Consider the following 52,821-nt stretch of genomic DNA (forward strand, 5'->3'; position numbering starts at 1 on the left):
TCACCGTTGCGGATGCCGTCGGGCGGACGGGGATGGAATGTCGTCCCTGATGGGACGGGATGTCAGCGCGAATCTCGGCAGCTCTGGATGGTTCGTTTCCCGAGGTTACGGAGCCTCGAGGATCGGGCACACCGTTTTCTTCACTGCGATCGAAACGGTTCCCGGACCGCAGTCTCAGGCGGTGACGATCTCGCTGTGCGGGATCGCGACGGCCCCGCGGTGCGGTATCGCCGCGCGCAGTGCCGGCGCGACCTCCGCCTGGAACAGTTCGAGACTCGCGCGCTGCTCCGCCACGGAGAACCCGCCGCGGTCGGCGGTCACGTGCATGACCTCGTGGCCGAAACGCTCGTGGTAGCGGAGGACTTTGTCGATCACCTGCTGCGGGCTCCCGATGAGTGCGGAGCTGCGTTCGACGAAGTCCTCGATGGTCTCGAAGACGACGGGAAGTCCGTTCTCGCGAGCGAATTCGAGCCGTTGCTCGAACTGGGGACGGTAGGCGTCGATCGCTTCCTGCGAGGTGCGCGCGACGTACAGTCCCGCCGTCCCGGCACCGACCCGTGCCTCGGCGGGATCGTGGCCGTAGGCGGCCCATCGTTCGCGGTAGTGGTCGATGAGTTCGGCGTACGGCTCGATCGGGTTGGTGACGTTCGCGGAGAAGATCGGGTCACCGTATCGGGCTGCGAGATCGACGGATTCGCGACTGGTGGCGCTACCGTGCCAGATGGTCAGGCGCTGCTGCAGCGGCCGGGGTACGGCGACGGCGTCGGTGAGCGACGGCCGGAACCGCCCCTCCCAGGTGACCGTCTCGTTCTCCCACAGAGACCGGAACAGCTCGTACCCTTCGCGATTGCGGTCCCACTGATCCTCGGGGGTGACGTGGAACAGGTCGGCCTGGGCGGTGCCGTTGCCCTTGCCGATCATGAGCTGCAGGCGCCCACCCGACAGGTTGTCGAGCGTGGAGTAGTCCTCGAACGCGCGGACGGGGTCGAGCAGGCTCAGCGTCGTGACGCCGGTCCACAGTTCGAGTGTGCTGGTCCGCGCCGCGATGTGGGCCAGGACCACCGGAGGTGACGACGCGAGGAACGGCTTCTCGTGCCGCTCCCCCACCGCGAATCCTTCGAATCCGAGCTGTTCGGCGAGCACGGCGGTGTCGACGACCTCCCGGATCCGTTCGGACGGCGAGAGCCATTCTCCCGTCACGGGATCGGGATGGTGGGTGATGAGGCTGAGCAGCAGGAACTTCATGCGGAGACCGCCTTTCCGATCAGGAACTTCTCGAAGGGATGCGGACCGATCTCCTCGGCGGGTCGCCGGGAGTCGAACAGGGCGGTGTATCCGGCCGCGAGATACAGCGCGACGGCCTCGGGTTGCCGCCACCCCGTCGTCAGGTAGATGCGGGTGTACCCGCGACGCAGGGCCTCGGCTTCGAGTTCGGCGACCACGATGCGAACTGGGCGACGAGGATCAGCACGGCGGCGCTGATCACCCAGCGCCCCGGATGCCATTTCCGTGCGACGACCAGGTTCTCGTCGTCGGTGTGATCGGCCGGAGCGTCGGGAATGCGGAGATCGGTGGACGTGCTCACGGCGACGTCCTGTGGGCGGGAGCCATCGGGATGGGCCTTTCGGGAATACGGGATGCGGGAAAGCGGGGGTGCAGACGTAGGTCCCGGCCCGTCCCCCTGCGGACGGGCCGGGACTCACGCGGCGAAGAACAACGGGAGGTTCGGCGGACGGGCTACGTCACCGACGACACCGGTGCGCAGCACCGCCAGGACACCGGTGCGACGTGCCGCGACACAGGTCGATGTGCCGGCGACACCACGAAGCGCGCTCGGTCCAGCGGGTCATGCTCGTTCCTCCATCGATCCCGGCGGTAGCACCCGCACCCGCGCACGGGGGGTTGCTGCGACGTCGTAGAGCCAGGTCTCTCGGTCGCTCTGGATGGTCGCGGCTCAAATTACGGAGTGCGGCGCGTCGCGGACAGGCTTTCTATCACCGTGACGGAAATACCGTCCCTCGTCGAGACCGATGTCGATGTCGACGCGGTGCCCCGACATCGACAACAAGGCCGGTTTCGGCACGCCGTAGACTCGCCTCGGTGACCCCGCTCGAACTCTTCCTCGTCGCACTTGCCGGTCTCGGGGCCGGAGCGATCAACTCCCTTGTCGGATCCGGAACCCTCATCACATTCCCGACGCTCATCGCGTTCGGTGTGCCGCCGGTGACCGCGACGATGTCCAACGCGATCGGCCTGGTCGCCGGGGGTGTATCGGGCACCTGGGGGTATCGGCGCGAGCTGCGCGGGCAGTGGGAGCGGTTGCGGTGGCAGATCCCCGCGTCGTTCTGCGGGGCACTGGTCGGAGCGTGGCTCCTGCTCCACCTGCCGGAAACCGTCTTCGAGACGGTCGTGCCGATCCTGCTCCTCCTGGCACTCACGCTCGTCGTGTTCCAACCGAAGATCCAGGCATGGGTGGCCCGCAGAACCGGCGGCGACGCCGACGGTCGCCTCGGACCGGTGCGGATGACACTCCTCGTCGTCGGCACCTTCGCCGTCGGCATCTATGGCGGCTACTTCACGGCGGCGCAGGGCATTCTGCTCATGGGTCTGTTCGGAGCGTTGCTGCACGACCACATCCAGCGACAGAACGCGGCGAAGAACCTTCTGTCGCTGGTCGTGAACGTCGTCGCTGCATGCGCGTACATCCTGGTGGCGTTCGACCGAATCAATTGGACCGTGGCCGCACTGATCGCCGTGGGTTCCTTGATCGGTGGCTATCTCGGCTCCCATTACGGCCGACGCCTGTCGCCGGTCGCGCTGCGGGCGGTGATCGTCGTGGTGGGGCTGATCGGTCTTTACCGACTGCTTGCCTGACGCACTACTCTCCGGAATCCACCTCTGCCGGGGTTGTCCGCAGCGTTACGAGAAGAACAGGAATTAATTCGACTTCAGAGAAATGGGAATTCCCGCCACCACGAGAGTCGCCGACTCACTGGCCTCGGCGACCCGCGCATTGAGCCGACCCAGCATGTCGCGGAACAACCGCCCCGACGCACTCGCCGGCACCACACCACTGCCCACCTCGTTGCTGACTGCGACCACGGGAACCCGGGCCTGCCGCCACGCACCGAGGAGATCGTCGATGTCGGCGTCGACGGCAGCGGAATTCCCTGTGTTCCACACGTCGTGGAGGTCGAGTCGTGCCGTGAGCCAGGTTCCGAGACAGTCGACGAGCAGGGGTTCGTCCGCGTCCCGCAGTACCTTCGCCACGTCCGAGGTCTCGATCGTCGACCACGATGCCGGTCGTCTCTGCCGATGCAGCGCAACGCGTTCCGCCCATTCGACGTCACCTTCGCGGGTCCCGCCGGTGGCGACGTAGGTGACGGACGGATACGACGCGAGTAATTCCTCGGCGTGCCGCGACTTGCCCGACCGCACTCCCCCGAGCACCAACGTCCGATGCGGCACGACCGGAACCTCTTCACCCACGTGTACCACCTCACCGTCACGACCCGGACGAGAATTCAACTGCTGCATCCGATTCCGAAGATAATCGATGGGCGGATTGTGGTGACCCAGATGTACCGCCACCACGTCGGTGTTCTCGGTGACGGCACCGACACCGCGCAGACCATCCACCATCGCGCCGAACTCGGGCAGACCGAGGTGACCCTCGGACAATTCGGAACGGTCCCCGAAGGTCTCCTCGAGGAATACCGCGTCGAACCGGACGTCGCGCACGGCCTCGAACCACTCGGCGGGCCACATCCCGGTGTCGCAGGCCCACAGCAACCGCGACCCGCCGGGGCCCGACAGGTCGTACAGCACCGCGTCACCGTCGCGGAACACCTTGTGTCGTGCGGGAAGAACGCGCACCGAATAGTCGCCGACGGTGAGCGAGTCCCCCGCCTCGACCGGCACGAAGCGTACCGGGTCGTCGGGAGCCACCCAGGGCCTACAGGTGTCGAGCGCGTCGGCGGGACCGATCACGTCGAGCTCGACACCGGCGGCCACCCACGACCGGAACAACAGTGCCTGCGGGCCCAGATGGTCTGCATGGGCGTGGGTCAGGAGGATATGCCGCACCTTCGCCAGCGACCTGCCGTGCCGCACGGCCGCGCGGGGCGCCTCGGGACCGCAGTCGAGCATCAGCACATCGTCGACGAGTGCCGCGGTCTGCCCGCGGATCTCGCCGCGACGCGCGGCGTCCGCGCAGGATGCACACGTGCAGAACGGGTTCGGCCACCCGTCCGCCGCGCCGGTTCCCAGGAGCACGACCTCCATCAGCGGTCCTTCGTGCTGTCGCGGAGAGGGAGTACGGCGCGACCTGCCGGGCGGTCGAGGATCTCGACGCGGGCGCCGTAGACGTGCGCGATGCGGTCGGCGGTGAGGACGTCGTCGGGCGCTCCGTCGGCGACGACGTGTCCGTGATCGAGGAGCACGAGTCGTTCCCCGTACTGCGCGGCGGAAGTCAGATCGTGCATCGCGGCGATGACGGTGAGGTCGCCTTCGGTGCGCATCGAGTCGACGAGTTCGAGTACCTGCTGCTGGTGTCCGATGTCGAGTGCGCTGGTGGGTTCGTCGAGGAGCAGCACCCGCGGTTGCTGGGCGAGAGCGCGTGCGAGTACGACGCGCTGCAGCTCACCGCCGGACAGTTCGGTCGCGAGGCGCGGGGCGAACGCTTCGAGTTCGAGTCGTTCGACGACGCGGTCCACCACCTCGCGGTCGTGAGCGGTCTCGGAACCGAAGCGTGGGATGTGTGGAGTGCGACCGAGGTGGATCAGTTCCCGGACGGTGACGCCTTCCGGCACCACCGGGCGTTGCGGCATCAGCGCGACCGCGCGTGCCATGTCCCGACGTCCGGCGCGCCCCGGCGCGACGTCGGCGACCTGCAGGTGACCGGTGGCCGGTACGAGACCGGCGAGGACGTGGAGAAGAGTGGTCTTGCCCGACCCGTTGGGTCCTACCAGCGACACCCACGATCCCGCGGTGACGTTCAGGTCGACCCCGTGCAGCACCTCGACGCCACCGCGTTCGGCGCTGAGCTGCCGGCACGAGACCGTCATGGTCGGGGTGGTGAGAACATCACTTTTCATCGGACACCTCGGCTCCGTCTGAGCACGACGAGGAAGAAGGGCGCCCCGATCGCCGCGGTGACGACACCGATCGGCAGTTCGGCGGGCGACATGACGGTGCGGGCCAGGACGTCCGCGAGGACGAGGAAGGACGCACCCACCAGCAGCGACAGCGGCAGCAGGAGACGGTGACCCGGTCCGACGAGCAACCGGACCGCGTGGGGAACGACGATGCCGACGAACCCGATGAGTCCGCTGGCCGAGACCACCGCGGCGGTCCCGAGGGTCGCGACGCAGACGAGCAGCAGCCGCACGCGCGCCGGGTTGATCCCGAGGCTCGCGGCTTCGACGTCGCCGACCGCCATGACATCGAGTGTGCGCCGATGCAGCGCGATGATCGCGACGGTGACCACGACGTACGGCAGGACCACGACGACGTCGGACCAGCCGTCGGTGGACAGGCGGCCGAGCATCCACGAGTACACCTGTCGCAGGGTGTCGTCGTGCAGCTGCATGAAGAAGGTCTGGATCGCGTTGGCGAAGGCCGCGACGGCGACACCGGCGAGGATGATGACGACTTCCGAGCGGCTGCCGCCAACGGTGCGGCCGAGCGAGTACGTCGCGCCGACGGCGAGCAGTCCCCCGGCGAAGGCCGCGATCGGGACTCCGGCGAACCCGGCGGCGCCGCCGACGACGATAGCGAGGGTGGCACCGAGACCGGCGCCGCTGGAGACCCCGAGCAGATAGGGGTCGGCGAGCGGATTGCGGAAGACCCCTTGGTAGGCCGCACCGGCGATGGCCAGCATCGCACCGACCAGCACCCCGAGCACGACGCGCGGCATCCGGATGTTCCACAGGATCGCCTGCTGACGCGTGCTCAACCCGGAGTCGACGTCGACGAGCGGCAGGCGGTCGGCGATGTCGAGCAGCACCCCGCCGGGGGTGAGGCCGGCGGGCCCGACGAGGATCCCGACCAGCATCGCGGCGAACAGGGCGAGCACTGCGCCGGTCAGCACGAGCACGTTGCGCGGCAGTACCCGCGCACCACCGGGTGGCAGTGCGCGGGTGTTGCCTCGCGACAGGGAGATCAAGGCGTGGGCTGGGCCGCGGGGATGGTGCCGACGATCCGGGCGACCTCACGCATCAGGTCCACGACGCGCGGCCCCCAGCGACTGGCGATGTCCTCGTCGAGGACGTAGACCTGGCCGTCCCGGACAGCGGTGAGCTCGCCCCATCCGGCACGTTCCGCGACGACCTCGGGCGTGACGCCGCAGCACTGGCCGTCGGCCAGGAAGATCACGTCGGGGTTCTGTTCGAGGACGTACTCGGCGGACAGCTGCGGGTAGCCGTCGCCGCCGGTCGCGATCGAGGTCAGCCCCAGCATCGAGTAGATCTCGCCGATGTAGGTGTCGTCGGTGACGGTGTAGAAGGTGTTGTCGAGCTCGTGGTAGTAGCTCAGCGGGGTCTCCCGTTCGGGGAGGCCGGCAAGGATCTCGTCGATGTCCGTCTTCATCTGCGCCACGAGTTCGGCGGCGTCGCCGACGTGTCCGGTGACGGCTCCCAGCTGCTCGATCTGGGCGTAGGTGTCGTCCAGGTTCTCGGCCGCGGGAAGGATCAGCGTCTCGACACCGGCCTGCTCGAGCCCGGCGACGAGATCGGCGGTGTCGGCGTTGGCGACGACGAGGTCGGGTTCGTAACCGAGGATGGCCTCGACGTTGGGGGTGTACCCCGACAGATCGGTGACGGGCGCGTCGGCCGGATAATCGGATCGGTCGTCGACCGCGACCACCTGGTCGCCGGCACCGACGGCGTAGAGCATCTCCGTGCTGGTGGGGCTCAGCGACACGATGGCCTGCGGGACGTCCGCGGAGGTGGTGTCGGTGTCACCGGACGGTGACGAATCGTCGCTGCTCGAGCACCCCGCGGCGAGGAGCGCGAAAGCGGTCAGTCCGGCGGCGAGCAGCCGTCGGTGGTTGTCGAGTGGCACAGCCATCCTCCGTTGTTCGGAGGACGAAAACAGTACGGCTGCAACAGTGCGGTTGCGGCACGTCACCGTCCTTCGTCCGAGGACCAGTACGTACGGACCCCCGCGCCGGCTGACCTGGCTCACCCGGAAGTCGGACTCACAGTTGCGGGACAGCGCCGGATTCTCACCGGCTTCACCGAAAACGCAGCGGGTGCCCTACCGGATCGGCAGGACACCCGCAGCGTAGCTCACGGCGTCCCAGGTCAGGACAGCGCCTGCTGGAGATCCTCGAGCAGATCCTCGGGATCCTCGAGGCCCACGGACAGTCGCACCACGCCGTCGGACAAACCGATCGCGGCCCGGCCCTCCGGTCCCATCGCCCGGTGGGTGGTGGTCGCCGGGTGGGTGATGAGCGACTTGGAGTCGCCGAGATTGTTCGAGATGTCGACGATGCGCAGCTTGTTCAGCAGCTCGAAGGCACGCTTCTTGCCCTCGCCCTCGGGGGCGTCGAGCTCCAACGTGATGATCGTGCCACCGCCACTCATCTGCGACTTCGCGAGTTCGTACTGCGGGTGCGACTCGAGATACGGGTACTTGACCCAGCGCACCGCATCCTGCGTTTCGAGGAACTGCGCGATGCGCAGCGCCGAATCGACCGAGGCGCGCAACCGCACCGGCATGGTCTCGAGGCCCTTGAGCAGCGTCCACGCGTTGAACGGGCTCAGCGACGGCCCGGTATGGCGGATGAGCTGCTGCACGGGCCCGTCGATGTAGTCCTTGGGACCGAGGATCGCTCCGCCGAGCACGCGGCCCTGACCGTCGATGTGCTTGGTGCCCGAGTAGACGACGATGTCGGCGCCGAGATCGATGCTGCGCTGCAGCAGCGGGGTGGCGAAGACGTTGTCCAGCACCACCTTCGCACCTGCCGCGTGCGCCATCTCGGAGACGCGTCGCACGTCGACGAGGGTCTGCATCGGGTTCGACGGGGTCTCGAAGAAGACCGCGGTGGTGGGCACCGACAGCGCCTTCTCCCACTGGTCGAGGTCCTCACCGTCGACGAACACCGTCTCGACGCCCCAGCGGGGCAGGATCTCGTTGCACACGACGAAGCACGAACCGAAGAGGCTGCGTGCCGCGACGAGACGGTCGCCCTTGCCGAGCAGCGCCGCGAGCGCAGTGAACACCGCGGACATGCCGGACGCGGTGGCGTAGGCACCCTCGGCACCGTCGAGCAGGCGCAGGCGCTCCTCGAACATCTTCACCGTGGGGTTGCCGTAGCGGGAGTAGACGAAGTGGTCGACGTCGCCGGTGAAAGCGGCTTCGGCGGCCTCGGCCGACTCGTAGACGAACCCGGAGTTGAGGTAGAGCGCCTCGGAGGTCTCCTCGAAGCCGGATCGGAGCAGGCCGCCGCGCACGCCGAGCGTGGCGGGGCGAACGGTGGCGGGCAGCGCCTTGTCGAACGCGCCGCCCTGGGGGATGGAACTCACGACTGCCTCCACGGCAGGCCTGCGGCCCGCCAGCCCTCGGCACCGCGATGGCCTTCGCCGTCGAGAGCGCCTTCGAATCCTTCGAGAACGTTGTAGGCGGGGGTCAGGCCCGCAGCGGTGGCGGCCGTGGCCGCTCCGATGGAGCGCTGCCCCGAGCGACACAGGAAGATCACCGGTCCACCGCCGATACCCGCTGCCCTCAGGTCCTCGACGAAGCTCGGGTTGGGGGCGCCGTCGGGGTAACGAACCCACTCGACGAACACGGTCCGGCGACCGAGCGACGAGGTCTCGGGGACCCCGACGTATTTCCACTCGGCTTCGGTACGCACATCGACGAGCACGGCATCCGGATCACCTTGCAGCAGGTCCCATGCCTGCTGCGGCGTTATATCACCTGCGTAGCTCACCCGGACATGTTTTCACAGGTCGGACTGTGACGTACACGCGGGCACCGCTTCGTATACGCACGGCGACGCGTCAGAACCGGCAGATCCGCCACACATCGTCGACTCGGACGACCTGCCACGTCTCGGTCTGCGTCTCCCCGTCGAGGCCGGTCCGGACGTCGACGGTGGCCCGATCTCCGTCCACGGAGATGTTCTGGGTGGCCTGCAGCTCCACCCGTCCCTCGACGTCCGCGAGCGGCGCTTCCTCGGCGGGCAGATCGCTGCAGCGCAGCCGGTCGAGGATCGGTTCGTCGTTCTCGTTGTGCGCGGAGACGTAGTCGGTGACCGCGCGGCGCACCATCTCGTCCTCGGTGAGGTCGTCGCCCGCCGGGGAGAAGAGCTGTGCACCGAAGACGACGAGGACGAGAACCACCAGGACCGCGAGGGCTCCGAGGAAAGGCCCTATGCTGCTACTGGTGGGACCGTCGGGATCCGGGCCGGGATCGGGTTCGGGTTCGGGGGCTCCGCGCTTGGCCATGCGCCCGATCCTAGTGGGCGCGAGGTCGCGGCCCGTCACGGCCGCATTTGCCCTAAAAACCCTCTCGAGGTAGGAATTGTGGCATGGCCACCACGCAGCTCGTTCGACGCCTCGCCGTCGACCTGTGTCGTATGGGTGCCCACATGTGTTGTCGCTGAAGCGATTCGCTCGACGGCTCGATTCATCCTCCTTCGCCGTCATCCCCGCGCGACCTGCGCCGAGCCCACTGAGGGCAGCCTTAATTTAAGCTGGATATGTCCGTCCGCACACCGAAGAGGTAGTTGATCCCCTGATGACCGATCAGACTCGTCCCCTTCGCGTCGCGATCGTCGGTGCCGGCCCTGCCGGTATCTACGCCGCCGACGCACTCATGAAGTCCGACACTGCGCAGGATCCCGGGGTCAGCATCGACCTGTTCGAGCGCATGCCGGCGCCGTTCGGTCTGATCCGCTACGGTGTCGCGCCCGACCACCCGCGCATCAAGGGCATCATCACCGCCCTGCACAAGGTGCTCGACAAGCCGCAGATCCGCCTGCTCGGCAATCTCGACTACGGCAGCGACTTCAACCTCGACGACCTGCAGCGTTTCTACGATGCGGTGATCTTCTCGACCGGCGCGAACGCGGACCGCGCGCTGAACATCCCCGGCATCGACCTCGACGGCAGCTACGGTGCCGCCGACTTCGTGTCCTGGTACGACGGTCACCCCGACGTGCCGCGCACCTGGCCGCTCGAGGCGGAGAAGGTCGCCGTCCTCGGTGTCGGCAACGTCGCGCTCGACGTCGCCCGCGTGCTCGCCAAGACCGGCGACGAGCTGCTGCCGACGGAGATCCCGCCGAACGTCTACGAGGGCCTGAAGAACAACAAGGCCGTCGAGGTGCACGTCTTCGGCCGCCGCGGTCCGGCGCAGGCCAAGTTCACCCCGCTCGAACTGCGCGAACTCGACCACTCCCCGACCATCGAGGTCATCGTCGACCCGGAGGACATCGACTACGACGAGGGCTCCGAGCAGGCACGCCGCAACTCCAAGCAGGTCGACATGGTCGCCAACACCCTGCAGGACTGGGCGATCCGCGATGTGGGCAGCCGCCCGCACAAGCTGTTCCTGCACTTCTTCGAGTCCCCGCACGAGATCCTCGGCGAGGACGGCAAGGTCGTCGGTCTGCGCACCGAGCGCACCGAGCTCGACGGCACCGGCAACGTGCGCGGCACCGGCAAGTTCAACGACTGGGAGGTCCAGGCCGTCTACCGCGCGGTCGGCTACCTGTCGCAGAACATCGCCAAGCTGCCCTTCGACGAGCAGGCCGGCACCGTGCCGAACGAGGCCGGACGGGTGCTCGCCGACGAGAACGCCGAGGGTCCCGACCGGTTCATGCCGCACACCTACGTCACCGGCTGGATCAAGCGCGGTCCCGTGGGCCTGATCGGTCACACCAAGGGCGATGCGAACGAGACCGTCGCGAACCTGCTCGAGGACCGGGCCGCCGGTCGCCTGAACACCCCCGAGGATCCGTCCGAGGACGCGATCGTGAAGTTCCTCGAGGACAAGCAGCTGCCGTACACCACCTGGCAGGGCTGGTACCGCCTCGACGCGCACGAGCGCAGCCTCGGTGAGGCCGAGGGCCGCGAGCGCGTGAAGGTCGTCGAGCGCGAGGACATGTTCCGCGCGAGCGAGCCGCACAAGGCCTGATTCGCGTCTGACCTGTACGAACGAGGAGGGATCCATCCGCACGGATGGGTCCCTCCTCGCATTCCGGGTCTGCTCGGTTCTCCGGGTGTGCTCAGGTGAACAGGACGGCGCCCAGCCACACCGACGCCGCGACGAGTCCACCGAACAGTTCGACGAGGATCGACAACGCGACCGCCTTGGTCGCCGCGACCGTCGAGACCCACGCGTCGCGGTGGGTGCGGTGCCGCTGCACCTCCGACAGGTACATGCCGAGCAGGAAGCCCAGGAACAGCCCGACGACGGGGACGACGAAGAATCCGACGATGCCGAGCAGACCGGCGAGGATGAGCGACCGGTTCGGCACCCCGGCCTGCTGCAGTCGCTTGCCGGGCCAGGTGTACTTCACGATGCCGGTGACCAGCAGCGCCACCGTCGCCACGCCCAGCACGATCCATGCCGTGGTGCCTCCCGTGAGGAACGCCCACACGGCGATCGCGCCGAAGATCAGCAGGACGCCGGGCAGGATCGGCAGCACGATCCCGAGCAGGCCGACGAGGATCGCCAGCCCGACGAGCAGTTCGCCGCCGGCACTCACGGCGCCACCGGGCGGGTCGAGCGGGCGGAAGACAGCGGAGTACCGGGACGCGGTGGCAGCATGGTGGGACTATATGTGCCACCGGTCCACGCCCCCGGGAGGACGCGATGAGCAGTACCAGGCCTCACAGCAGCCCGAAGAGTGCATCGGACGCCGCATCCGCCGCGGTACGCGGCGACGTCCGGTACTTCACGACGTCCGGTGTCGATCCCGCCGAGACGGTGGAGTGGCAGCGACGCGACGCGCGGATCGTCCACCACGGCACCGGCCGTGTCGTCTTCGAGCAGACGGATGTGGAGTTCCCCGCCTTCTGGTCGCAGAACGCCACCGACATCGTCACGCAGAAGTACTTCCGCGGGCAGCTCGGGCATCCCGATCGTGAGCACTCGCTGCGCGACGTGATCGCGCGCATCGTCGACACGATCACGGCGTGGGGGCACACCGACGGTCATCTCGACGATCCGGAGGCGTTCGCCGCCGAGCTGACCTATCTGCTGATCCACCAGCGGGCCTCGTTCAACAGTCCCGTCTGGTTCAACATCGGGGTGCCGAACACTCCGCAGCAGGCCAGCGCGTGTTTCATCCTGTCGGTCGACGACAGCATCGACTCGATCCTCGAGTGGTACCGGCAGGAAGCGGTGATCTTCAAGGGCGGGTCGGGCGCCGGGGTGAACCTCTCCCGGATCCGCTCGTCTGCCGAACCGCTGACCGGTGGCGGAAGCGCATCGGGGCCGGTCAGCTTCATGCGCGGCGCCGACGCCTCGGCCGGCACCATCAAGTCCGGCGGCAAGACCCGGCGGGCCGCGAAGATGGTGATCCTCGACGTCGACCATCCCGACATCGAGGAGTTCGTCGACTGCAAGGCGATCGAGGAACGCAAGGCGCGGGTGCTCGCCGAGGCCGGTTTCGACATGGGTCTCGACGGCACCGACATCCATTCGGTGCAGTACCAGAACGCGAACAACTCGGTGCGCGTGACCGACGAGTTCATGCACGCGGTGGTGGCCGACGCCGAGTGGCCGCTGCGTACCGTGACGACCGGCGAGACGGTCCGGACGGTCCGCGCGCGAGAGTTGTTGCAGCGCATCGCCGCCGCCACCTGGGAGTGCGCCGACCCGGGCATCCAGTACGACACGACGATCAATGCCTGGCACACCGCCTCGGCGACCGGCCGGATCAACGCGTCGAATCCCTGCTCGGAGTACATGCATCTCGACGATTCGGCCTGCAACCTCGCGAGCCTGAATCTGCTGACCTTCCTGCGCGAGGACGGCACGTTCGACGTCGACGGTTTCCGTCACGCCGTGGCGGTGATGCTCACCGCGCAGGAGATTCTCGTCGGCCGCGCCGACTACCCCACCGAGCGGATCGGTGAGACGTCGCGGCGGTTCCGGCAGCTCGGGCTCGGTTACGCCAATCTCGGTGCGCTGCTCATGGCTTCGGGCCTGCCCTACGACAGCGAGGCCGGGCGCGCGACGGCTGCGGCGATCACCGCCCTGATGACCGGGCACGCCTACGCCGTGTCGGCGGACATGGCACGGCGCCTCGGCCCCTTCGAGGGGTTCGACGAGAACCGCGCGCCGATGCTCGACGTGCTGGGCAAGCATCGCGGTGCGCTCGACGACATCGACGCCGACCTCGCGCCGGCCGACGTGCTCGATGCGGCACGACAGGCGTGGGACCGCGCGGTGGCCGACGGCACCGCCCACGGTGTGCGCAACAGCCAGGTCAGCGTGCTCGCACCGACCGGCACGATCGGGCTCGCGATGGACTGCGACACCACCGGGATCGAACCGGATCTGGCGTTGGTGAAGACCAAGAAGCTCGTCGGCGGCGGCAGCCTCACGATCGTCAATCGCAGTGTGCCGCGCGCACTGTCGCGTCTGGGTTACGGCCCGTCGGAGGTCGCCGACATCGTGGCGCACCTCGATCTGCACCACGATCTCGCCGGTGCACCGCACGTGCGCGACGAGCACGCACCGGTCTTCGCGACGTCCATGGGCGACAACGTCATCTCACCGCGCGGCCACGTCGCGATGATGGCCGCGGTGCAGCCCTTCCTGTCGGGTGCGATCTCCAAGACGGTGAACCTCCCCGAGTCCGCGACCGTCGACGACATCGCCGACATGTACGTCGACGCGTGGCGCCTCGGCGTGAAGGCGCTCGCGATCTACCGTGACAACTGCAAACTGGGACAACCGTTGTCGACGTCGTCGCGTCCTGCCGTCGCAGAAGCGGTGGCCCCGTCCGCGGCGCCTCGTCGTGAGCGGCTCCCGCGCACCCGTAATTCGCGGACGTTCGAGTTCCGGGTGGCCGACTGCAAGGGCTTCTTCACGATCGGCGAGTACGACGACGGCCGTCCCGGCGAGATGTTCCTGCGCGTGTCGAAGCAGGGCTCGACATTGGCCGGCATCATGGATGCCTTCTCGATGTCGGTCAGTTACGGTCTGCAGTACGGGGTTCCGTTGCGCACCTTCGTCCGGGCCTTCACGAGTACACGCTTCGAACCGGCCGGGATCACCGACGATCCGGATCTGCGGATCGCCACGTCGATCCTCGACTACATCTTCCGGCGGCTCGCGGTCGACTATCTCGAGCCCGACGAGCGAGCGGAGCTGGGCATCCTCACCGTCGCCGAACGCTCGGTGCCCGACACCCCCATGCTCACGCCGTACACGAGTACGCCGCCGGTGCGCGAGCCCGATCCGCCGGCGACCGCGCCGCGCGGCACGCACAGCACGAGCAGCGCGAGCACGTCCTCCCCGGGTGGTCTCGCTGCTCCGTCACCGTCGAATCCGGACGCGCCGTACTGCATGCAGTGCGGAGTGAAGATGCAACGGGCCGGGTCGTGCCACGCGTGTCCGTCCTGTGGGAACACCAGCGGCTGCAGCTGAGGTGATGCGTCCATACTGGCGCGATGGTCCTGGGAGTCGACACCGAACTGACACTGACGGCCGCGGGTGCGGTCTTCCTCCTCGCGCTCGCTCTCGGCGTGTGGAAGTACCGGCAGATGGCGACGTCCGACGACCACCTCGCGCACCCGTACGTCGACATCGCCCACCGATCGGCGCTGATGTACTCCTTCGCGACGCTGCTGGTCGCGGTGTTCGTCGAGCTCAGCGCGTGGCCCACCGCGGTGAACCTCACCGCGGCCGCGGTGATCGTGGTGTTCTTCGTCGGCGCGATCGCGAGCTATGTCGTGCACGGCGCGCTACGCGACACCACGAACCAGTTCGCACATCCTGTGCGTGGGACGGGCCTGGCGATGGCCGCGCTGATCGTCGGTGAGATGGGCGGCTTCGCGGTGCTGTTCGCCGGCTTCCTGTGGGGTGCTTTCGGGAGCTGAGGCCGCGTCAGGTGCGGTGTTCGAGCAACGACAGGACGTTGCCGTGCGGGTCGCGGAACCACGCGACCCGCATGCCGTCGGGCGCGGTCCACGCATCGTGGTCGTCCTGGTCCATGCCGTTGTAGCGCACGAACTCCACCCCGTGCTCGCGCAGTCGTTCGACGATGCCGTCCAGATCGGATACCCGCCAGCCCAGCACGGTGTAGCCGGTCTCCTCGCGTGACTGCACGAGGGTCACCCGGATCGGCGCGCCGTCACCTCCGTCGAGGACGAGTGCGAAGGGGTCGCGGGAGAGCTTCCGGAAGCGCAGGGTGTCGACGTAGAACATTTCCGAGACGTCGAGGTCGGTGCTCGGGATGAAGCTCACGAGTTGGCCGGTGATCGTCATACGTCCACTGTGCGCCGGAGCGCCCGAGCGCGACAGTGGATTCGGCGGATTCACGCCCCCACCTCCGCGTTCCGGCGACTAGGCTCTCGATCATGAGCACCTCGGAGATCGCCACGGTCCTGGCCTGGCACGACGCCGTGAACAGCAACGACATCGACACCCTCGTGCAGTTGTCGAGCGACGACATCGTGCTGCCCACCCCCGACGACGATCCCGACCAAGGACTCGACGAGCTGCGCGAGTGGGCGACGACGGCGGGCGTCACGCTGCAGCCGGGCCGCATGTTCGTCCACCGGGGCGTCGTGGTGGTCGAGGAGACGGCGACCTGGGCGTCCGATCCGGGTCCTCGTGAGGAGGCGATCGCCTTCCGGGTGGTCGACGACCAGGTGGTCACCGTCGTCCGGCACACCGATCTCGAGGAGGCTTTCGAGGCGACCGGGTTGAGCGAGGCGGACCTGTACGAGGAGTGATCCGCTCCGCGTGACCGGAACCATATTCTGAACGCTCGCTAAGGTACTCTCCGTTGCGACAGTCCCTACGTATCGGAGTGAGGTTCGTCGAGTGTCCGCTGAAGCTGTTGAGAAGAAGGGTCCGCTCGCGGGTGTCCGCGTCGTCGAGTTCAAGGGTCTCGGTCCCGGCCCGCACGCCGCGACGCTGCTCGCCGATCTCGGCGCCGATGTCGTCATCGTGCAGCGCCCCGGCGAGATCCCGCCGGAGGGACAGCGCGATCCGATTCAGCGCAACCGTCGCATCGTCGAGGCCAACCTCAAGGATCCCGCCGACATCGAGAAGGTCCTGACCCTGCTCGAGCGCGCCGACGTCCTCATCGAGGGCTTCCGTCCCGGCGTCACCGAACGGCTCGGCCTCGGACCGGACGTGGTCCTCGAGCGCAACCCGCGCATCGTCTACGGCCGCATGACCGGCTGGGGTCAGGAGGGCCCGCTCGCCAATGCGGCCGGCCACGACATCAACTACATCTCCCTCACCGGCGTCCTGCACGCCATCGGCCGCCAGGGCGAGCGTCCGGTGCCGCCGCTGAACATGGTCGGCGACTTCGGTGGCGGTTCGATGTTCCTCGTCTTCGGCATCCTGTCCGCCCTCGTCGAGCGTCAGACCTCCGGCAAGGGCCAGGTCGTGGACGCGGCGATGGTCGACGGCGCCCTCGCGCTGTCGCACATGATGTGGGCGTTCCGTGGTCGCGGCGTGTGGTCGGACGAGCGCGGCGTCAACCTGCTCGATACCGGTGCCCCGTTCTACGACGTGTACGAGACCAAGGACGGCAAGTACATGGCCGTCGGTTCCATCGAGCCGCAGTTCTACGCGCTGCTGCTGCAGGGCCTCGAGCTCGATCCGGCCGACCTGCCGCACCAGCTCGACACCTCCCGCTGGGCGGAGATGAAGAAGATCTTCACCGACAAGTTCCTGTCGAAGACCCGCGACGAGTGGACCGAGATCTTCCTCGGCACCGATGCCTGCGTCTCCCCGGTCCTCACCTGGGCCGAGGCGGAGAAGAACGAGCATCTCGTCGCACGCGGGTCGCTGATCGAGATCGACGGCGTCGTGCAGCACGCACCGGCGCCGCGCTTCTCCCGCACCCCCGCCGGCGAGCCGGTCGGTCCGGCGGCCGAGGCCACCGACATCGACACCCTCTGGGTCTGATCCCCCGGTCCGGGCCCGGGATCGTAACGGTGTTCCACCGATACGGTTCCGGGCCCGTCCCATCTGCGGGAAAGCCACCGATCGCGCCGGGATCGGTGTGCTATCAACACCGTCATGAGTGACGGGGTGGGAGCCGCGATCCACCGATCGGCGGCCACGGCACGAGCACGAGCACGAGCGCGCACCGCGGTCCCGGGGCGTGTCCCGGAGGTGCTCGACGTCCGCAGCAAGGACGGCACCCGCATCCACACCGAGGCCTACGGGCCCGCCGACGCTCCGACGATCGTCCTGACACACGGCATTCTGTGCGAACTCGGCTTCTGGCGCAACCAGATTCGTGATCTGAGCGACGACTACCGGGTGATCGCCTTCGATCACCGCGGTCACGGACGCAGCCAGGCCGCCCCTGCCCGGGCGTACACGATGGACCATCTCGCCGACGATCTCCACGCCGTGCTGGGCGCGGCCGTACCCGACGGCCGGCCCGTCGTGGTCGCCGGGCACTCCATGGGCGGCATCGCCGTGATGGCCTGGGCCGAGCGGTATCCGCGCGACGTCGACGCACGGGTATCGGCCGCGGGCCTGGTCAACACCACACCGGGCGAGATCTTCGACAACGTGCAGTTCCTGCGCGGACCGCAGAGCCTGACGAAGGTGCGGCGCCGCGTCGCGCAGACCGTCGAACGTCCCCGCGAGGTGTCGGCGGCGCTGCGCGAGCTCATCGAGATGTCCTGACGGACAGAATCAGACGACGAGCCGCGCCTCGTCGGGTGTGCGCCCGGAGGCGACCTGCTCGTAGGCGGCGGCCATCGCCTCGACGGCGTCGTCGAGGACCTCGACATCCTGCGTGTACGGCAGACGCACGAAATGTTCGAACGCACCCTGCACACCGAAGCGCGGACCGGCGGAGAGCAGCACACCGTGGGACGGCGCGGCGGCAGCCAGCGAGGTCGACACCGGCTCGGGCATCCGCGCCCACAACGACATCCCGCCCTGGCCCGGCGTGTACTCCCAGTCGGGCAACCGCCGGTCCAAGGCTGCGCACAGCGCACGACGTCGTTCCCTCAACGCGGCGCGGCGACGTTCGAGCAGTTCGTCGACTTCGGAGAGCAGATGCGCGGCCGCGAGCTGTTCCATGACAGGCGTGCCCAGGTCGACCGCGGTCCGTGCCCCGGCCAGCCGGACGATCGTGTCGCGGTCGGCGCGGATCCATCCCACCCGCAGGCCACCCCACAGCGACTTCGCCGTCGAGCCCACCGTCACCACCGACGCGCCGGCAGGCATGGCTGCGACGGGAGGCGGCGGCGGGGCGTCGAGCCAGAGATCGACCATCGACTCGTCGACGACGAGCGTGGTCCGCGTGTCGCGCATGATGCGGGCCAGTTCGGCGCGGCCGTCCTCGTCGAGGCACAGGCCAGTGGGGTTGTGGAAGTCGGGGACGAGGAAGGCGGTGCGCGCCGCGGTCTGCCGGACGGCACTGGCGACACCGTCGAGATCCCAGCCGCCGTGCGGGCCGTTCTCCGGGCGCACCGGAACCGGCACCGGGCGCGCGCCGTAGCGGCGGATCGCTTCGAGCGCATTGGGATAGGTGGGGTGGTCGACGACCACCCGGTCGCCGGGGTCGTCGAGCACACCGAGCAGCAGGCGCATCGCGTGCTGCGCCCCGGAGGTGACCATGATCTGGTCGGGCGAGGTGGGCAGTCCACGCTCGCGGTAGCGGCGGGCGATGACCTCGCGCAGCACCGACACCCCGATCGGTTCCATGCCGTGCGAGTCCAGATAGGTCGACATCGACCGCAGCGCCGCGGCATACGCCGCTTCGATCTCCGCTGCCGGCGCGGGCAGCGAGGCGTTGCTCAGATCGATCGCCGGGCCGATCGGCATCCGGGACCCGGTGTTCTCCGAGCCCCGGCGAGCGGGCACGGCGACCGTGCTGCGGGCACCCTGCCGACTGCGCAGATAGCCCTCTTCCCGCAGCGCCGCATAGGCGGACGCGACGGTGGTGCGGCTCACCGACAGCGCCGCGGCGAGTTCCCGCTCGCTGGGCAGGGCGACCCCGAGCGGGACGCGGCCGTCGTGCACGAGCAGGCGGATGCTGTCCGCGAGCGCCCGGTAGGCGGGTCTGGGATCGGGGCGAGCGGAGCGACGGGAATGCGACTGCCCCGAATCCTGCCAGTTCCCGAGGTCGCGGACGAGCGACACGGCTCCGATCGCTCGAGTGATCACCGATCCAGTATGCCCCGCATCGCGCGGGCGGGATCAGGCCGGTGGATCGAGCACCTGACGGAACAGGACCGTCCCTCGCGAGTCGAGCAACTCCACCCGCATCTGCTTCGTCGCGCCGTCGATGAACACCTCCCCGAAGTGCTGATATCCGTCCATCGGCGAGGTGTTCGCCGCCGGGGGCGCGTGCACGAAGACGGCCTCGGGACCGAACGTCCCGTCCAGCTCGTTGGGTCCGAAAGCACCGGCGTTGAGCGGTCCCGAGACGAACTCCCAGAACTCGTCGAAGTCGGTGAACGAGGCGCGGTCCGGCGAATAGTGATGCGCGGCCGTGTAGTGCACGTCGGCGGTCAACCACACGGTGCCGGTGATCCTGCGCGCCTTGACCGCCGACAGGACCTGCGCGATCTCCGATTCCCGGCCCGAGGGAGCGCCGTTGTCCCCGTTCGCGATTCCTTCGAAGGCCGTATCGCCGTCGGGTACGACCAGGCCGATCGGCAGGTCGGCGGCGATGATCTTCCAGGTGGCGGTAGAACGGGTGAGTTCGTCGATGAGCCACCGCGTCTGCGCGCTGCCGAGCACCTGCCCCGGCGCGCCGACGTTGGTGCCGTTGGCGTCCTTGTAGGTCCGCATGTCGAGTACGAAGACGTCGAGCAGCGGTCCGTACCGCACGACCCGGTGGATGCGTCCGTCGACGGCCTCCGCCGGATCGAGCGGGAGCCACTCGTGGAAGGCACGGAAAGCCCGTTCCGCCAGGACGTCCACGCTCTTCTCGGTGTACTGCTCGAGATCCAGGATCTCACCCGCGTACCAGTTGTTGACGGTCTCGTGGTCGTCCCACTGCACGATCTGCGCGACGGAGGAGTTGAACCGCCGATAGTTCTCGTCCATGAGGTTGTAGGCGTACTGGCCGCGGTACTCGTCGAGGGTCTGCGCCACGGCACTCTTGGCCTCGGTGACGATGTTGCGCCAGATCCGGCCGTCCGGCAGCTCGACGGTCTCCTTCAGCGGATTGTCGGCGTACACGACGTCGCCGGAATGCACGAACAGGTGCGGGTCGCGACGGGCCATCGTGTCGAAGATCGTCATCCCACCGATGTCGGGGTTGATACCGAAGCCCTGACCGGCGGTGTCGCCGGACCACTGCAGCCTGATGTCGCCGGGTGCGGTCGGGGCGGTGCGGAACAGACCCGTCACCGGCTCGGACGTGGCGCCGTCCTCGCCTTCGAGGACGACACGGTAGTGCACCTGCTCGCCGGCCGGCAGTCCCGTCAGCCGCAGTCGGCCGGTTCCGTCCGTCTCGGGCGTCAGCAGACCACCCACGTGCCGGACGGGATCGGTGAAGGATTCGGTGGCCGCCGTCTCCACGACGAGCCGCGCCGGTCGATCCGAGCGCGCCCACACGAGCGCCCCGTCGGCCCGCACGTCGCCGGTGGCCACACCGTGGGTGAGGATCGGCCGCTCACGGACCAGGCTCGGCGTTGCAACGGAACTTCCCGACGAGCACGCCACCGCCGGAGCCGCGAGGGCTCCGAGCGCGACGGTGCGTAGCAGGGTTCGACGGGACACGTACATGGTTCTCCCCGGGGTCCGACGGACTGTGCGGGACGAGCGTGCACAGTCCGTGCGAACCGTCGGTGAACATGCAGTGAGGGATCGGCGCCCGTCCGACGACGAATCGGAGCGGGCCGGGAGCTACCCCGTCAGCGGATGACGTCGCGCCGGACGATCGTCTCGTCGCGGCCCGGTCCGACACCGATGCAGGAGATGTAGGCGCCGGAGAGCTCCTCGAGACGCAGCACGTAGTTCTGCGCGTTCTTCGGCAGCTCCTCGAAGGTGCGGGCGTGGGTGATGTCCTCCCACCAGCCCGGCATCTCCTCGTAGATCGGCTTGGCGTGGTGCACGTCGGTCTGCGTCATCGGCATCTCGTCGATACGCACACCGTCGACCTCGTAGCCGACGCAGATCGGCACGGTGTCGAGGCCCGACAGCACGTCGAGCTTGGTGAGGAAGTAGTCGGTGATGCCGTTGACGCGGGTCGCGTAGCGGGCGATGACGGCGTCGAACCATCCCGTGCGGCGGGCGCGACCGGTGGTGACACCGACCTCTCCACCCTGCTTGGCGAGGTAGGCGCCGTGGTCGTCGAACAGCTCGGTCGGGAACGGACCCGAGCCGACGCGGGTGGTGTAGGCCTTGAGGATGCCCAGCACCGTCGAGATCTTCGCCGGGCCGATACCCGAACCGACAGCGGCGCCGCCGGCGGTGGGGTTGGACGACGTCACGTACGGATAGGTGCCGTGGTCGACGTCGAGCAGCGTTCCCTGCGAACCCTCGAGGAGGATCGTGTCGCCGCGCTCGAGCGCCTTGTTCAGTTCGAGGCGCGTATCGGTGATGCGGTGCTTGAAACCCTCGGCCTGGGTGAGGACCTCGTCGACCACCTGCTGCGGGTCGAGCGCCTTGCGGTTGTAGATCTTGACGAGCACCTGGTTCTTGAATTCCAGTGCGGCCTCGACCTTCTGGGTGAGGATCTTCTCGTCGAGCACGTCGGCGACCCGCACGCCCACGCGGGCGATCTTGTCCTGGTAGCAGGGGCCGATACCGCGTCCGGTGGTGCCGATCTTCTTCTTGCCGAGGAAGCGTTCGGTGACCTTGTCGATGGCCACGTGGTACGGCATGATCAGGTGCGCATCGGCCGAGAGCAGCAGACGGGACGTGTCGACGTCGCGCTTCTCGAGGCCTTCGAGCTCGGTGAGCAGCACACCCGGATCCACCACGACACCGTTGCCGATGACGTTGTTGACGCCGGGCGTCAGGATGCCCGACGGAATCAGGTGCAGGGCGAACTTGTCGCCGTTGGGCAGCACGACCGTGTGACCGGCGTTGTTGCCGCCCTGGTAGCGCACGACCCACTGCAGACGTCCGCCGAGTAGATCGGTAGCTTTGCCCTTGCCCTCGTCGCCCCACTGGGCTCCGATCAGGACGATTGCCGGCATGTCGCGCTCTCCTCAGGCAGGTGTCTACGTGCGGGCGGTCTCGCCTGCAGGGTCCTGCCCAACCGGGCAGCAGCCGGGACCACAGTGTAGTCCACCCTCCGACGAGCGCGAATGACGGGACTGCAGAAGCGCCGGAGCTGCGGCGCGCGGTAGCGGGTCGCCGCCGCCCTCCCCCACCGGCTTCCCATTACAGTGGACGCAGCCGAGAGCCCGACGAACCCGACCCCTCGAGGAGACCCGTTGACCCCGGTAGTGCTCAGATGCGGTGACGTGCCATTGCCGTTGGCGCTGACCCCCGTGACCGCACTGTCTGCGCCTGCCCTCCCCGAGAAGGACGACTTCGAGGACGTCTTCGCGCATCTCGAATCGGTGGAGGACCCTCGTCTGATCCTCGTAGGCAACGACGCGGCATTCGCCGCGACCGTCACCCGGCTGATGCGCACCGAACGCCTCGACCTGGAGGTCGCGTACGTCCCGGAGACACGAACCCCGGCCACGGAGGCGTACGGGTTGCGGACGGGGTCGAAGGCCGCCACCGTCGCTCTGCAAGGGGTCGCGAAGCCGTTGCCGCTCATCCGCGACGACGCCGGTATCGCCCTCGTCGGCCGTGCGCTGCTGTGCGGTGAGACCGGCGATGCGCTCGTCGGGGAGGCCTACGTCGACGACACCCGCCTGTTCTCCGGCACGGTGCCCGGCATCCGCGTCGAACCCACACCCGCGATGCCCGGTCTGCGGGCCGCGATCGACCGGCCGCGCTGGTTCGGCGGCTACAAGTGGTTGACGGGCCGGGCCATGCAGTTGGGTTCCCCCGCCGCGGTCGTCACCCGCGACGGGGTCGCGAACCCCCGGGCTCTCAAGCGGTCGACCTTCTACCGGCACGACAAGAAGTGGAAGCTCGTCCGCTGAGACCCATTTTCAGCCGACGTTGACGCCGTAGTCCCGTGCGATGCCCGCCAGACCGGAGGCGTAGCCCTGGCCGATGGCGCGGAACTTCCACTCGCCACCGTGGCGGTACAGCTCACCGAAGACCATCGCGGTCTCGGTGGACGCATCCTCGGTGAGGTCGTAGCGGGCGAGTTCCCGGCCGTCGGCGCGGTCGACGACGCGGATGAACGCGTTGCGCACCTGACCGAACGACTGGCCCCGCGCGTCGGCGTCGTGGATCGACACCGGGAAGACGATCGACTTGACCTCCGCGGGAACGGCGACGAGGTCGACGTTCACGCTCTCGTCGTCGCCCTCGCCCTCGCCGGTGAGGTTGTCGCCGGTGTGCTCGACGGAGCCGTCCGGCGAACGCAGGTTGTTGTAGAAGACGAAATGCTGGTCGGACAGGACCTTGCCGTTCTCGCTCGTCAGCAGTGCGCTGGCGTCGAGATCGAAGTCCGCGCCGGTCGTCGCGCGCACGTCCCAGCCGAGACCCACCGTCACCGCCGTCAGGTTCGGAGCCTCCTTCGACAGCGAAACGTTGCCGCCCTTGGCCAAGCTCACACCCATACCGAATCCTTTCGCTCGATGATCGTTGCCTACCGCCACCCTAGTGAAGACCGGACGAGTCGGGCAGGGACGTGTGAAGGCCGTCCCGCGGGGGTAGCCGCAGGACACCGGACGATGGCCGGGGACGGCGTTCCCGGCCTTTCGGTGTGTACGGCGAATGTCGCGCGAGGGAGAAGAGGGGTCGGTTGTGATGATTCGAGTCGCGTCGGTACCTGCGTCGCACGTCTACGTCCGGCACCTCGCCTGCCCGGAGGGCGACGACGTGATCCGGTTGACGGATCCGGTTCCCGCCGACGGCCGCAAGGTTCCCGGGGGCTGGTGGCCGCCGTTGATGCTCGAACCGGGCTGGGTGAGCGACCACCACGAGGAATTCGACGTCTTCCACATCCATTTCGGATTCGACGCGATCGGCGCGGAGCAGCTGCAGGACGTCGTTGCCGAACTCGCCGAGCACGACAAGCCTCTCGTGTACACGGTGCACGATCTGCGGAACCCGCACCATCCCACCCCCGGTGAGCACCACAAGCAACTCGACGTGCTGATTCCGGCCGCGGACGAACTGATCACCCTCACGCCGGGCGCCGCCGAGCGGATCCGTCTGCGCTGGGGCCGGGAGGCGACGGTCCTGCCGCATCCGCACGTCGTCGAACAGCACTGGCTCGAGCGACCGCGTCGCGACGAGAGTCCGTTCGTCGTGGGGGTCCACGCGAAGAGCCTGCGCGCGAACATGGATCTGTTCCCGGTGCTCGACACGCTGGCCGAGACCGTGCGCTCGCTTCCCGATGCGGTGTTGCAGATCAACGTGCACGACGAGATCTTCGATCCCGACAATGCGTACTGGTACAACCCGGAAGCCGGTTCCCGCATCCTCCAGTACGGCGAGCAACCCCAGGTGGACGTGCGCGTGCATCCGTACTTCTCCGACGACGAACTGTGGCAGTACCTCTCGGACCTGTCGGTGTCGGTGCTGCCCTACCGTTTCGGAACCCATTCGGGTTGGCTCGAGGCGTGTTTCGACCTCGGCACCGCCGTGATCGCGCCGAGTTGCGGCTTCTACGGCGAGCAACGTCGGTGCGGTGTGTACACCTACGACGAGGACACCTTCGACGCCGACTCGCTCGATCGTTGCGTGCGAGAACTGTACGAGAGTAGAGATCTTCCGCGAGCCGACTGGTCGCAACGTATGGACGAACGTCGCGCGCTGGCCCGCGCCCATCGTGACATCTACCTGCGCGCGATGAGCAGCCGGAGCGGATCATGACGCCGTTGCGCATCGCGCTCATCGCGTCGAACAGATATCCGATCCGCCAGCCCTTCGCCGGCGGACTCGAAGCGCACGTGTGGCATCTCGCCCACGCGCTCGGCAAGGACGGCCACGAGGTGACGCTCTTCGCCGCACCGGGATCCGATCCGGAACTTCCGGCCTCGTTCCTCGAGGTGCCGTCCTTCGAGGTCAGCGAACTCGCACGCAGCGACGTGTCGATGCCCCCGGCGAACGGCTTCCTCGGCGACCACCACGCCTACCTGTCGCTGATGCTCGATCTCGCCGGACCGTCCGCCGATGCTTTCGACGTCGTGCACAACCACAGCCTGCACTACCTGCCGATAGCGATGGCCCGCATGTTGCGCGCCCCGTTGCTCTGCACGCTGCACACGCCGCCGACGCCGTGGCTCGAGTCGGCGATGGCGACTCCGGGTGGGTGCCCGGGCACGTTCGTCGCGGTCAGCCGGCACACCGCGACGGCCTGGGAACACGCCACGCCCGGTCCGGTGGCGGTCGTGCCCAACGGTGTCGATCTCGGAGCGTGGCCGGTCGGTTCGGGAGGTGAGGACCTGATCTGGTTCGGCCGCCTCGTGCCGGAGAAGGGCGCGCATCTCGCGATCGAGGCCGCGCGCCGGGCCGGTTACCGGCTGCGGATCGCGGGCCCGATCAGCAACCGCAGGTACGTCGCGGAGCACGTCGAACCGTTCCTCGGTCCCGACGTGATCTATCTCGGTCATCTTTCCCAGCCGGATCTCGCTGCCGCGGTGGGACGTTCGGCAGCAGCACTCATCACCCCGCAATGGGACGAACCGTACGGTCTCGTCGTCGCCGAGTCCCTCGCATGCGGGACACCCGTGGTGGCCTTCGCGCGCGGCGGCATCCCGGAGGTCGTCGACGAGAGCAGCGGATGCCTGGTCGCGCCGGACGACATCGACGGCCTGGCCGCGGCGATACCCCGCGCGGTCCGTCTGTCCCGTGCCTCCGCCCGAGCCCGCGCGGAGGAGCGTTGTTCGGAACGCACGATGGTCGATGCCTACGTCTCGCTGTATCGGGAACTCGCGGGAGCGGCATGATCGGCTACTACATCCATCATCACGGGCACGGACACCGCACCCGCGCGAGCAGCATCTGCGCGCATCTGCGGACGCCGGTGACGGCATTGTCGTCGGCGCCGCTCGGCACTGCCGCCGACGCCTTCGACGACGTCGTGCTGCTCCCCCGCGACGACCTCGCCGTCGACACCGCGCAGGACCCGACGGCCCACGACGTCCTCCACTGGGTTCCCACCCACGACGACGGTCTCCGCGAACGCATGCACGCACTGGGGTCGTGGATCGCCGCGACCCGCCCGAGCCTGCTGGTGGTGGACGTGTCGGTGGAGGTGACGCTCCTCGCCCGCTTGTACGGGATCCCCGTCGTGGTGCTCGCGATGCCGGGCGAGCGCACCGATACCGCCCACACGCTGGCCTACCGCGTCGCCGACCATCTCATCGCACCGTGGTCGCAGGACGTCTACGATCCGCACTGGCTGCGCTCGTACGCCACCTCGTACGTCGGCGGGATCAGCCGTTTCGACGGACGCCCGTCTCCCACCCGCACAGCCGGTGAAAAGCCGAGGGTCCTCGTCATGAGCGGCAGCGGCGGATCGTCGATCACCGTCGACGATCTGCACCGGTTCTCGTCGCGCTTCCCCCAGTACGAGTGGGAGGGTCTCGGTGTCGCGGGCGGCCCGTGGATCGACGATCCGTGGCCCGTCCTCACCGGCGCCGACGTCGTGATCGGGCATGCGGGCCAGAACACCGTCGCCGACATCGCGGCCGCCGCGCGACCTGCGGTCGTGATCGCCGAACCCCGTCCGTTCGACGAACAGCGTTCCACCGCAACGGCTCTGGAGAAGGCCGGACTGACGGTGGGTCTCGACGGGTGGCCCGACCCGAACCGCTGGCCCGAACTGATCGAGCGAGCACGCGGCCTCGACCCCGTCGAATGGAAACGCTGGCAGGTCGACGGTGCCGCGGCGCGCGCCGCGGCGATCCTGGACGAGCTGGCAGAGACCGGGGACCGGGCGACCCCTGATACGGAGAGGTCATGACGGTCTCGGTCGTCACCGTCGCCGCAGGTCGCGGCACGCATCTGCGACGCCAACTCGACGGCCTCGCACGCAGCACCCGGACACCCGACGAGCACATCGTTGTCGCGATGAGTGATCCGGAGGTCGCGGAGGTCGTCGCCACGGCCGGCTCGTCGGCGCGAGTGGTGGAGATGGACGTCGACTCCGCGAAACTGCCGGTCGGAGAGGCACGGAATCTGGGTGCGCGGACGGCGTCGTCGGATCTGCTCGTCTTCCTCGACGTCGACTGCATTCCGGCTCCCGACCTGATCGAACGGTACGCCGAGGCGGCCGGCCGGCACCCGGCTGCGCTGCTCAACGGTCCGGTCACCTATCTGTCCGAACCGGGCGCCGACGGCTACGACCTCGACCGGCTCAGCGACTCGATCGATCCGCATCCGGCCCGTCCGTTCCCCTCCTCGGGTGAGATCGTGCTGGACGACAGGCACGAATTGTTCTGGTCGCTGTCGTTCGCGTCCCGGTCGCTCGTGTGGGACCGCATCGGCGGGTTCTGCACCGCCTACAGCGGATACGGCGGCGAGGACACCGATTTCGGGCAGAAGGCCGCCCGTGCCGGAGTCCCTATGGCCTGGGTCGGCGGCGCCCACGCCTTCCACCAGTACCACCCGGTGTCGAGCCCGCCGGTCGAGCATCTCGACGACATCCTCACCAATACCGCGCTGTTCCACCAGCGTTGGGGGTGGTGGCCGATGCGGGGGTGGCTCGACGAGTTCGAGCGAATGGGTCTCGTCCAATACGATGCGGACGAGCGGCGATGGAGGAAGATGACCTCGCCTCGACTCTGAGAGGAATCCGTGTCCGAGGTCGTCGGGATGCTCGAACGCATCGCTGCGTGGAGCCCGTACTTCCGGGTGGGTACCGGTCCCGTCGACGACACGTGGCGTCCGACCTCCGATCTGCGCGATCCCGCTGTCCGTGACGCGCTGGTGGCGACGACTGCCGCGCGGATGGGCACCGACGAGATGCGGGTCGCAGCGTCGACGTTCTTCTTCGGCTACGTCGCACGCCTCTGGTCGGTGGCGGTCGGTTCCGTCGTGGACTCCGGCCGGTGCGTCCGGCTCGATCCCGAGCACTTGCTGTGGCGCGACAACGCCGGCCTGCAGTTGCACATCGTCGACCCGGAGTTCGGTGGCGAAGCGGCGGTCGAAGTGCTCGACGTGCAGGTCGAACCGCTCGTCGACGCGTGGAGCGGGGTGGTCGCGTTTGGGCTGTTGTGGGGTAACACGGCGTCCGCCCTGGTCGGCACGGCGCAGATGATCGGCACCGACGCCCAACCTCACGTCGACGTCCTGCTGAGCGATCCGCGTCTCGCCGACGCCCTCGACCCAAAGACCGGTCGACGCCGTAGCTGCTGCCTCTACTACCGCATGCCCACTGGTGGGTTGTGCGGCGATTGCTTCTTCATTACTCCACCGACCTCGTGAACTGCGGAGCGCGAAATGGTCGTGAGTGCGCGTAATTGCGCGTCCCTACGACCATTTCGCGCGGCAATCTTGCTAAGCGTAGGACGCACGAAGGCGGTGGTAGCGGATGACGGGTGTCCCCCCTTCATATGAGACCGCGGCACGCACGCCGTACACCTGCTCGATCATCTCCTCTGTCAGTGCCTCCGCAGGAGTTCCGTGGGCGACGACCCGACCCTTCTCGAGAACGACCACGCGGTCACAGAACATCGCCGCGAGATTGAGATCGTGCAGCGCGACGTAGGTCGTCACCGGCAACGCTACGACCCGTTCGAGGATGTCGAGCTGGTGTTGGATGTCGAGGTGATTGGTCGGCTCGTCGAGCAGGAGTTCTTCCGGTTCTTGGGCCAGCGCCCGTGCGATCTGTGCGCGCTGACGTTCACCTCCCGACATCGCTCGCCACATCCGGTCGGCGTGTTCGGTCATCCCGGTCACCTCGAGCGCATGTGCGATCGCTGCGTCCCCGCCGTCGTCACGACCGAGAACGTCGGCGTGCGGAATTCTTCCCAGCCGCACGACATCCCGTACCCGGATGTCGACCTCGGTGTGTGCGTGCTGCGCGACCATTGCGACCCGGCGCGCCAGGACGCGACGTCCGAGGCTGTGAATATCGGTGCCGTCCAAGGTCACCACGCCCGACTCGGGCCGGTCGATCCCGGACAGCAGGCGGAGCAACGACGACTTGCCCGACCCGTTCGGCCCGAGAAGTCCGATCGTCTCCCCGGGCACGGGATCGATCGTCACGTCGTCGACGACGAGATGTCCGCCGCGGTTCCACCGCAGCGACTTTGCGGACAGTGTCACGGAGTACTCCTCGTACGGAAGAGGATCAGCGCGAAGGCCGGCACGCCGATCAGTGCGGTCACCACGCCGACGGGAACCTCTTGCGGCGCGAAGACGGTGCGGGCGACCGCATCGACCCACACCATGAAAACCGCCCCGACGACGGCGGTGACCGGAACGAGACGACTGTGCCGCGGGCCCACCAGGAACCGGGCCGCATGGGGCAGCACCAGCCCGATGAACCCGATCGCCCCTGCTGCACTGACCAGGACGGCGGTGATCAACGCCGTCACCATGAGGAACAGCAGACGGGTACGTCCGACCGCGATCCCGAGGGTCGCGGCGGTCGACGACCCGAATGTGAAGGCGTCCAGCGACGACGCCTTCACCAGGCACACCACGATTCCGGCGGCGCAGACCGCTCCGCAGAGCACGACGCCGGTCCAGGTGGCTCCGCTCAGGGAACCGAGTAACCAGAACAGCACCCCCCGAGTGCGTTCCGCGTCTGCGGACGAGATGACGATGAACGATGTCAGCGCCGAGAACAGTTGTGTTCCCGCCACTCCGGCCAGCACGACACGGGAGGTCCCGCCCCCTGCCCCGGTCGCCAGCAGCAACACGAGTGCGAAGGAGACGAGCGCCCCGACGAACGCTCCGCCCGACAACGACACGGCACCCCCGCCGATACCCAGCACCGCGATCATCACCGCGCCGGTCGAGGCGCCCGAGGAGATGCCGAGCACGAAGGGATCCGCCAGCGGATTACGTAACAACGACTGCATGATCGCGCCACACACCGCGAGTCCGGCACCGCACACCGCCGCGAGCAAGGTGCGCGGGAGACGCAGTTCCCACACGATTCCTTCCCGGATCGCGGTGACGGAACTGTCGGCCAGCCCGAGACGGTCGAAGATCACCGCGTACACGTCGACGACGGACAACTCCGCCGGGCCGATCGTGACGGTCACCGCGATCGACAGGGCGAGAACGATCAGCCCCGCGACCACCACGACACCGGCCACCGGAGCCCGACGCCCCTCCGAGGGCCGCCGGGCAGTGGACGTCACCATCAGCTGTCGAGATTCCACTCGCGCAGGGCGTCGGCGACCTTCTCGATCCCGTCGACCGTGCGGATGGACGGATTCATGTCGGCGCCGTTGACCACGATGTACCGCCGGTTCTGCACCGCGGTCAGGCGTTGGGTGAGCGGATTCGATTCCAGGAACTCGATCTTGCTGTCCAGAGCGTCGCCGGTGATACTGCGACGACTCAGATCGGCCATGACGAGCGCAGTCGGGTTGCGGTCGAGAATCGACTCCCAGCTCACCTGGGGCCACTCGTTGGTGGTGTCGTCGAAGACGTTCTTCGCTCCGACCGAATCGGTGATGATGCCCGACGACCCGCAGCAGCCCGCCACGTACGGAGTCTCGGTGTCGGCGAACCAGTAGGCCAGCGACACGCCCTCCGCGTGCACCTGCCCCGACGCCTCCTCGTACCGCTGCTCGAGTTCGGCGACGAACTCTTCACCACGCTCGCGCACGTCGAAGATCGCGGCGAGGTCGCGGATCTCCTTGTAGACCGCGTCCATGGTCAGCGGTTCGGTGCGGTTGCCGTCGGCGTTGACGCTGTTGTCGTCCTTGCCGTCGCAATCGGTGGGCGAGAGGTAGGCAGGCACCCCGAGTTGTTCGAACTGTGACGGTTCGGCAACCCCACCGAGTCCGAGTGTGCCGCCGAAGGAGGCCGAGACGAAATCCGGTTCCGTGTCGAGCACAACCTCGAAGGACGGCTTGTTGTCGGCCAGACGCGGAACCTTCGCGTTCTCGTCGGCGAGATTCTCCCGAACGGGATCGGTCCAGGTCGCGGTGCCGACCACGCGGTCGGCGAGACCGAGCGACAGCAGGATCTCGGTGGATCCCTGATTCAGGGACACCGCCCGCTGTGGTGGCGCGTCGATGGTGAGCGTCCTGCCGCAGTTCTCGATGGTGAGCGGGTAGGCCGATGCTGCGGTGTCCTGTTCGACTGCCCCGGATGTGTCGTCGCTCGACGAGCAACCGGAGACGGCCAACGCCGCCGCTAGCAGTGCGACGGCTGCGCGCAGCGCCGAATTCCGCCCCTTGCGGGCGGTCGATATCGAATTGTTCATGTCCATCCTCGTGGGTCCTGCTTCGGCGACGCAGGTGTCCTGGCTCCCGGATCGACGCTCACCCCCGGCCTTCCAACCCGTGTGGGCCGTGACCATGAATCGGGGGATCGCTCCTCGGTGACAGTTGCGGGACAGCCACGGATTCGCACCGTTGTTCCCTACGTCGCTACGAACAGTACAAGACCCGGCGTCGGTCCCGGAACCGCTCAACCGGGCGTCCGCCACCCATCGACACCGGATGAGGCACCATGTCCGAATGGCATCCGGCCGAAGAACCCTCGTCGTCGTATCCGCCGTGCTCGGGGTGCTGGTCGTCGTCGCCGTCGCGATCTTCCAGCTTTCGAACTCCCGCACCTTCCAGCTGTTCGGGGCACTCGTCCATAGGGTGGAGACACCCGAGAAGGTGGTCGCGCTGACCCTCGACGACGGCCCGAGCGCCCTCACCCCGCAGGTCCTGCAGACCCTCGAGGACGCCGACGTCCCCGCCACCTTCTACGTCACCGGCTCGGAACTCGAACAACGACCGGAGCTGGGCCGGGCCATCGTCGAGGCCGGGCACGAACTCGGCAATCACACCGCGACGCACCGCAGGATGATGCTCGTCGGCAGCGGCACGGTGGCCGAGGAGATCGAGCGCACCGACGCCGCGATCCGCGAGACCGGGTTCGACGGGGAGATCACCTTCCGCCCGCCCTACGGCAAGAAGCTCGTCGCGCTCCCCCGCTATCTCGACCAGCACGACCGGACCACCGTGATGTGGGACGTCGAACCGGATTCCGACTCGTCCGACACCGAGACGATCGTGCAGACCGCACTCGACGAGACCCGTCCCGGCTCGATCATCCTGCTGCACGTCATGTACCCCTCCCGGACAGCGTCGCTGGAGGCGATTCCCGGGATCGTCGACGGCCTGCGCGCCGAGGGCTACCGGTTCGTGACGGTGTCGGAACTGCTCGACATGCAGTCCTCGTGAACTCCGGGGCGCGAAATGGTCATCGATGCGNCGCGCTCTGATTCTCAGGTGAACGGGACTCCGCCGGTGACGGCGATGGTCTCCCCGGTGATGTAGCTCGACTCCTGGGAGGCGAGGAAGACGTAGGCCGGGGCGAGTTCGGCTGGTTGGCCGGGGCGACCGAGCGGGGTGTCCTTGCCGAATTGCTCGTACGCGTCCTTCGGCATGGTCGCGGGAATGAGTGGGGTCCAGATCGGTCCGGGTGCAACCGCATTGACGCGGATGCCCTTGCCCGCCACGTCGGAGGCGAGGCCCTTGGTGAAGTCGACGATGCCGGCCTTCGTGGTTGCGTAGTCGAGCAGACCCGGCGACGGACTCACCGCCTGGATCGAGGTGGTGTTGACGATCGTCGAACCCGGCCCCATCGCGGCGACCGCGTACTTCGACAGCCAGAACAGGGCGTAGAGGTTCGTCTTCATCACGCGGTCGAATTGCTCCGTGGAGATGTCGCCGATGCCGCCGGGTTCGAGGTGCTGATAGGCGGCGTTGTTGACGAGGATGTCGATGCCGCCGAGTTCGGACACCGTCGTGTCGATCAATCGCCGGCAGAACTCCTCTTCCCGGATGTCGCCGGGCATGCGCACCGCGCGGCGTCCCGCCTGTTCGACGAGTTCGGCCGTCCGCTTGCCGTCCTCGTCCTCCTCGTCGAGATAGGCCAGGACGACGTCGGCGCCCTCCCGCGCGAAGGCCACCGCGACCGCCCGTCCGATACCGGAATCACCGCCGGTGATCAGGGCGCGACGACCTTCGAGTCGTCTGCTCCCCCGGTACGTGGCCTCGCCGTGGTCGGGGGCGGAGAGCAGATCGGCGGTCGCGCCGGGGTAGGCGATCTCCGGTTGCTCCTCGAGCGGCGGAACGGGGTGCTGCTCTCCCGGGTGCTGCATGCGGTACTGGTCCTGGTCCGGCATTCTCGCCCTCCCTCGATCGGGTTCGTAAGGGGCGATACCCGGTGCACCACGGCGCCACACCGGCACCGCTCCGGACGCATGTGTCGGAGCATAATTGCAGGTGGACGACATGAGCGAGGTCACATCGGTGTGCGGCGCATAATGGCCACCCATGTGTCGGAACGGAGAGGTCGAGGCATGAGCGCGGACGGTACGAGCGCGGACCTGTCGGCCTATCGGAACGACTTCGCCCGGATCGAGAAGAAGGTCGCCGGGGAGTTCGACGCCGGTCGCCGCGGACGGGTCCTGGCGATCTGCGTCGTCGTCCTGACGGTATGCATGGTGCTTCCGCAGACGTCGTCGGCGTGGTCGTGGACGGTCTTCGGCAGTTGGTTCGGCGACACCGCACCCGTGGCGGTGCCGCTGCGGATCTTCGCGGCCCTGGCCCTCGTGTTCGGGGTGGTGATCTCGACGCTGGCGTTGTGGCTGCGACGATGGAAGCTGGCGTCGCTCGCGATGCTCGGCTCGGGGCTGTCGTCGTTCTTCGGGCTGTTGGCGTACTGGTCGCAGGCGGGAATGATCACGAACGCTCCGCATCACCCGACCGTGGCGTTGATAGCCGAATGGCTGGTGATGATCGTGATGACCTCGCAGTGGTTGCCGATCGTGCTGAGCCGGTCGCCGACGGACGTCCCGCCCCGGCCGCATCCGCTGCGGACCGGTCGCCGGTAGGTCAGCGCTCGACGAGCGAGCCCATCTTCTTCGCCAGGAACTCGATGCTGCGACGCGGCATGAGCCTGGCGAGCAGGTCGAGCACCGTCGCGTCCTTGCCGATGCACACCCGGAAGGTGCCCTTCTCGATCGCGTCGGCGATCCTGCGGGCTGCCTCGGCGGACGAGGTGATCTTGACGGAGGCGTCGGTGTTGCGTCCCGGGATGGCGGCACCGGAGTTCTCGGCGATGCCGGTGCGGACGGCGCCTGGGAACACCAGCGTCACCGCGACCTTCGTCATGCGCAGTTCGGCGTACAGCCCTTCGGTGAGCAGTTTGACCGCCGCCTTGCTCGCGCCGTAGACGGACTGGCCCGGCACCGGCACGAAGGCACCCATGCTCGACACGTTGAGCAGGCTCGCCTCGGGACGGCTCAGCAGCTCGGGGAGGAACGCCTTGCACATGTGCACGATGCCCCAGTAGTTGACGTCGAGCACCTTGTTCATCTCGTCGTACGGCAGGTCCGCGAACGGGACGAACTTCTGGATGATGCCTGCGACGTTGGCGACGCCGTCAACCTGCCCGTGTGCTGCGGTCACGTCGCCTACCAGGGCTTCGACGGCGGCGCGATCGGAGACGTCGACCGTGTGGGTGGTGAGACGGTCGACATAGGCGTCCGCCAGAGCACGGGTGCCGTCGAGAGCCTCGGCGCGGAGGTCGATCGCCGCGACCCGCGCGCCACGCACGAGGAGTTCGAGGACGACATCGCGTCCGATCCCGTTGCCTCCACCGGTGACGACGAAAACCCTGTCACGGATCTGCATGCTGCCTCCTCGTGTCGTTGGGTCCAGTCAATCCGGTCCGGCGACCCGACGCCACCCGAAGTGTGCGCGTGCACGTGTGCGGGTATCCGCCCGGACACGAGTCGGCCCAGCGTACGGAGGTAGAAGTGACGACGTCGAAGAAGAAGGACGACGAGGTGCACAAGGACCCGCCGGGTCCGGTCGATCACGGTCGCAACGGCGGCATGGCAACGCGGGAGAACGCTCCCGAGGTGGTCGAGCGTTCGGACGACGACGAGAAGTGACCCGAGCCGGACGATGTGAACGGCCACGAGGCCACCGATCAGGCCGATAGGTTGAGTACATGCAGTTCGCCGGACCGGCCGAACAGTACAACCGCTTCATGGGCCGCTACGCAGCGACGCTCGCGCCCGCCCTGGCGGACGCGGGCGGGGTGAGGGGCGGGCATCGGGTCTGCGACGTGGGCTGCGGACCGGGTGGGCTCACCCGTGAACTGGTCGCCCGGGTCGGCGCAGCGAACGTCGCGGCGATCGATCCCGCTCCCCAATTCGCGGCGGCGTGCCGGCAGATCGCACCGGAGATCGACGTCCGCGTCGGGGTGGCCGAGAACCTGCCGTGGCCGGACGGAACGTTCGACGTCACCCTGGCATCGCTGGTCCTCGGATTCATGAACGATCCCGAACTGGGTGTGCGGGAGATGGTGCGGGTGACCCGCCGGGGCGGCACCGTCGCCGCGTGCATGTGGGACACCACGGCCGGCGGGATGACGATGCTCCGCGTCTTCTGGACCGCAGTGGGAACGGTCGAACCCAGCACTCCGGGTGAGAGGACACTGGCCGGTACCAGCGAGGGCGACATCGCCGAGCGGTTCCGGCGGGCGGGTCTGCACGACGTGGTCGGCGGCGCCCTGTCCGCGCGCGCCGATTACGCCGATTTCTCCGACTTCTGGGAGCCCTTCACGTTCGGTGTGGGACCGGCCGGGCGGCACCTGGTCTCGATGTCCGAACGGCATCGCGTCGCAGTGCGTGACGCCTGTCGTGCCGCTCTTCCGTCCGGACCGTTCTCTCTCGACGCCCGCGCCTGGTATGCGCGGGGAACGGTTCCGGAATACCCTTCCACAGTGGTCTGATTCCGTCCGTTCGGCCGAGTCGACGACCACAAGGGGAGGAAGTGCATGGGACGCATCCGGAAACGCCGGTTCGCAGCGCTCACATTGCTCGGGCTCGTTCCCGCAACCCTGCTGGGTGCGGGTATCGCACGCGGCGACCTGCCGATGAACCTGGCGATTTCAGGCCAGGACATCTCCGGGACCATCGGACTGGTCGAAGCCGAAGGGATCCAGGTGTTTCCCCGTCGCGTCGACAGTGCGGCAGGCGACCTTCCCACCGCCGCGCTCCAGGTCGAGTCGTCGGTGCTGTCCGACGTCTGCCTCGCCACCATCGCTCACGGCGTGCCGGTCCTGGGCGATGTGACGATGACGATCCGAGTTCCGGGCCCCAACACCACCGCGAGGAGCGTGGTGCTCGACGCCGTCTCCGTCGGTGGGTCGATAGACGCCGCCGACGTCCGCCTCGGTGTCGACGTCTCCCAGCTCGAGGGGGTGGAGACCTCCCTGACACCGGGCATGGCGATGGGTGGCTCGGTGATGACCGAAGCGCGGGTCCGCGCGGTATCCATGACCGCGACCTCCATGAGCGTGCAGGGCCTGCAGATGGACGTCCGGACCGGAGCCCACGAGTGCTGACGACCGCGACCGGCACCCGGCGGGAACGGTTCCGCGAATGGCGACGCGAGCGTCCCTTCATCGGCGCGATACTGCTGTGCGTCTCGGCGGTGTTCCTGTTGCTGCCCGCCTACACCACCTTCCGCGTCGGGGACGTCCTGGTGTCGATCAGCACCATCTCGGGCGTCTCCACCCTCTTCCTGGGAGTGTTCATGGCGCTGTGCGGAGTGGGCGTGCTGGTGCGACCGGGTCTGCGTGTTCCTGCGGGCGTCGTCGCGATGCTGGTCGCGCTCGTGGCGCTACCCGCGGCCAATTTCGGGGGGTTCCTGCTGGGCACCCTGTTCGGGGTGGTGGGCAGCAGTGCGGTCCTGGCCTGGACTGCTCAACCCCGTCGCAGCAAGTAGGTGTCCATCACCCAGCCGCGCGCGTGCTTGGCCCGGGCACGGGCCTCACGGACCTCCGGAAGCACTTCGGCAAGCTTGCCCGCGACGAGTTCTTCGTCGTCGGTTCCCAGATTCGCACCCCACCAGATGCTCCACGTCCCGTCGAGGTCGGTGCAGGCGAGGCCGCCGTCGAGCATCACCACGATGTTCGACGCACCCGCTGCGACGTCCTGAAGCAACCGACGACCGGTCGTCACGGTGATCGGACCGCCGATGGTGTTGAGCACGAGACGATGTCGGGCCGCGAGCAGTTGCACGCTGCTGACCCCGGGGACGATGTCGTAGTCGAACCGCACCCTCCCGCGTTCGAGGACGCGGTCGACGACACGGATCGTGCTGTCGTACAGGCTCGGATCGCCCCAGACCAGGAAGCCGACGGTCTCGTCGTCTCCGATCCGGTCGAGCAGAACGGTCTCGTAGGCCTCGGCGCGGGCGGCGTGCCAGTCGCGTACCTCGTCGCCGTAGTGCGCCGGGTTACGGTCCCGGGGCGGGTCGGGCACCACGATCACCCGATGCGCACCGGAGGTGTGGCGGCGCAGGACCTCCTCGCGGACCGCCACGAGATCGTCCACGCCCCGCTTCTTGTCGGGCACGAGGAAGACGTCGACGCTCTCGAGGGCGTGCACCGCCGCGACCGTGAGATCGTCCGGTCCGCCGGGGCCGATCCCGATGAGCCGAACTCTCACCCCCGGTCCTCGAGATCGCCCTCGACGTCGAGATAGGCCTGCTGCAGCCTGTTCATCGTCTCCGGATCGGGCTCGGACCACAACCCGCGATCGGCCGCCTCGGTGAGTCGTTCGACGATGCCGCGCAACGCCCACGGATTCGCTTCGCGGAGGAACTGCTGGTTCGCGGGGTCGAGCGCGTAGTTCTGGGCAAGCGACTCGTACATCCAGTCCTCGACGACACCTGCGGTGGCGTCGTAGCCGAACAGGTAGTCGACGGTGGCGGCGAGTTCGAAGGCGCCCTTGTAGCCGTGCCGCCGCATCGCACCGATCCACCGCGGGTTGACGACCCGGGCGCGGAACACCCGTGCGGTCTCCTCCGCCAGTGATCGGGTGCGCACCGCATCGGGGGTGGTGGAGTCGCCGATGTACGCCTTCGGGTCGGTGCCCGTCAGCGCTCGCACCGTTGCGACCATGCCGCCGTGGTACTGGAAGTAGTCGTCCGAATCGGCGATGTCGTGTTCGCGGGTGTCGGTGTTCTTCGCCGCCACCGCGATCCGCCGGTAGTTCGCACGCATGTCGTCGGCGGCCGGAACACCGTGCAACCCACGCCCGTAGGCGAAGCCACCCCACGCGGTGTAGACCTCGGCGAGATCGGCGTCGGTGCGCCAGTTCCCGGAGTCGATGAGCTGCAGGATGCCGGCACCGTACGAGCCGGGCTTCGATCCGAAGATGCGCCGCACCGCACGGTCGGCGTCGCCGTGTTCGACTTCGTCCCGCCGAGCATGGGCTCGCACGAAGTTCTGCTCGTCGGGTTCGTCGAGGGCGGCGACCATGCGGATCGCGTCGTCGAGCATCCCGATGACGTGCGGGAACGCATCGCGGAAGAAACCCGAGATGCGGACCGTGACGTCGATGCGGGGCCGGCCGAGTTCCTCGAGCGGGATCACGGTCAGTTCGCGAACCCGACGCGACTCGGCGTCCCATTCCGGACGCACACCGATGAGCGCGAGCACCTCGGCGATGTCGTCGCCGGCGGTGCGCATCGCCGAGGTCCCCCACACCGACAGACCGACCGACTGCGGATACTCCCCCGTGTCGGCGAGATATCGCTCGATCAGGTTGTCCGCCAACGCGACACCGGTGTCGTATGCGAGGCGGCTCGGGACGGCCTTCGGGTCGACGGTGTAGAAGTTGCGCCCGGTCGGCAGCACGTTGACCAGTCCACGCAAGGGTGAACCGGACGGTCCGGCCGGGACGTACCCGCCGTCGAGCGCGTGGAGCACGGCGTCGAGCTCGGCAGTCGTGCCCGCGAGCCGGGGAACCACTTCGTCGGCAGCGAAGGTGAGCACCCGCACGACCCCGGAATCGGGATGGCCGAGAACGGATTCGACAACGCGCTCGGCCGACCCGGTGTTCCAGTCGTCGTCCTCCATGGCCTGCACGAGCGCCCGTGCGATGTTCTCGATTCCGTCGACCTCGGTCAGCGGAGCGTCGGGCTTCAGTCCCAGCGCGGTGCGCAGTCCAGGGACGGCGTTACTCTTGCCACCCCATACCTGGGCGGCACGCAGGATCGACAGCACCAGATTCACCCGTGCCTCCCCGACCGGTGCGGCACCGAGAACGTGCAGGCCGTCGCGGATCTGCGCATCCTTGACCTCGCACAACCATCCATCGACGTGCAGCAGGAAGTCGTCGAATTCGGCGTCGTGCGGGCGGTCGTCGAGCCCGAGATCGTGATCGAGTTTCGCCGCCTGGATCAACGTCCAGATCTGCGCGCGGATCGCGGGCAGTTTCGCCGGGTCCATCGCGGCGATATTCGAGTACTCGTCGAGCAGTTGCTCCAAACGAGCGATGTCGCCGTACGATTCGGCGCGCGCCATCGGCGGGATCAGGTGATCGACGATGATCGCATGGGCACGGCGCTTGGCCTGCGCACCTTCACCCGGATCGTTGACGAGGAACGGATAGATCAGCGGCAGATTGCCGATGGCCGCGTCGGTCGCGCACGCCGCGGACAGGCCCGCGTTCTTCCCGGGCAGCCATTCCATCGAACCGTGTTTGCCCAGGTGAACCACGGCATCGGCACCGAAGCCGTGCTCGATCCACTTGTACGCGGCGAGGTAATGGTGCGACGGCGCCATGTCGGGATCGTGGTAGATCGCCACCGGATTCTCACCGAAGCCGCGGGGCGGCTGGATCATCAGCACCACGTTGCCGGCCTGCAGGGTCGCCAGCACGATCGCCTTGTCGTCGCCGCTGCCGTCGACGAACAACGACCCGGGCGCCGGGCCCCACGCCTCGATCATCGCGTCGGTGAGCTCGGCAGGCAGATCCTTCGTCCATGCCAGATAGTCGGATGTGCTCACCCGCACCGGGTTTCCGGCGAGCTGATCGGCGGTGAGCCACTCCTCGTCCTGACCACCCGCATCGATCAGGGCGTGGATGAGGGTGTTACCGGCGGCGGTGTCGTCCTCGACGTCCATGCCGGGGAAGCCGTCGCCGAGGTCGTATCCGGCCTCGCGCAGGGCGCGCAGCATGCGGATCGCCGACACCGGTGTGTCGAGACCGACGGCATTGCCGACGCGGGAATGCTTGGTGGGGTACGCGGACAGCATGATCGCGATCCGGCGCTGCGCCGCCGGCACGTGCCGAAGCCGCGCGTGCGCGACCGCGATACCGGCCACGCGGCGGCATCGTTCCGGGTCGGTGACGTAACGGGGCAGACCGTCGGCGCCGAGTTCCTTGAACGAGAACGGCACCGTGATGATGCGCCCGTCGAATTCGGGCACTGCGATCTGGGTGGCCGAATCCAACGGTGAGACACCGTCGTCGGACTCCGCCCAGGCATCGCGGCTCCAGGTCAGGCACAGCGCCTGCAGGATCGGGATGTCGAGCGCAGCGAGCGCCCCGACGTCCCACGCCTCGTCCTCGCCTCCCGCGCTCACGGTGGCGGGCTTGGTTCCGCCGGCCGCCAGCACCGTCACAACGAGCGCATCGAGAGTGCCGATTTCGGCGAGCAGATCCTCGGGCGCTCCGCGCAACGACGCGCAGTGGATCACGACGCCGCGGGCCCTGCCGGTCGCGTCGATCGCGTCCGCGAGATCGTGCGCGAACTGCACGTTTCCGCTGGTGTGGTGGGCCCGGTAGAACAGCACACCGACGCGCGGCAGCCGGTCGTCGGCCGGCCCCTCGGGCCGGTCGAGCACACCCCATTCGGGCAGTTCGACGGGCGGATCGAAGCCTTCACCGCCGAGCAGCACGGTGTCGGTGAGGAAGGCATGGAGCTGCGCGAGGTTGGCGGGACCGCCGTACGCGAGATAGCGGTGTGCCTCGGCGGCGATGCCGATCGGCACCGTCGAATGCCCCATGAGCTCGGCGTCCGGGGTCTGTTCACCACCGAGAACGACGACCGGGACGCCGGCCGCGAGCACGGTGTCGAGCCCGTCGCGCCAACTGCGTGCGGACCCCAGGATCCGCACGACGACCAGGTCCGATCCGCTGAGCAGACCAGGTAGTTCGGTGGACACGTCGAGGCGGGACGGGTTACCCAGCGCCCACTCGACATCGCTCGACAGAGCCGACAGCAGGTCGGTGTCGGACGTCGACAACAAAGTCAGGCGCGTCACGACGCAACCCGAAAACACAGGCGTACAGCCATGTTCAGTCTCCAAAACCCTCGTGGACCTCACGTGCCGTGGCCGGTCTCCTGGCTGACGGGTCACCGCTGCTGCGCCGACCTTCCCGGATGAGATCCAGTGGCCTCCACACCGGCGGACCGGTACGGACGAGGGCGAGCAACTATCCGCTCACAGTGGCGAGGGCCGCGCCGGTTTCCCACCGGCTTCCCGAGCACCACGGCAAGGTGAGAGTAGCGCACCCGGCCGGAAAGGTGTGCAACCATGTGCGTCTGTGGATGCTCTGCCACCCCCTTTCCCTCCCGATCGGTGCCCCGGAATCCTTCGCCCACATGTCGCGGCGGACGGCGCACTGGTGCGGCTGCGCGTGCCCGGAGGGCAGGTGCCCGACGGGGCGCTCCGAGCACTGTCGGACGCGTCGATCGCCTACGCCGACGGCGACGTCCATCTGACGTCGCGAGGGAACCTGCAGCTCAGAGGTATCGACCTCGACGAGTTCGGTGCCGTCCCCGCGGGACTGGCCGACGCCGTCACGGCGGCCGGGCTGCTGCCGTCGGCGAGCCACGAACGGGTGCGGAACATCGTCGCGTCGCCGCTGTCGGGTCTCGCGGGAGGACTCGCCGACGTCCGGCCTCTCGTTCGCGAACTCGACGCCGGACTGTGCGCCGATCCGGTCCTCGCCGATCTGCCCGGCCGGTTCCTGTTCGGCCTCGACGACGGCCGCGGCGACGTGGTGACGCTGCGGTGCGATCTCACCGCGGTCGCGCTCGGCGGCGGGACGGCACGGATCGTCGTGGGTGGACTCGACGGGCCGACGGTGCGGCTCACCCAGGTTCCCGAGATGCTCCTGCGCCAGGCCCGCCGGTTCGTCGAGATTCGCGAGTCGGTGTGGCACGTGCGTCAACTCCCGCGTGCGGGAGCGGAACTCGGTGGCACCGATCCCGCTCCGCGGCCACCGGCCTTCACGATGCCGTACGGCGTGCTCGGCGATGCGGTGTCGGGGCTGGTCCCCCTGGGAATCCTCACCCCCGCCATGGTTGCTGCGCTGCCCGATCGAGGTGTGGTCGTCACGCCCTGGCGCGGCCTGATACTCCCGTCCGGGTCGGATCTCGTCGCGCTTCGCGAGACCGGCTTCGAGACGGCCCCGGATTCGGCGTGGCAGCGGGTGACCGCGTGCACGGGGGCGCCCGGGTGTAGCCTCGCCGAAGGTGACACCCGAGCGCTGGCTCGCCGGATCGTCGCCGGAAACACCACCGATTCCCGAATTCACGTCGCCGGATGCGAACGCGTCTGCGGCGCACCGCACTCGCCTCACCGCGTCGTTCTTGCCAGGAGCACCCCGTGACCCTTCGACCTCCCCCGCGCCGGTACGACTACGTCACCGACGGCGCCGAGATCTACGTCCGGTCGTTCGCGACGATCCGCAGCGAGTCGGATCTGTCCGCGATTCCTGCGAGTGCGGAGAAGGTCGCGGTCCGGATGATCCATGCGAGCGGACAGACCGATCTGGCACGGGATCTCGTCATCCATCCCGATCTTGTTCCGGCCGCGCGCACTGCACTGAACTCAGGTGCTCCGATCCTCACGGATGCGAACATGGTGGCCTCCGGGGTCACCCGTACGCGCCTGCCTGCCGACAACGACGTGATGTGTCTGCTCGCCGACCCGCGTGTCCCCGAACTCGCCGAGCGGTGGGGCACGACCCGCTCCGCGGCGGCGGTGTCACTGTGGGCCGACCGCCTCGAGGGGGCTGTCGTTGCGATCGGCAATGCCCCGACCGCCCTGTTCCACCTGCTCGAGATGCTCGACGACGGCGCCCCGCGACCGGCGGCGATCGTCGGTGTTCCCGTCGGCTTCATCGGCGCCGCGGAGTCGAAGGAGGCACTGCTCGACCATCGGCTGCAGATCCCCCATCTGGTGGTCCGGGGACGTCGCGGCGGGTCGGCGATGGCGTCGTCCGCGATCAATGCACTTGCGCAGGAGAAGGAATGAGCGAGATGGTGTCCGGCAGGTTCTACGGCGTGGGTCTCGGCCCCGGCGATCCCGAACTCATCACACGCAAGGCTGCGCGGCTGATCGCCGAGGCGGACGTCCTCGCGTACTACTCCGGTACGCACGGCCGCTCCATCGCCCGATCGATCGCCGCCGATCTGATCCCTGACGGCGTGATCGAGGAACTGCTGGTGTACCCGGTGACGACGGGCACCACCGATCACCCGGGCGGCTACGACGGTGCGATCGCCGATTTCTACGACGAGTCCGCCGCCCGGTTGGCCGTCCACCTCGACGCGGGACGTACTGTCGTCGTGCTCTGCGAGGGCGACCCTCTGTTCTACGGCTCGTACATGTACCTGCACGACCGCCTCGCTCCGCGATACCCGACGGAAGTGGTGCCAGGGGTGACCTCGGTGTCCGCCGCCTCTGCTGCAGCCGCCGAACCGATGGTGCGGCGCACCGACGTCCTCACCATCCTGCCCGGCACACTGCCCGCCCCGGAGCTCGCACGGCGACTCGCCGACACCGACGGTGCGGCGATCATGAAGCTGGGCAGGACGTTTCCCGCCGTCCGGGAGGCTCTCGCCCAGTCCGGGCGCCTCGACGACGCCGTCTATGTCGAACGCGCGTCGATGGATCGGCAACGCATCCTTCCGGTCGCCGAGGTCGACGCCGACGCGGTGCCGTACTTCTCGGTGATCCTCACCGCCGGTGACCGCTCTCCGAGGAATCGGTCGGTCGCCGACCGATCGCGGCCGTCCGTCGCGGTCGAGGCGACACATCCGGACGCGAACGAACTGCTCGTCGTCGGGTTGGGCCCGGCGGACGAGAAGTGGCTGACCCCCGAGGCCGCCGACGCACTCGCACAGGTCGATCACGTCGTCGGATACGGACCGTATGTCGATCGCGTCCCGGTACGTCCCGGCCTGCACCGTCATTCCAGCGGCAACACCGTCGAGGTGGACCGCGCGCGATTCGCTCTCGACCTCGCCCTGGCGGGTGAGAAGGTCGCCGTTGTCTCCGGTGGTGATGCCGGGGTGTTCGGCATGGCGTCGGCGGTGTTCGAGGCTGCGCAGGACGAGACATACGCGTCGGTGCCGATTCGCGTCCTGCCGGGGGTCTCCGCGGTGCAGGCGGTCGCGGCGCGTGCCGGCGCCCCGATCGGCGGCGACTTCGCGGTGATGAGCCTGTCGGATCGACTCAAACCGTGGGACGTGATCGAGAAGCGGTTGGCTGCGGTATCCGAGGCCGATCTCGTCCTGGGCATCTACAACCCGGCCTCGCGGTCTCGGACGACGCAGGTCGCGGATGCGAAAACTGTACTGCTGAAGCATCGCCCGGCCGACACCGTCGTCGTGATCGGACGCGACGTGGGACGGTCCGGCGAGTCGCTCGAGGTCACGACGCTCGAGAAACTCGATCCGGCGAGCATCGACATGAAGTGCCTGCTCATCGTCGGCGCTGCGGGCACCTCCGTGACACCTACCGGTGCGGTGTGGACGAAACGGTCGGTCGACGGTCAGAGTTCGGGATCGTCGACGACCGACTGGACGAGCCGGCCGTAGGTCTCGATCAGAGTCTCGCTGGGCATCTCGTCGGGCGGCAGCAGCTCGAACGTCCTCAGGCTGCCCGCCAGTCCCAATAGGAGGGTGACGACCATCTGGGAGCGCACCAGCCCCCCGGATTCGTCCCCGATCAGTGCCGCGATCCGGGCGACGACCCGCTCGTTCGTCCGCGCGCGGGTGATGGCCGGATCCGCCGCCTCACGCATCAGGAACGGTGCCACCGCCCAGAAGTCGTAGTCGTCCGAATCCCGTCGTTCGACGACTGCGCGCACCAACCGGTAGCCGACCGGCTCGTCGTGACGGGTGGCCTCGGCGAGCCCAGGAGAATCCGGAGCCGCCGCCTGGAACAGTTCGGCCTTGCTGCCGGCCAGCTTCATCACGAGAGCCGGTGAGACACCGGCCGCTTCGGCGACGTCCCTGATGGTGGTTCCGTTGAAGCCCCGCTCGGCGAACAGCGGCCGTGCGGCGTCGAGGATGACGTCGCGGGTGGTTCGCTCGGTCACCTATGCCTTCGCCTCCACGGATGCGTCGGCGACGCTCGTCGTCGACGGTCGATGTCTCGGCAGGAACATGGCTGCCAGGCTAGCGGAGAACGTCGCGACGCCGGCGATTCCGAACATCGCCACGAAGGCACTGTGGGACGGGAAGACCGTTCCGGCCACCTCGATGGTGAGACCGGCGACCAAGGCGGCGACGACGGCACTCATGGTCGACGAGCCGATCGTCCGGTGCAGGCTGTTGAGACCGTTGGCCGCCGCGGTCTCCGTGAGTGGGACCGCACCCATGATCAGCGCCGGCATGGTGGCGAAGGCCATCGCGTTGCCGATCGCCACGAAGACGGCGCCGAGGACGATGAGTGCGACCGTGTCGTCGAAGATCATGCGGAATCCGTAGGCCACGGTCATGAGCAGTCCCCCGGCCAGCAGGGTGATGCGGCCGCCGAATCGTGCGGTCATGCGGGCCGACAGCGGGGAGACGACGAGCATCGTGAGTCCACCCGGAACCATGCACAGACCGGCGGTCGCCGCACTGAGACCGAATCCGAAGCCGGTGATCTCGGGGAGCTGCAGTTGCTGTGTGGTGGAGAGGGTGTTCGCGTACGCCGCGAAGCCGACGAAGAGCCCGGCGATGTTGGTGAGCAGTACAGGCCGATGCGACGAGACGCGCAGATCCACCATGGGGACGGGAACGCGCAGTTCGTACGGGACCCAGACGGCGAGGACCACGGCAGCCGCCCCGAGGCTCACGAGGGTCTGCGGACTCGACCAGCCCCACACCGGCCCCTTCGAGATGCCGAGCAGCAGTGCCACCAGCGCGAGCGACAGCAGCACTGCGCCGACGAGGTCGAAGCGGCCCCGGTTGCCCGATGCGCCCGCCGGAACCGTGACGAGGATGCCGACCAACAGGAGCACACCGGCAGCCGCCGAGACGTAGAAGACCGAGGCCCATCCCAGGGTGTCGTAGAGAACGCCCGCTGTGGGCAGACCCAGGGCGCCGCCGATGCCCATCGTGGCGCTGGTCAGCGCCACTGCGCCCGCGACCTTCTCTCGGGGCAGCAGGTCGCGCAGCACGGCCATGGCCACCGGGATGAGTGCCGAGGAGAAGCCCTGCAGCGCGCGGCCGACGAGGACGGCGATGTAGCTCCCGCCGAGCGCGGCGATGAGCGACCCCACGACCATCATCGCCAGCGACAGCACCATCATCCGGCGCTTGCCGAACATGTCGGCCGAGCGGGAGACGATGGGGGTCGCGACCGCTCCGGTCAGCAGCGTGATGGTGACCAGCCAGGTCGCGGCGCCGGCCGAGACGTCGAGGATCTCCGGGAAGTCCGGAAGCAGCGGAATGACCAGCGTGGTCTGCAGAGCCGCGACGAGACCCGCCAGGCTCAGCAGGGTCATGATCGTCGTACTCGACGCCGGTGTCGTTCGTCCCATGTCCCCATCTCCGTTGCCACCCTGCGGGGTGAACAACGTTCACCCCGGGATCGAGTGAACGGCGTTCACCCCCGGGTTGTCAACAGGTTCGCGCGGTGAACCGGGGTTCGCCGCTGTTGCAACCGGGGCGAACCCGGTTCGGCGCGCGGGGATGGAGCTATCCGAGACCGGCGCGCTCGCGGGAAGGGTCGTAGAGGTGTGAGCAGGCCACATCGGGCCGTTCACGCACGCCGAGAGCCTGTCCGACGACGATGACCGCGGTGTGCTTCAGCCCCGCGGCTTCGACACCGTCGGCGATGTCGGCAAGGGTGCCGCGCAGCACGACCTGGTTCGGTCGCGACGCGAACGCGACCACCGCGACGGGGCAATCGGCGCCGTATTCGGCAGTGAGTTCTTCGGCAAGGACGCGGATGCGGGTGATCGCCAGGTGCAGCACGAGACTCGCCCGGATTCCTGCGACCCGCGCCAGAGCCTCGCTGTCGGGCATCGCCGTCGATCGGGCCTGCGTGCGGGTCAGCACGACCGTCTGCACGAGTTCGGGGACCGTCAGCTCGGTACCGAGTGCCGCCGCCGCCGCGGCGTAGGCGGGCACACCGGGTGTGACGTCCCACGGCACGCCCGCGGCGTCGAGCCGTCGCGTCTGCTCGGTGAGCGCCGAGTACAGCGACGGGTCGCCGGAGCACAGCCGCACGACGTCGAGTCCGCGCCGGTGTGCGTCGACGAGATGTGCGGTGATCTCGTCGAGGTCCAGGTGTTGCGTGTCGACCAGTTCGGCGTCGTCACGGCAGTGCGAGAGGGTCTCGGCATCGAGATAGGTACCGGCGTACAGCACGGCCGGGACCTCGCGCAGCAGGTTCACCGCTCGCAGTGTGAGCAGGTCGGCCGCTCCGGGTCCGGATCCGACGAAATGGACGGTCATCGTTCGCCTTTCACTGCGCTCCATTGCACGACCGGTCGCTGCGCACGCCAGCCGGTGAATGTTCCTATGGGATCTGCGTGTTCGACGGACAGACGAGTGAGTTCACCGCCGTGCGTCTTCCACCATTGCACCAGGACGGCCTCGGTCTCCAGCGTCACCGCGTGCGCGACGAGCCGACCACTGGGAGGCAATGCGTCCCAGCACGTATCGAGCGCGCCCTCGCGACTTCCTCCCCCGCCCACGAAGATCGCATCGGGCGTCGGGAGTCCGACGAGCGCGGCAGGTGCAGCACCTCGGACGACGCGCACGGTCGACGGCACACCCAGAGCGGCAGCATTGCGCTCGATCGCGCCGGCCCGCCGCTCGTCCTTCTCGATCGCGAGAGTGCGGCACCGCGGATCGGTTCGCGCCCATTCGATTCCGACGGACCCGGCTCCCGCACCGACGTCCCACAGCAACTCCCCTGGTCGCGGCGCGAGTGCGCCCACCGCCGCGAGGCGCACGGTCCGCTTGCTGAGCTGCCCGTCGTGTTCGAACAGGGAGTCGTCGAGACCGGGCACTGTCGACAACCCGGCAGGTCCCTCGACCTCGACGCACATCAGACTCAGAGACCGGACGCCCGTATCGGTCAGATGGGCCGCCTTCGCATCGATCCGGGACTCGTCCGCAGCACCGAGATGCGACAACACCGCGACCCGTGAGTTCCCGAAACCGGCGGCCTCCAGGAGCGTCGCAACATCCGCGACACGTGCACCGTCGACGAGGACGACGAGTTTGCGCCCGCGCGTCAGAACTCTGCGCAGAGCATCGATCTCGCGACCCACGACGGTGACCGTCTCGCACTCCTCCGCGGACCAGCCCATGCGTGCACGGGCCAGTGCCACCGACGAGATCGCCGGGATCACCTCCACGGCGTCGCCTCCGAGGCGTCGGATCAGTGTGGTGCCGATCCCGGAGACCAGCGGATCACCGGATGCGAGCGCGACGACGTCCTTGCCGGCGTGCCGGTCGAGGAGGTCGTCGAGCCCGGGCAGGAGCGGCGACGGCCACTCCTCGCGCACCGCTGTGCCGGCGGGAACCAGGTCGAGGTGGCGCCGGCCGCCGAGCAGGACCTCGGCCGCGAGAATCCGCTCCCGGACGGTGGACGGCACACCGGACCATCCGTCCGCCCCGATTCCGACAACGGTGATGCCTGTCGTCTGTCGCATCGGTCCCATGGCGGTGAACCATAGCCCACGCGCCATGGCCTAGACTCGGCCGTGGCAAGGCAATCGAAGGTGCCCCTCACGGGGATAATCGGGAAGCCGGTGAGAATCCGGCACAGGCCCGCTGCGGTGACCCGGGAGTCGTCGATCACGCGCATCCGCGCAGCCACTGGACCGTCCGGTCCGGGAAGGCGATCGCACGGCGTCCGACCGGGAAGTCCGAATACCGGCCTTCGAACAGCTTGCCGCGAAGAACATCCCAGCGGGAGCCTGTGGAGGTCGAAGTGCACGTATATCCGTTCGGCGCGGTGGTCGGTTCCGACGACCTCGCGCTGGCCCTGACCCTGTGTGCGGTGTCGCCGTCGATCGGCGGAGTGCTGGTGCGTGGCGAGAAGGGCACCGCGAAATCGACGACGGTGCGTGCCCACGCCGCACTGTTGCCGCCGGTCACCGTCGTGGACGGGTGCCGGTTCTCGTGCGATCCGGACACCCCCGATCCGTCCTGCCCGGACGGCCCCCATCCGGCCGATACGGGCTCGCATGTCCGGCCGGTTCGACTGGTGGAACTGCCCGTCGGCGCGGCGGAGGATCGCGTCACCGGAGCGTTGCACCTCGGCAAGGCACTGGCCGACCGCACGGCCGAATACGAACCCGGTCTTCTGGCACTGGCCCACCGCGGCGTGCTGTACGTCGACGAGGTCAACCTCCTGCACGACCACCTGGTCGACCTGCTCCTCGACGCCGCGGCGATGGGTCGCTCGACCGTCGAACGCGACGGGGTCTCCGTCGAGCACGCCTCCCGATTCGTGCTGGTCGGAACCATGAATCCCGAGGAGGGTGAGCTCCGCCCGCAGTTGCTCGACCGCTTCGGTCTCGCGGTGGACGTGGCCGCGCCCCGCGACCCGCACATGCGCGCCGAGATCGTGCGGCGGCGGATGGCCTTCGACACCGACCCGGCCGGATTCACCGCGCGATGGGCGGATCGGGATGCCGAGTGGTCGCGCCGCGTCGTCTCCGCACGCCAACTCGTCCCGCAGGTCGTGCTGAGCGACGACGCACTGGTCTCGATCGCCGAAGTGTGTGCGGCGTTCGACGTGGACGGCATGCGCGCCGACCTGGTCACCGCCCGCACCGCCATCGCACACGCCGCCTGGCACGGCCGCCTCGAGGTGACACGCGAGGACATCGCGGCAGCAGCCCGGCTCGCGCTTCCGCACCGTCGGCGCCGCAACCCGTTCGATGCCCCCACCAGCAGCGACGACCTGCTCGACGAACTTCTCGGTGGAGACGATCCGGATCCCGATCCCGGCCCCGACGACGATCCCGGTGGTGGCGAGAGCGCACCCGACGACTCGGCGGCGGAGACGTCCTCCGGTTCGGGTGATCGGTCGTCCACCAGCCTGGCGTCGGCGACGGATCCGTTTCGCGCCAGGGTGTTCTCCGTCGATCGGGTCGGGCGCGGGGCGGCTGGTCGCCGGTCGCGGGCGGTCACCACGATCGGCCGTACCGTGGGCAGTCGCCGCGGCGACACCGGCCCGGTTCATCTGCCCGCCACGATCCGCGCGTCCGCCTTCACCGATCGGGGTCGGCAGGTGCGCCGCAAGATCATCGAAGGCCGCGAGACCAATCTCGTCCTGCTCTGCGTCGACGCATCCGGGTCGATGGCAGCACGCAACCGTATGGTGCAGGTCAAGACCGCCGTCCTGTCGCTGCTGCTCGACGCCTACCGCCGTCGCGACACCGTCGGACTCGTGACCTTCCGCGGCACCGGCGCGACCGTCGCACTCCCGCCGACGAATTCGGTGGACGTGGCTGCCGCACGGCTGCGAGAACTTCCCGCCGGTGGGCGGACCCCGCTGGCGGAGGGGTTGATCGAAGCGGCCGCCACCCTTCGGCGTCATTCCCTGCGGGATCCGCGTCGACGCGCCCTGCTCGTCGTGGTCACCGACGGTCGCGCCACTGCCGGACCGGATGCTGTGCAGCGCTCGCTCGACGCCGCGGACGTCATCGCTGCACAGGGAATCTCCTCCGTGGTGGTCGATTCCGAGACGGGCCGGTTCCGGATGGGTCTCGCGGCCCGTCTCGCCGAACGCCTCGGCGCCGAGTACGCGCCCGTCGGTGAGGTCGATGCCGACGCACTGACCGGAATCGTCCGGGAGAGGGCCGCCTGATGCCGAAGGGACAACCCACCGTCGTCCCCGCCGACGGTCTCACCACCCGCCAGCGCCGCAACCGGCCGCTGCTGATGGTCAACACCGGCGACGGAAAAGGAAAGTCCACAGCCGCATTCGGCCTCGCACTGCGTGGCTGGAACCAGGGCTGGTCGGTCGCCGTCTTCCAGTTCGTCAAGTCCGCCAAGTGGCGACTCGGCGAGCAGACCGCCTTCGAAACCCTCGCCGATCTGCACGCCGAGCGCGGCACCGGGGGGCCGATCGAGTGGCACAAGATGGGTTCCGGCTGGTCGTGGTCGCGCAAGGAAGGCACTGAGGAGGACCATGCCGCCGATGCGCTCGCCGGGTGGCGTGAGATCCAGCGACGTCTCACCGCGGAGCAGCACGGCCTGTACGTACTGGACGAGTTCACCTATCCGATCGCCTGGGGCTGGGTCGACATCGACGAGGTCGTCGATACGCTGACCTCACGGCCGGGACACCAGCACGTCATGATCACGGGGCGGCGGGCGCACCCGAAACTCGTCGAGGTCGCCGACCTGGTGACGGAGATGACGAAGGTCAAGCATCCGATGGATGCGGGACAGAAGGGCCAGCGAGGGATCGAGTGGTGAGAGTTCCACGCGTCGTCGTCGCCGCACCGGCATCCGGGCACGGGAAGACCACCGTCGCCACGGGCCTCATGGCGGCACTGCGTCGCGCCGGCCACATCGTGTCGGGGCACAAGATCGGTCCCGACTACATCGATCCCGGCTACCACTCGCTCGCCACCGGCCGACCGGGCCGCAACCTCGACCCGCACCTCGTCGGCGAGGACCTCGTCGCTCCTCTCTTCCTGCACGGCGCCGCCGGTGCGGACATCGCCGTGATCGAAGGGGTCATGGGGTTGTACGACGGGATGATCGGCACCGACGGGCACGCGTCCACCGCCCACACCGCGGCCCTGCTGTCCGCACCGGTGATCCTCGTCGTCGACGTCTCGCACGCCTCCCGGTCGATCGCGGCGATCGTGCACGGCATGGCGTCCTACGACCGCGGCACGCGGATCGCCGGTGTGATCCTGAACAAGGCCGGATCGCAGCGACATTCGGACGAGGTGATCCGCGCACTCGAACCGACCGGCATCCCGGTGCTCGGGGTGCTCGGTCGCGACGACGGCGTCACCGTCCCCTCGCGCCATCTCGGGTTGGTGCCCGCCGAAGAGCGCGACGAGGCGACCGCGCAGGTGGATCGGCTCGCCGCGCGGATCGCCGAGCGCATCGATCTCACCGAGATCGTCGGTATCGCCTCGGCGGCACCCGACCTGCCGGCAACACCGTGGTCGCCGGGTACGCCCACCGAGGACGGACCGGTGATCGCCGTCGCCGGAGGCCGCGCTTTCACCTTCCGCTACACCGAGACCGAGGAACTGCTGCGCGCACACGGATGCCGACCGGTGACCTTCGATCCCCTGCGCGACGAACGACTGCCCACCGGCACCGCGGGCATCTACCTCGGCGGCGGGTTCCCCGAGGTACATGCCGCCGACCTCGCCGCGAACCTCCCCCT

The 52,821-nt window shown here is 68.4% G+C and carries 50 protein-coding genes, 1 pseudogene and 5 riboswitches; of the genes and pseudogenes, 25 read left to right on the forward strand and 26 right to left on the reverse strand.

Going from position 1 to position 52,821, the window contains the following annotated elements; all coding sequences use genetic code 11:
• Positions 1–174: 174 nt before the first annotated feature.
• Both ACLBYD_RS17475 and ACLBYD_RS17480 read right to left on the reverse strand, forming a co-directional pair.
• Positions 175–1,245 (reverse strand): LLM class flavin-dependent oxidoreductase, encoded by a 1,071-nt coding sequence (locus ACLBYD_RS17475; protein ID WP_447817419.1) that lies wholly within the window; start codon positions 1,243–1,245, stop codon positions 175–177.
• A pseudogene (locus ACLBYD_RS17480) lies at positions 1,242–1,448 on the reverse strand (GNAT family N-acetyltransferase); the annotation flags it as partial. The pseudogene ACLBYD_RS17480 and the gene ACLBYD_RS17475, both read right to left, overlap by 4 nt.
• 409 nt (positions 1,449–1,857) lie before the next feature.
• A riboswitch (SAM riboswitch) is annotated at positions 1,858–1,950 on the reverse strand.
• Between the two features lie 150 nt (positions 1,951–2,100).
• Here ACLBYD_RS17480 and ACLBYD_RS17485 point away from each other — a divergent pair.
• Entirely contained in the window at positions 2,101–2,874 is a 774-nt protein-coding gene (locus tag ACLBYD_RS17485; RefSeq protein ID WP_447817420.1) for a sulfite exporter TauE/SafE family protein, read from the forward strand.
• A gap of 63 nt (positions 2,875–2,937) precedes the next feature.
• Here ACLBYD_RS17485 and cobU read toward each other — a convergent pair whose 3' ends face one another.
• The 7 genes from cobU to ACLBYD_RS17520 form a co-directional block, all read right to left on the reverse strand.
• The gene (cobU, locus tag ACLBYD_RS17490) at positions 2,938–4,284 is read right to left on the reverse strand and encodes a bifunctional adenosylcobinamide kinase/adenosylcobinamide-phosphate guanylyltransferase (protein ID WP_447817421.1); all 1,347 of its coding nucleotides are present in this window, start codon (positions 4,282–4,284) and stop codon (positions 2,938–2,940) included.
• Positions 4,284–5,096, reverse strand: a complete 813-nt coding sequence (locus tag ACLBYD_RS17495) for an ABC transporter ATP-binding protein (protein WP_447817422.1) — start codon at positions 5,094–5,096, stop codon at positions 4,284–4,286. The genes cobU and ACLBYD_RS17495 overlap by 1 nt, the downstream gene beginning before the upstream one ends.
• Positions 5,093–6,055, reverse strand: a complete 963-nt coding sequence (locus tag ACLBYD_RS17500) for a FecCD family ABC transporter permease (RefSeq protein ID WP_225623838.1) — start codon at positions 6,053–6,055, stop codon at positions 5,093–5,095. Before ACLBYD_RS17500 ends, ACLBYD_RS17495 begins: the two co-directional genes overlap by 4 nt.
• 107 nt (positions 6,056–6,162) lie before the next feature.
• Complete coding sequence (locus ACLBYD_RS17505) at positions 6,163–7,068, reverse strand: ABC transporter substrate-binding protein (protein ID WP_447817423.1); 906 nt, start codon at positions 7,066–7,068, stop codon at positions 6,163–6,165.
• A gap of 84 nt (positions 7,069–7,152) precedes the next feature.
• A riboswitch (cobalamin riboswitch) is annotated at positions 7,153–7,280 on the reverse strand.
• Between the two features lie 24 nt (positions 7,281–7,304).
• Positions 7,305–8,528, reverse strand: a complete 1,224-nt coding sequence (locus ACLBYD_RS17510) for an O-succinylhomoserine sulfhydrylase (protein WP_447817424.1) — start codon at positions 8,526–8,528, stop codon at positions 7,305–7,307.
• A complete protein-coding gene (locus ACLBYD_RS17515; RefSeq protein WP_172415055.1) occupies positions 8,525–8,935 on the reverse strand; it encodes a rhodanese-like domain-containing protein in 411 nt (136 codons plus the stop codon). The genes ACLBYD_RS17510 and ACLBYD_RS17515 overlap by 4 nt, the downstream gene beginning before the upstream one ends.
• A gap of 70 nt (positions 8,936–9,005) precedes the next feature.
• Positions 9,006–9,452: an Rv0361 family membrane protein gene (locus ACLBYD_RS17520; protein ID WP_447817425.1), complete on the reverse strand. Its 447-nt coding sequence runs from the start codon at positions 9,450–9,452 to the stop codon at positions 9,006–9,008.
• A 292-nt stretch (positions 9,453–9,744) separates the two neighbouring features.
• On the opposite strand from ACLBYD_RS17520, the gene ACLBYD_RS17525 reads away from it, so the two are divergent.
• Positions 9,745–11,142 carry an FAD-dependent oxidoreductase gene (locus tag ACLBYD_RS17525; protein ID WP_447817426.1) on the forward strand — a complete coding sequence of 466 codons (1,398 nt, stop codon included), beginning with the start codon at positions 9,745–9,747 and terminating at the stop codon, positions 11,140–11,142.
• Between the two features lie 91 nt (positions 11,143–11,233).
• Here the strand turns inward: ACLBYD_RS17525 and ACLBYD_RS17530 are convergent, their stop codons facing one another.
• Positions 11,234–11,716 carry a DUF456 domain-containing protein gene (locus ACLBYD_RS17530; RefSeq protein ID WP_145692381.1) on the reverse strand — a complete coding sequence of 161 codons (483 nt, stop codon included), beginning with the start codon at positions 11,714–11,716 and terminating at the stop codon, positions 11,234–11,236.
• Between the two features lie 107 nt (positions 11,717–11,823).
• On the opposite strand from ACLBYD_RS17530, the gene ACLBYD_RS17535 reads away from it, so the two are divergent.
• Together ACLBYD_RS17535 and ACLBYD_RS17540 are read left to right on the forward strand one after the other, a co-directional pair.
• The gene (locus ACLBYD_RS17535) at positions 11,824–14,610 is read left to right on the forward strand and encodes a vitamin B12-dependent ribonucleotide reductase (RefSeq protein WP_447817427.1); all 2,787 of its coding nucleotides are present in this window, start codon (positions 11,824–11,826) and stop codon (positions 14,608–14,610) included.
• Between the two features lie 23 nt (positions 14,611–14,633).
• On the forward strand, positions 14,634–15,062 hold the full coding sequence (locus tag ACLBYD_RS17540; RefSeq protein ID WP_447817428.1) for a hypothetical protein: 429 nt from the start codon (positions 14,634–14,636) through the stop codon (positions 15,060–15,062).
• Between the two features lie 7 nt (positions 15,063–15,069).
• Here the strand turns inward: ACLBYD_RS17540 and ACLBYD_RS17545 are convergent, their stop codons facing one another.
• A complete protein-coding gene (locus ACLBYD_RS17545; protein ID WP_060650850.1) occupies positions 15,070–15,450 on the reverse strand; it encodes a VOC family protein in 381 nt (126 codons plus the stop codon).
• 92 nt (positions 15,451–15,542) lie between these two features.
• Here ACLBYD_RS17545 and ACLBYD_RS17550 point away from each other — a divergent pair, with 92 nt between their 5' ends.
• The 3 genes from ACLBYD_RS17550 (at position 15,543) to ACLBYD_RS17560 (ending at position 17,844) form a co-directional block, all read left to right on the forward strand.
• Entirely contained in the window at positions 15,543–15,920 is a 378-nt protein-coding gene (locus ACLBYD_RS17550) for a nuclear transport factor 2 family protein (RefSeq protein ID WP_413766917.1), read from the forward strand.
• A 91-nt stretch (positions 15,921–16,011) separates the two neighbouring features.
• Positions 16,012–17,109: a CaiB/BaiF CoA transferase family protein gene (locus tag ACLBYD_RS17555; RefSeq protein ID WP_447817429.1), complete on the forward strand. Its 1,098-nt coding sequence runs from the start codon at positions 16,012–16,014 to the stop codon at positions 17,107–17,109.
• Between the two features lie 114 nt (positions 17,110–17,223).
• Entirely contained in the window at positions 17,224–17,844 is a 621-nt protein-coding gene (locus ACLBYD_RS17560) for an alpha/beta fold hydrolase (RefSeq protein ID WP_447817430.1), read from the forward strand.
• A gap of 9 nt (positions 17,845–17,853) precedes the next feature.
• Here the strand turns inward: ACLBYD_RS17560 and yczR are convergent, their stop codons facing one another.
• The 3 genes from yczR to ACLBYD_RS17575 form a co-directional block, all read right to left on the reverse strand.
• Entirely contained in the window at positions 17,854–19,335 is a 1,482-nt protein-coding gene (gene yczR, locus ACLBYD_RS17565; RefSeq protein WP_447817431.1) for a MocR-like transcription factor YczR, read from the reverse strand.
• A gap of 33 nt (positions 19,336–19,368) precedes the next feature.
• Positions 19,369–20,907, reverse strand: a complete 1,539-nt coding sequence (locus tag ACLBYD_RS17570; RefSeq protein WP_447817432.1) for an alkaline phosphatase D family protein — start codon at positions 20,905–20,907, stop codon at positions 19,369–19,371.
• Positions 20,908–21,035: 128 nt separating this feature from the next.
• Entirely contained in the window at positions 21,036–22,325 is a 1,290-nt protein-coding gene (locus tag ACLBYD_RS17575) for an adenylosuccinate synthase (RefSeq protein ID WP_006552940.1), read from the reverse strand.
• A gap of 252 nt (positions 22,326–22,577) precedes the next feature.
• Here ACLBYD_RS17575 and ACLBYD_RS17580 point away from each other — a divergent pair, with 252 nt between their 5' ends.
• Complete coding sequence (locus ACLBYD_RS17580) at positions 22,578–23,231, forward strand: hypothetical protein (RefSeq protein ID WP_447817504.1); 654 nt, start codon at positions 22,578–22,580, stop codon at positions 23,229–23,231.
• A 9-nt stretch (positions 23,232–23,240) separates the two neighbouring features.
• On the opposite strand, the gene ACLBYD_RS17585 is transcribed toward ACLBYD_RS17580, so the two are convergent.
• Complete coding sequence (locus tag ACLBYD_RS17585; protein WP_006552942.1) at positions 23,241–23,819, reverse strand: TerD family protein; 579 nt, start codon at positions 23,817–23,819, stop codon at positions 23,241–23,243.
• Between the two features lie 190 nt (positions 23,820–24,009).
• Here ACLBYD_RS17585 and ACLBYD_RS17590 point away from each other — a divergent pair, with 190 nt between their 5' ends.
• The 5 genes from ACLBYD_RS17590 to ACLBYD_RS17610 are packed head-to-tail and all read left to right on the forward strand — an operon-like array spanning position 24,010 to position 28,638.
• Complete coding sequence (locus ACLBYD_RS17590; protein WP_447817505.1) at positions 24,010–25,080, forward strand: glycosyltransferase family 1 protein; 1,071 nt, start codon at positions 24,010–24,012, stop codon at positions 25,078–25,080.
• Entirely contained in the window at positions 25,077–26,156 is a 1,080-nt protein-coding gene (locus ACLBYD_RS17595) for a glycosyltransferase (protein ID WP_447817433.1), read from the forward strand. Before ACLBYD_RS17590 ends, ACLBYD_RS17595 begins: the two co-directional genes overlap by 4 nt.
• Positions 26,153–27,175: a glycosyltransferase gene (locus ACLBYD_RS17600; protein ID WP_447817434.1), complete on the forward strand. Its 1,023-nt coding sequence runs from the start codon at positions 26,153–26,155 to the stop codon at positions 27,173–27,175. The genes ACLBYD_RS17595 and ACLBYD_RS17600 overlap by 4 nt, the downstream gene beginning before the upstream one ends.
• A complete protein-coding gene (locus ACLBYD_RS17605) occupies positions 27,172–27,999 on the forward strand; it encodes a glycosyltransferase family 2 protein (RefSeq protein WP_447817436.1) in 828 nt (275 codons plus the stop codon). Before ACLBYD_RS17600 ends, ACLBYD_RS17605 begins: the two co-directional genes overlap by 4 nt.
• A gap of 9 nt (positions 28,000–28,008) precedes the next feature.
• Positions 28,009–28,638, forward strand: coding sequence for a (2Fe-2S)-binding protein (locus tag ACLBYD_RS17610; protein ID WP_447817437.1), 630 nt, complete (start codon positions 28,009–28,011; stop codon positions 28,636–28,638).
• A 72-nt stretch (positions 28,639–28,710) separates the two neighbouring features.
• Here the strand turns inward: ACLBYD_RS17610 and ACLBYD_RS17615 are convergent, their stop codons facing one another.
• Genes ACLBYD_RS17615 through ACLBYD_RS17625 form a run of 3 tightly spaced genes read right to left on the reverse strand, consistent with a single transcriptional unit; the run spans position 28,711 to position 31,603 of the window.
• Positions 28,711–29,481 (reverse strand): ABC transporter ATP-binding protein, encoded by a 771-nt coding sequence (locus ACLBYD_RS17615; protein ID WP_447817438.1) that lies wholly within the window; start codon positions 29,479–29,481, stop codon positions 28,711–28,713.
• The gene (locus tag ACLBYD_RS17620; protein WP_447817439.1) at positions 29,478–30,530 is read right to left on the reverse strand and encodes a FecCD family ABC transporter permease; all 1,053 of its coding nucleotides are present in this window, start codon (positions 30,528–30,530) and stop codon (positions 29,478–29,480) included. The genes ACLBYD_RS17615 and ACLBYD_RS17620 overlap by 4 nt, the downstream gene beginning before the upstream one ends.
• Positions 30,530–31,603 carry an ABC transporter substrate-binding protein gene (locus tag ACLBYD_RS17625; protein ID WP_447817440.1) on the reverse strand — a complete coding sequence of 358 codons (1,074 nt, stop codon included), beginning with the start codon at positions 31,601–31,603 and terminating at the stop codon, positions 30,530–30,532. The genes ACLBYD_RS17620 and ACLBYD_RS17625 overlap by 1 nt, the downstream gene beginning before the upstream one ends.
• A 12-nt stretch (positions 31,604–31,615) precedes the next feature.
• Positions 31,616–31,796: riboswitch (cobalamin riboswitch) on the reverse strand.
• A 63-nt stretch (positions 31,797–31,859) separates the two neighbouring features.
• Here ACLBYD_RS17625 and ACLBYD_RS17630 point away from each other — a divergent pair.
• Positions 31,860–32,576 carry a polysaccharide deacetylase family protein gene (locus tag ACLBYD_RS17630; RefSeq protein WP_447817441.1) on the forward strand — a complete coding sequence of 239 codons (717 nt, stop codon included), beginning with the start codon at positions 31,860–31,862 and terminating at the stop codon, positions 32,574–32,576.
• A 44-nt stretch (positions 32,577–32,620) separates the two neighbouring features.
• Here the strand turns inward: ACLBYD_RS17630 and ACLBYD_RS17635 are convergent, their stop codons facing one another.
• Entirely contained in the window at positions 32,621–33,523 is a 903-nt protein-coding gene (locus ACLBYD_RS17635) for an SDR family oxidoreductase (protein ID WP_447817443.1), read from the reverse strand.
• Between the two features lie 177 nt (positions 33,524–33,700).
• On the opposite strand from ACLBYD_RS17635, the gene ACLBYD_RS17640 reads away from it, so the two are divergent.
• Positions 33,701–34,234, forward strand: a complete 534-nt coding sequence (locus ACLBYD_RS17640) for an Rv2732c family membrane protein (protein WP_447817444.1) — start codon at positions 33,701–33,703, stop codon at positions 34,232–34,234.
• Between the two features lies 1 nt (position 34,235).
• On the opposite strand, the gene ACLBYD_RS17645 is transcribed toward ACLBYD_RS17640, so the two are convergent.
• Complete coding sequence (locus ACLBYD_RS17645) at positions 34,236–35,036, reverse strand: SDR family NAD(P)-dependent oxidoreductase (protein ID WP_447817445.1); 801 nt, start codon at positions 35,034–35,036, stop codon at positions 34,236–34,238.
• Between the two features lie 125 nt (positions 35,037–35,161).
• On the opposite strand from ACLBYD_RS17645, the gene ACLBYD_RS17650 reads away from it, so the two are divergent.
• The 4 genes from ACLBYD_RS17650 to ACLBYD_RS17665 are packed head-to-tail and all read left to right on the forward strand — an operon-like array spanning position 35,162 to position 37,142.
• Positions 35,162–35,299: a hypothetical protein gene (locus ACLBYD_RS17650; RefSeq protein ID WP_447817446.1), complete on the forward strand. Its 138-nt coding sequence runs from the start codon at positions 35,162–35,164 to the stop codon at positions 35,297–35,299.
• A gap of 59 nt (positions 35,300–35,358) precedes the next feature.
• Positions 35,359–36,144, forward strand: coding sequence for a class I SAM-dependent methyltransferase (locus ACLBYD_RS17655; RefSeq protein ID WP_447817447.1), 786 nt, complete (start codon positions 35,359–35,361; stop codon positions 36,142–36,144).
• Between the two features lie 45 nt (positions 36,145–36,189).
• Entirely contained in the window at positions 36,190–36,759 is a 570-nt protein-coding gene (locus tag ACLBYD_RS17660) for a DUF6230 family protein (RefSeq protein WP_447817448.1), read from the forward strand.
• A complete protein-coding gene (locus ACLBYD_RS17665; RefSeq protein ID WP_447817449.1) occupies positions 36,753–37,142 on the forward strand; it encodes a DUF6114 domain-containing protein in 390 nt (129 codons plus the stop codon). Before ACLBYD_RS17660 ends, ACLBYD_RS17665 begins: the two co-directional genes overlap by 7 nt.
• On the opposite strand, the gene cobF is transcribed toward ACLBYD_RS17665, so the two are convergent.
• Positions 37,121–37,867 (reverse strand): precorrin-6A synthase (deacetylating), encoded by a 747-nt coding sequence (gene cobF / locus ACLBYD_RS17670; RefSeq protein WP_447817450.1) that lies wholly within the window; start codon positions 37,865–37,867, stop codon positions 37,121–37,123. The two genes, ACLBYD_RS17665 and cobF, sit on opposite strands and share 22 nt — an antisense overlap.
• Positions 37,864–41,475, reverse strand: coding sequence for a cobaltochelatase subunit CobN (gene cobN, locus ACLBYD_RS17675; RefSeq protein WP_447817451.1), 3,612 nt, complete (start codon positions 41,473–41,475; stop codon positions 37,864–37,866). The genes cobF and cobN overlap by 4 nt, the downstream gene beginning before the upstream one ends.
• Before the next feature lie 53 nt (positions 41,476–41,528).
• Positions 41,529–41,721: riboswitch (cobalamin riboswitch) on the reverse strand.
• Positions 41,722–41,839: 118 nt separating this feature from the next.
• On the opposite strand from cobN, the gene ACLBYD_RS17680 reads away from it, so the two are divergent.
• From ACLBYD_RS17680 to ACLBYD_RS17690, 3 genes are read left to right on the forward strand one after another with little or no spacing between them, the layout of a single operon-like run.
• Positions 41,840–42,829, forward strand: a complete 990-nt coding sequence (locus ACLBYD_RS17680; protein ID WP_447817452.1) for a cobalamin biosynthesis protein CobG — start codon at positions 41,840–41,842, stop codon at positions 42,827–42,829.
• Entirely contained in the window at positions 42,826–43,476 is a 651-nt protein-coding gene (locus tag ACLBYD_RS17685) for a precorrin-8X methylmutase (protein ID WP_060650517.1), read from the forward strand. Before ACLBYD_RS17680 ends, ACLBYD_RS17685 begins: the two co-directional genes overlap by 4 nt.
• Positions 43,473–45,044 carry a precorrin-2 C(20)-methyltransferase gene (locus ACLBYD_RS17690; RefSeq protein WP_447817454.1) on the forward strand — a complete coding sequence of 524 codons (1,572 nt, stop codon included), beginning with the start codon at positions 43,473–43,475 and terminating at the stop codon, positions 45,042–45,044. Before ACLBYD_RS17685 ends, ACLBYD_RS17690 begins: the two co-directional genes overlap by 4 nt.
• Here the strand turns inward: ACLBYD_RS17690 and ACLBYD_RS17695 are convergent.
• From ACLBYD_RS17695 to cbiE, 4 genes are all read right to left on the reverse strand, one after another.
• Positions 44,999–45,547, reverse strand: coding sequence for a TetR/AcrR family transcriptional regulator (locus tag ACLBYD_RS17695; RefSeq protein ID WP_447817455.1), 549 nt, complete (start codon positions 45,545–45,547; stop codon positions 44,999–45,001). The two genes, ACLBYD_RS17690 and ACLBYD_RS17695, sit on opposite strands and share 46 nt — an antisense overlap.
• Positions 45,548–46,978: an MFS transporter gene (locus tag ACLBYD_RS17700; RefSeq protein ID WP_447817456.1), complete on the reverse strand. Its 1,431-nt coding sequence runs from the start codon at positions 46,976–46,978 to the stop codon at positions 45,548–45,550.
• A 157-nt stretch (positions 46,979–47,135) separates the two neighbouring features.
• A complete protein-coding gene (locus tag ACLBYD_RS17705; RefSeq protein WP_447817458.1) occupies positions 47,136–47,897 on the reverse strand; it encodes a cobalt-precorrin-4/precorrin-4 C(11)-methyltransferase in 762 nt (253 codons plus the stop codon).
• Positions 47,894–49,114, reverse strand: a complete 1,221-nt coding sequence (cbiE, locus tag ACLBYD_RS17710; RefSeq protein ID WP_447817459.1) for a precorrin-6y C5,15-methyltransferase (decarboxylating) subunit CbiE — start codon at positions 49,112–49,114, stop codon at positions 47,894–47,896. The genes ACLBYD_RS17705 and cbiE overlap by 4 nt, the downstream gene beginning before the upstream one ends.
• A gap of 41 nt (positions 49,115–49,155) precedes the next feature.
• Positions 49,156–49,351, forward strand: a riboswitch (cobalamin riboswitch).
• A 35-nt stretch (positions 49,352–49,386) separates the two neighbouring features.
• On the opposite strand from cbiE, the gene ACLBYD_RS17715 reads away from it, so the two are divergent.
• The 3 genes from ACLBYD_RS17715 to ACLBYD_RS17725 all read left to right on the forward strand — a co-directional run.
• Positions 49,387–51,273: a VWA domain-containing protein gene (locus ACLBYD_RS17715; RefSeq protein ID WP_447817460.1), complete on the forward strand. Its 1,887-nt coding sequence runs from the start codon at positions 49,387–49,389 to the stop codon at positions 51,271–51,273.
• A complete protein-coding gene (gene cobO, locus ACLBYD_RS17720) occupies positions 51,273–51,887 on the forward strand; it encodes a cob(I)yrinic acid a,c-diamide adenosyltransferase (RefSeq protein WP_447817462.1) in 615 nt (204 codons plus the stop codon). Before ACLBYD_RS17715 ends, cobO begins: the two co-directional genes overlap by 1 nt.
• The coding region (locus tag ACLBYD_RS17725; protein ID WP_447817463.1) for a cobyrinate a,c-diamide synthase at positions 51,884–52,821 on the forward strand (938 nt) is incomplete at its 3' end. The genes cobO and ACLBYD_RS17725, both read left to right, overlap by 4 nt.

The sequence above is a fragment of the Rhodococcus sp. C26F genome, assembly GCF_053345925.1.

Coding starts and splice junctions, on each gene's coding strand:
- ACLBYD_RS17475 (WP_447817419.1), bottom strand. CDS start 1,245: ATGAAGTTCCTGCTGCTCAGCCTCATCACCCACCATCCCGATCCCGTG.
- cobU (WP_447817421.1), bottom strand. CDS start 4,284: ATGGAGGTCGTGCTCCTGGGAACCGGCGCGGCGGACGGGTGGCCGAAC.
- ACLBYD_RS17495 (WP_447817422.1), bottom strand. CDS start 5,096: ATGAAAAGTGATGTTCTCACCACCCCGACCATGACGGTCTCGTGCCGG.
- ACLBYD_RS17500 (WP_225623838.1), bottom strand. CDS start 6,055: ATGCTGGTCGGGATCCTCGTCGGGCCCGCCGGCCTCACCCCCGGCGGG.
- ACLBYD_RS17505 (WP_447817423.1), bottom strand. CDS start 7,068: ATGGCTGTGCCACTCGACAACCACCGACGGCTGCTCGCCGCCGGACTG.
- ACLBYD_RS17520 (WP_447817425.1), bottom strand. CDS start 9,452: ATGGCCAAGCGCGGAGCCCCCGAACCCGAACCCGATCCCGGCCCGGAT.
- ACLBYD_RS17525 (WP_447817426.1), top strand. CDS start 9,745: ATGACCGATCAGACTCGTCCCCTTCGCGTCGCGATCGTCGGTGCCGGC.
- ACLBYD_RS17535 (WP_447817427.1), top strand. CDS start 11,824: ATGAGCAGTACCAGGCCTCACAGCAGCCCGAAGAGTGCATCGGACGCC.
- ACLBYD_RS17540 (WP_447817428.1), top strand. CDS start 14,634: ATGGTCCTGGGAGTCGACACCGAACTGACACTGACGGCCGCGGGTGCG.
- ACLBYD_RS17545 (WP_060650850.1), bottom strand. CDS start 15,450: ATGACGATCACCGGCCAACTCGTGAGCTTCATCCCGAGCACCGACCTC.
- ACLBYD_RS17550 (WP_413766917.1), top strand. CDS start 15,543: ATGAGCACCTCGGAGATCGCCACGGTCCTGGCCTGGCACGACGCCGTG.
- ACLBYD_RS17560 (WP_447817430.1), top strand. CDS start 17,224: ATGAGTGACGGGGTGGGAGCCGCGATCCACCGATCGGCGGCCACGGCA.
- ACLBYD_RS17570 (WP_447817432.1), bottom strand. CDS start 20,907: ATGTACGTGTCCCGTCGAACCCTGCTACGCACCGTCGCGCTCGGAGCC.
- ACLBYD_RS17575 (WP_006552940.1), bottom strand. CDS start 22,325: ATGCCGGCAATCGTCCTGATCGGAGCCCAGTGGGGCGACGAGGGCAAG.
- ACLBYD_RS17585 (WP_006552942.1), bottom strand. CDS start 23,819: ATGGGTGTGAGCTTGGCCAAGGGCGGCAACGTTTCGCTGTCGAAGGAG.
- ACLBYD_RS17590 (WP_447817505.1), top strand. CDS start 24,010: ATGATTCGAGTCGCGTCGGTACCTGCGTCGCACGTCTACGTCCGGCAC.
- ACLBYD_RS17595 (WP_447817433.1), top strand. CDS start 25,077: ATGACGCCGTTGCGCATCGCGCTCATCGCGTCGAACAGATATCCGATC.
- ACLBYD_RS17600 (WP_447817434.1), top strand. CDS start 26,153: ATGATCGGCTACTACATCCATCATCACGGGCACGGACACCGCACCCGC.
- ACLBYD_RS17605 (WP_447817436.1), top strand. CDS start 27,172: ATGACGGTCTCGGTCGTCACCGTCGCCGCAGGTCGCGGCACGCATCTG.
- ACLBYD_RS17620 (WP_447817439.1), bottom strand. CDS start 30,530: ATGGTGACGTCCACTGCCCGGCGGCCCTCGGAGGGGCGTCGGGCTCCG.
- ACLBYD_RS17625 (WP_447817440.1), bottom strand. CDS start 31,603: ATGAACAATTCGATATCGACCGCCCGCAAGGGGCGGAATTCGGCGCTG.
- ACLBYD_RS17630 (WP_447817441.1), top strand. CDS start 31,860: ATGGCATCCGGCCGAAGAACCCTCGTCGTCGTATCCGCCGTGCTCGGG.
- ACLBYD_RS17635 (WP_447817443.1), bottom strand. CDS start 33,523: ATGCCGGACCAGGACCAGTACCGCATGCAGCACCCGGGAGAGCAGCAC.
- ACLBYD_RS17640 (WP_447817444.1), top strand. CDS start 33,701: ATGAGCGCGGACGGTACGAGCGCGGACCTGTCGGCCTATCGGAACGAC.
- ACLBYD_RS17645 (WP_447817445.1), bottom strand. CDS start 35,036: ATGCAGATCCGTGACAGGGTTTTCGTCGTCACCGGTGGAGGCAACGGG.
- ACLBYD_RS17655 (WP_447817447.1), top strand. CDS start 35,359: ATGCAGTTCGCCGGACCGGCCGAACAGTACAACCGCTTCATGGGCCGC.
- ACLBYD_RS17660 (WP_447817448.1), top strand. CDS start 36,190: ATGGGACGCATCCGGAAACGCCGGTTCGCAGCGCTCACATTGCTCGGG.
- ACLBYD_RS17690 (WP_447817454.1), top strand. CDS start 43,473: ATGAGCGAGATGGTGTCCGGCAGGTTCTACGGCGTGGGTCTCGGCCCC.
- ACLBYD_RS17700 (WP_447817456.1), bottom strand. CDS start 46,978: ATGGGACGAACGACACCGGCGTCGAGTACGACGATCATGACCCTGCTG.
- ACLBYD_RS17705 (WP_447817458.1), bottom strand. CDS start 47,897: ATGACCGTCCATTTCGTCGGATCCGGACCCGGAGCGGCCGACCTGCTC.
- cbiE (WP_447817459.1), bottom strand. CDS start 49,114: ATGGGACCGATGCGACAGACGACAGGCATCACCGTTGTCGGAATCGGG.
- cobO (WP_447817462.1), top strand. CDS start 51,273: ATGCCGAAGGGACAACCCACCGTCGTCCCCGCCGACGGTCTCACCACC.